Source organism: Candidatus Eisenbacteria bacterium, from assembly GCA_016235265.1.
GTDB lineage: Bacteria > Eisenbacteria > RBG-16-71-46 > RBG-16-71-46 > JACRLI01 > JACRLI01.
The window spans coordinates 30,548-87,553 of sequence record JACRLI010000002.1 but is presented as its reverse complement, the minus strand read 5'-3'; the positions used below and the strand labels follow the sequence as shown (position 1 = coordinate 87,553).

The 57,006-nt window shown below is 71.7% G+C and carries 51 protein-coding genes and 2 pseudogenes (1 of these 53 running past the window's edge); 11 read left to right on the top strand and 42 right to left on the bottom strand.

What is annotated here, in order from left to right; all coding sequences use genetic code 11:
• The 7 genes and pseudogenes from HZB25_00800 to HZB25_00770 all read right to left on the bottom strand — a co-directional run.
• Positions 1–336, bottom strand: partial view of a phosphoribosylformylglycinamidine cyclo-ligase gene (locus HZB25_00800; GenBank protein MBI5835756.1) — the 5' end (the start) only. Its footprint begins 669 nt before the window's first position; the window shows 336 of its 1,005 coding nt (coding positions 1–336); the start codon lies at positions 334–336; its stop codon lies off the left edge, out of view.
• A gap of 4 nt (positions 337–340) precedes the next feature.
• Complete coding sequence (locus HZB25_00795) at positions 341–1,798, bottom strand: HD domain-containing protein (protein MBI5835755.1); 1,458 nt, start codon at positions 1,796–1,798, stop codon at positions 341–343.
• A 404-nt stretch (positions 1,799–2,202) separates the two neighbouring features.
• The gene (locus HZB25_00790; protein ID MBI5835754.1) at positions 2,203–2,982 is read right to left on the bottom strand and encodes a hypothetical protein; all 780 of its coding nucleotides are present in this window, start codon (positions 2,980–2,982) and stop codon (positions 2,203–2,205) included.
• A gap of 276 nt (positions 2,983–3,258) precedes the next feature.
• Positions 3,259–4,173: a sugar kinase gene (locus HZB25_00785; GenBank protein MBI5835753.1), complete on the bottom strand. Its 915-nt coding sequence runs from the start codon at positions 4,171–4,173 to the stop codon at positions 3,259–3,261.
• A gap of 14 nt (positions 4,174–4,187) precedes the next feature.
• The gene (locus HZB25_00780) at positions 4,188–5,864 is read right to left on the bottom strand and encodes an arginine--tRNA ligase (protein MBI5835752.1); all 1,677 of its coding nucleotides are present in this window, start codon (positions 5,862–5,864) and stop codon (positions 4,188–4,190) included.
• Positions 5,865–5,880: 16 nt separating this feature from the next.
• Positions 5,881–6,198 (bottom strand): annotated as a pseudogene (gene rsfS, locus HZB25_00775) (ribosome silencing factor).
• 3 nt (positions 6,199–6,201) lie between these two features.
• Positions 6,202–7,182 (bottom strand): polyprenyl synthetase family protein, encoded by a 981-nt coding sequence (locus HZB25_00770; GenBank protein ID MBI5835751.1) that lies wholly within the window; start codon positions 7,180–7,182, stop codon positions 6,202–6,204.
• 176 nt (positions 7,183–7,358) lie between these two features.
• Here HZB25_00770 and arfB point away from each other — a divergent pair, with 176 nt between their 5' ends.
• Positions 7,359–7,784 (top strand): aminoacyl-tRNA hydrolase, encoded by a 426-nt coding sequence (gene arfB, locus HZB25_00765; protein ID MBI5835750.1) that lies wholly within the window; start codon positions 7,359–7,361, stop codon positions 7,782–7,784.
• 175 nt (positions 7,785–7,959) lie between these two features.
• Here the strand turns inward: arfB and HZB25_00760 are convergent, their stop codons facing one another.
• From HZB25_00760 to HZB25_00745, 4 genes are all read right to left on the bottom strand, one after another.
• On the bottom strand, positions 7,960–8,868 hold the full coding sequence (locus tag HZB25_00760) for a hypothetical protein (protein ID MBI5835749.1): 909 nt from the start codon (positions 8,866–8,868) through the stop codon (positions 7,960–7,962).
• A 284-nt stretch (positions 8,869–9,152) separates the two neighbouring features.
• Positions 9,153–11,519 carry a vitamin B12-dependent ribonucleotide reductase gene (locus tag HZB25_00755; GenBank protein MBI5835748.1) on the bottom strand — a complete coding sequence of 789 codons (2,367 nt, stop codon included), beginning with the start codon at positions 11,517–11,519 and terminating at the stop codon, positions 9,153–9,155.
• Positions 11,520–11,747: 228 nt separating this feature from the next.
• Positions 11,748–14,048 carry a cation diffusion facilitator family transporter gene (locus HZB25_00750; protein ID MBI5835747.1) on the bottom strand — a complete coding sequence of 767 codons (2,301 nt, stop codon included), beginning with the start codon at positions 14,046–14,048 and terminating at the stop codon, positions 11,748–11,750.
• Entirely contained in the window at positions 14,045–14,479 is a 435-nt protein-coding gene (locus HZB25_00745) for a CoA-binding protein (protein ID MBI5835746.1), read from the bottom strand. Before HZB25_00745 ends, HZB25_00750 begins: the two co-directional genes overlap by 4 nt.
• Positions 14,480–14,547: 68 nt before the next feature.
• Between HZB25_00745 and HZB25_00740 the strand changes: the two genes are divergently transcribed.
• Complete coding sequence (locus HZB25_00740; protein MBI5835745.1) at positions 14,548–15,027, top strand: hypothetical protein; 480 nt, start codon at positions 14,548–14,550, stop codon at positions 15,025–15,027.
• Positions 15,028–15,071: 44 nt separating this feature from the next.
• Here HZB25_00740 and HZB25_00735 read toward each other — a convergent pair whose 3' ends face one another.
• On the bottom strand, positions 15,072–15,533 hold the full coding sequence (locus HZB25_00735) for a hypothetical protein (GenBank protein MBI5835744.1): 462 nt from the start codon (positions 15,531–15,533) through the stop codon (positions 15,072–15,074).
• A 240-nt stretch (positions 15,534–15,773) separates the two neighbouring features.
• Between HZB25_00735 and HZB25_00730 the strand changes: the two genes are divergently transcribed.
• Positions 15,774–16,862, top strand: a complete 1,089-nt coding sequence (locus tag HZB25_00730; GenBank protein ID MBI5835743.1) for a M20/M25/M40 family metallo-hydrolase — start codon at positions 15,774–15,776, stop codon at positions 16,860–16,862.
• 62 nt (positions 16,863–16,924) lie between these two features.
• On the top strand, positions 16,925–18,121 hold the full coding sequence (locus tag HZB25_00725) for an Nramp family divalent metal transporter (protein ID MBI5835742.1): 1,197 nt from the start codon (positions 16,925–16,927) through the stop codon (positions 18,119–18,121).
• 1 nt (position 18,122) lies between these two features.
• Here the strand turns inward: HZB25_00725 and HZB25_00720 are convergent, their stop codons facing one another.
• From HZB25_00720 to HZB25_00705, 4 genes are read right to left on the bottom strand one after another with little or no spacing between them, the layout of a single operon-like run.
• Complete coding sequence (locus tag HZB25_00720) at positions 18,123–19,229, bottom strand: M20/M25/M40 family metallo-hydrolase (protein ID MBI5835741.1); 1,107 nt, start codon at positions 19,227–19,229, stop codon at positions 18,123–18,125.
• Positions 19,226–20,278, bottom strand: coding sequence for a hypothetical protein (locus tag HZB25_00715; GenBank protein ID MBI5835740.1), 1,053 nt, complete (start codon positions 20,276–20,278; stop codon positions 19,226–19,228). The genes HZB25_00720 and HZB25_00715 overlap by 4 nt, the downstream gene beginning before the upstream one ends.
• Before the next feature lie 12 nt (positions 20,279–20,290).
• Entirely contained in the window at positions 20,291–20,602 is a 312-nt protein-coding gene (locus HZB25_00710) for a YtxH domain-containing protein (protein MBI5835739.1), read from the bottom strand.
• Positions 20,595–20,972: a hypothetical protein gene (locus HZB25_00705; GenBank protein ID MBI5835738.1), complete on the bottom strand. Its 378-nt coding sequence runs from the start codon at positions 20,970–20,972 to the stop codon at positions 20,595–20,597. The genes HZB25_00710 and HZB25_00705 overlap by 8 nt, the downstream gene beginning before the upstream one ends.
• 144 nt (positions 20,973–21,116) lie before the next feature.
• On the opposite strand from HZB25_00705, the gene HZB25_00700 reads away from it, so the two are divergent.
• Together HZB25_00700 and HZB25_00695 are read left to right on the top strand one after the other, a co-directional pair.
• Entirely contained in the window at positions 21,117–23,507 is a 2,391-nt protein-coding gene (locus HZB25_00700) for a hypothetical protein (GenBank protein ID MBI5835737.1), read from the top strand.
• Positions 23,508–23,577: 70 nt separating this feature from the next.
• Positions 23,578–26,037 (top strand): S8 family serine peptidase, encoded by a 2,460-nt coding sequence (locus HZB25_00695; protein ID MBI5835736.1) that lies wholly within the window; start codon positions 23,578–23,580, stop codon positions 26,035–26,037.
• 25 nt (positions 26,038–26,062) lie between these two features.
• On the opposite strand, the gene HZB25_00690 is transcribed toward HZB25_00695, so the two are convergent.
• The 8 genes from HZB25_00690 to HZB25_00655 all read right to left on the bottom strand — a co-directional run bounded on the left by HZB25_00690 (position 26,063) and on the right by HZB25_00655 (position 35,003).
• Complete coding sequence (locus tag HZB25_00690) at positions 26,063–27,166, bottom strand: AI-2E family transporter (GenBank protein ID MBI5835735.1); 1,104 nt, start codon at positions 27,164–27,166, stop codon at positions 26,063–26,065.
• Positions 27,163–28,569: a hypothetical protein gene (locus HZB25_00685; protein MBI5835734.1), complete on the bottom strand. Its 1,407-nt coding sequence runs from the start codon at positions 28,567–28,569 to the stop codon at positions 27,163–27,165. The genes HZB25_00690 and HZB25_00685 overlap by 4 nt, the downstream gene beginning before the upstream one ends.
• Positions 28,570–28,643: 74 nt before the next feature.
• The gene (locus HZB25_00680; protein ID MBI5835733.1) at positions 28,644–29,726 is read right to left on the bottom strand and encodes a dipeptide epimerase; all 1,083 of its coding nucleotides are present in this window, start codon (positions 29,724–29,726) and stop codon (positions 28,644–28,646) included.
• Complete coding sequence (locus tag HZB25_00675) at positions 29,723–30,832, bottom strand: DUF1611 domain-containing protein (GenBank protein MBI5835732.1); 1,110 nt, start codon at positions 30,830–30,832, stop codon at positions 29,723–29,725. Before HZB25_00675 ends, HZB25_00680 begins: the two co-directional genes overlap by 4 nt.
• A complete protein-coding gene (gene bshA / locus HZB25_00670) occupies positions 30,829–31,983 on the bottom strand; it encodes an N-acetyl-alpha-D-glucosaminyl L-malate synthase BshA (protein ID MBI5835731.1) in 1,155 nt (384 codons plus the stop codon). The genes HZB25_00675 and bshA overlap by 4 nt, the downstream gene beginning before the upstream one ends.
• A 13-nt stretch (positions 31,984–31,996) precedes the next feature.
• Entirely contained in the window at positions 31,997–32,746 is a 750-nt protein-coding gene (gene bshB1, locus HZB25_00665) for a bacillithiol biosynthesis deacetylase BshB1 (GenBank protein ID MBI5835730.1), read from the bottom strand.
• Positions 32,747–32,786: 40 nt separating this feature from the next.
• Complete coding sequence (bshC, locus tag HZB25_00660) at positions 32,787–34,379, bottom strand: bacillithiol biosynthesis BshC (protein ID MBI5835729.1); 1,593 nt, start codon at positions 34,377–34,379, stop codon at positions 32,787–32,789.
• 111 nt (positions 34,380–34,490) lie between these two features.
• The gene (locus HZB25_00655; protein ID MBI5835728.1) at positions 34,491–35,003 is read right to left on the bottom strand and encodes a helix-turn-helix domain-containing protein; all 513 of its coding nucleotides are present in this window, start codon (positions 35,001–35,003) and stop codon (positions 34,491–34,493) included.
• A 735-nt stretch (positions 35,004–35,738) separates the two neighbouring features.
• Here HZB25_00655 and HZB25_00650 point away from each other — a divergent pair.
• A complete protein-coding gene (locus tag HZB25_00650) occupies positions 35,739–36,914 on the top strand; it encodes a hypothetical protein (GenBank protein MBI5835727.1) in 1,176 nt (391 codons plus the stop codon).
• A gap of 41 nt (positions 36,915–36,955) precedes the next feature.
• A complete protein-coding gene (locus HZB25_00645) occupies positions 36,956–37,633 on the top strand; it encodes a DedA family protein (GenBank protein ID MBI5835726.1) in 678 nt (225 codons plus the stop codon).
• Between the two features lie 94 nt (positions 37,634–37,727).
• Here HZB25_00645 and murJ read toward each other — a convergent pair whose 3' ends face one another.
• A complete protein-coding gene (gene murJ / locus HZB25_00640; GenBank protein ID MBI5835725.1) occupies positions 37,728–39,368 on the bottom strand; it encodes a murein biosynthesis integral membrane protein MurJ in 1,641 nt (546 codons plus the stop codon).
• 170 nt (positions 39,369–39,538) lie between these two features.
• On the opposite strand from murJ, the gene HZB25_00635 reads away from it, so the two are divergent.
• On the top strand, positions 39,539–40,432 hold the full coding sequence (locus HZB25_00635) for an undecaprenyl-diphosphate phosphatase (GenBank protein ID MBI5835724.1): 894 nt from the start codon (positions 39,539–39,541) through the stop codon (positions 40,430–40,432).
• Between the two features lie 139 nt (positions 40,433–40,571).
• Here the strand turns inward: HZB25_00635 and HZB25_00630 are convergent, their stop codons facing one another.
• The 16 genes and pseudogenes from HZB25_00630 to HZB25_00555 all read right to left on the bottom strand — a co-directional run bounded on the left by HZB25_00630 (position 40,572) and on the right by HZB25_00555 (position 54,678).
• Positions 40,572–40,787: a hypothetical protein gene (locus HZB25_00630; protein MBI5835723.1), complete on the bottom strand. Its 216-nt coding sequence runs from the start codon at positions 40,785–40,787 to the stop codon at positions 40,572–40,574.
• Entirely contained in the window at positions 40,784–41,014 is a 231-nt protein-coding gene (locus tag HZB25_00625; protein ID MBI5835722.1) for a zf-HC2 domain-containing protein, read from the bottom strand. Before HZB25_00625 ends, HZB25_00630 begins: the two co-directional genes overlap by 4 nt.
• A complete protein-coding gene (locus HZB25_00620) occupies positions 41,011–41,625 on the bottom strand; it encodes a sigma-70 family RNA polymerase sigma factor (protein MBI5835721.1) in 615 nt (204 codons plus the stop codon). The genes HZB25_00625 and HZB25_00620 overlap by 4 nt, the downstream gene beginning before the upstream one ends.
• 249 nt (positions 41,626–41,874) lie before the next feature.
• Positions 41,875–43,404 (bottom strand): amidohydrolase, encoded by a 1,530-nt coding sequence (locus tag HZB25_00615; protein ID MBI5835720.1) that lies wholly within the window; start codon positions 43,402–43,404, stop codon positions 41,875–41,877.
• 511 nt (positions 43,405–43,915) lie between these two features.
• The gene (locus HZB25_00610) at positions 43,916–45,484 is read right to left on the bottom strand and encodes a glycosyltransferase (GenBank protein MBI5835719.1); all 1,569 of its coding nucleotides are present in this window, start codon (positions 45,482–45,484) and stop codon (positions 43,916–43,918) included.
• Positions 45,485–45,614: 130 nt separating this feature from the next.
• Positions 45,615–46,091, bottom strand: coding sequence for an NADH-quinone oxidoreductase subunit NuoI (gene nuoI, locus HZB25_00605; GenBank protein MBI5835718.1), 477 nt, complete (start codon positions 46,089–46,091; stop codon positions 45,615–45,617).
• A gap of 58 nt (positions 46,092–46,149) precedes the next feature.
• The gene (locus tag HZB25_00600; protein ID MBI5835717.1) at positions 46,150–46,488 is read right to left on the bottom strand and encodes a hypothetical protein; all 339 of its coding nucleotides are present in this window, start codon (positions 46,486–46,488) and stop codon (positions 46,150–46,152) included.
• 48 nt (positions 46,489–46,536) lie between these two features.
• The gene (locus tag HZB25_00595; protein MBI5835716.1) at positions 46,537–47,217 is read right to left on the bottom strand and encodes a metal-dependent hydrolase; all 681 of its coding nucleotides are present in this window, start codon (positions 47,215–47,217) and stop codon (positions 46,537–46,539) included.
• Positions 47,218–47,282: 65 nt separating this feature from the next.
• The gene (locus HZB25_00590; GenBank protein MBI5835715.1) at positions 47,283–47,837 is read right to left on the bottom strand and encodes a dCTP deaminase; all 555 of its coding nucleotides are present in this window, start codon (positions 47,835–47,837) and stop codon (positions 47,283–47,285) included.
• A gap of 25 nt (positions 47,838–47,862) precedes the next feature.
• Positions 47,863–48,435: a gamma carbonic anhydrase family protein gene (locus tag HZB25_00585; protein MBI5835714.1), complete on the bottom strand. Its 573-nt coding sequence runs from the start codon at positions 48,433–48,435 to the stop codon at positions 47,863–47,865.
• Entirely contained in the window at positions 48,432–49,082 is a 651-nt protein-coding gene (locus HZB25_00580; GenBank protein ID MBI5835713.1) for an MBL fold metallo-hydrolase, read from the bottom strand. Before HZB25_00580 ends, HZB25_00585 begins: the two co-directional genes overlap by 4 nt.
• On the bottom strand, positions 49,079–50,224 hold the full coding sequence (locus tag HZB25_00575) for an FAD-binding oxidoreductase (protein ID MBI5835712.1): 1,146 nt from the start codon (positions 50,222–50,224) through the stop codon (positions 49,079–49,081). Before HZB25_00575 ends, HZB25_00580 begins: the two co-directional genes overlap by 4 nt.
• A gap of 141 nt (positions 50,225–50,365) precedes the next feature.
• Positions 50,366–51,196 (bottom strand): annotated as a pseudogene (locus HZB25_00570) (TIM barrel protein).
• 1 nt (position 51,197) lies between these two features.
• Positions 51,198–52,238: a DHH family phosphoesterase gene (locus tag HZB25_00565; GenBank protein ID MBI5835711.1), complete on the bottom strand. Its 1,041-nt coding sequence runs from the start codon at positions 52,236–52,238 to the stop codon at positions 51,198–51,200.
• Positions 52,239–52,324: 86 nt separating this feature from the next.
• Positions 52,325–53,629 carry a HAMP domain-containing histidine kinase gene (locus HZB25_00560; protein ID MBI5835710.1) on the bottom strand — a complete coding sequence of 435 codons (1,305 nt, stop codon included), beginning with the start codon at positions 53,627–53,629 and terminating at the stop codon, positions 52,325–52,327.
• Positions 53,630–53,682: 53 nt separating this feature from the next.
• Entirely contained in the window at positions 53,683–54,678 is a 996-nt protein-coding gene (locus HZB25_00555; protein MBI5835709.1) for a hypothetical protein, read from the bottom strand.
• Positions 54,679–54,888: 210 nt separating this feature from the next.
• Between HZB25_00555 and HZB25_00550 the strand changes: the two genes are divergently transcribed.
• Both HZB25_00550 and HZB25_00545 read left to right on the top strand, forming a co-directional pair.
• On the top strand, positions 54,889–55,539 hold the full coding sequence (locus HZB25_00550; GenBank protein MBI5835708.1) for a helix-turn-helix domain-containing protein: 651 nt from the start codon (positions 54,889–54,891) through the stop codon (positions 55,537–55,539).
• Between the two features lie 87 nt (positions 55,540–55,626).
• Positions 55,627–56,301: a helix-turn-helix domain-containing protein gene (locus tag HZB25_00545; GenBank protein MBI5835707.1), complete on the top strand. Its 675-nt coding sequence runs from the start codon at positions 55,627–55,629 to the stop codon at positions 56,299–56,301.
• Positions 56,302–56,406: 105 nt separating this feature from the next.
• On the opposite strand, the gene HZB25_00540 is transcribed toward HZB25_00545, so the two are convergent.
• Positions 56,407–56,799 carry a peptidoglycan-binding protein gene (locus HZB25_00540; GenBank protein ID MBI5835706.1) on the bottom strand — a complete coding sequence of 131 codons (393 nt, stop codon included), beginning with the start codon at positions 56,797–56,799 and terminating at the stop codon, positions 56,407–56,409.
• Positions 56,800–57,006: the final 207 nt, after the last annotated feature.

Here is a 57,006-nt window from a genome sequence, read left to right as displayed (position 1 = left end):
GGCCAGCACCTCGGGGTCCAGGCACGCGGCGGCGAAGTAATCCAGGAAGAATATCGGGGTGCCGCCGTTGGCCAGCGTGTCGTCCACGCAGTGGTTCACCAGGTCCTCCCCGATGCCGCGGTGGCGCCCGCACGCGATGGCCAGCTTGATCTTGGTGCCCACGCCGTCCAGGGTGGCGGTCAGCAGCCGCTCCGGATCGCCCGGAAACGGAAACGCCCCGGAGAAGCCTCCGAAGCGTCCCAGGTCCGTGGGCCAGGTGCTGCGCACAAGCTTGCCGATGCGCTCGCGGGCCGCGGCCGCGCGCGCGCGGTCCACTCCCGCGTCCGCGTAGCGCACGGGCTCAGACCGCCTGCGGGATCGCCGCGGCGGCGGGCGGGGAATGGGTCTCGTCCATGGAGACCTTGACGGTCATGGAGCCGGGAATCGGGATCGCCACGGGGGCGGTCACGGGCTGGGGCGGGACCGGCGACACGCGCAGCACCGCGGGGCGGCGGGCCGCGTCGAGCGAAACGAAGGCCTCCTCCGCGGCGCGCGCCAGCGCCTCCTCCTGCGCCTTGAGGTCGGCGCTGACCAGCCGTTCGAAGGTCTCCACCACCTTCCGGTCGAACTGCGTGCCGCTGTTGCGGCGCAGCTCGGCCAGCGCCACCTGGGGGCTGCGCGCCCGCACGTAGGGACGGTCGGAGGTCATGGCGTCGAAGCAGTCGGCCACCGCGAGGATGCGTGCGCCCATGGGGATTTCCTCGCCCCGGAGCCCGTAGGGATAGCCGCGGCCGTCCATGCGCTCGTGGTGCGCGCGCACGAAGTCGGCGGCGGGACGCAGGCTGCGCACCTGCTCGAACAGGCTGGCGCCCATCACCGGGTGCTGGTCCAGCACCGCCTTCTCGTCGCGCGTGAGCACGCCGGGCTTGGCGATCAGCGGGCGCGCCTCGTTGCTGATCTTGCCCAGGTCGTGCATCAGCGCCGCGTATTCCACCATCTCCGCGTCGGCGCTGGAGAGGCGCAGCTCGCGGGCCACCCGCACGCTGTGCGCGGCCACCCGCAGGCTGTGCTCGCGGGTGTAGGTGTCCACCGCATCCAGCATCTTCGAGATGGCGCGCACGAAGTCCTTCAGGTCGGCGCGTGCCTGGAGGTGCGCCATGAATGAATACCGCGCCAGGAACAGCGGGAACACCGCCAGGGTGGCCGCCCACAGACCGCCGGTGAGCGTGAGCAGAGCCAGCAGCACCCCCAGGGGCAGCATGCTCCAGTGCTGCAGCAGGCCCCACCGGAAGTTGTCGTGCCACAGGGCCAGGGGGTTGCGCTTCTGCATCAGCGAGATGACCAGGGACAGGCCGCCGCTGTTCACCGAGAAGTACACCGCCCCGAGCGCCAGCAGCGGCAGGATGGCCCCCGCGAAGCGGGTGGCCCCCACCTGCCCGCCCATGGCCACGTACACGCTGCCGGCCGCGGCGGTGGTGAGCGCATACAGCCCGGCGTTGAAGGCCACCTTGGGGAGCGGCTTCTTGAGCCACAGCCCCTGGTACAGGAGCACGCTGGTGATGTCGGCCCATCCCACCAACAGCGGGCCGTAGCAGAGGATGCCCGCGTAGTCCACCACCCCCGAGACGGTGATGAACCCGCCGGACGGCAGCTCCATCGCGGTGGCCTCGGTGGCCACCAGCATCAGGGTCCAGACCAGGAATGGGCCGAGGGGAGGCGTGGGTGAGTGGCCCGCGAGCAGGGACAGCGCGCCCAGCCCCGCGGTGAGCATGAGGGTGACGCAGATCTTGACCGGCAGGGAGAGAGGTTCGGGACGCATGACAGCCTCGTCAGACCCAGGGGTTGAGGGCCGATTCGAGGTCGCGCGATGCCCGCGCGGCCGCACTTCGGCGTCCATGCGTTCCCTGGAAACCCGTGAAGTCCATCTCACGGCCGGAGGCGGTGCGCGCCGTTCCCTGGCGCGCCTCCGAGCGTTCCGCGCGGCCGTTCCGCCCGCGCGGCCGGGAGCTCACGCTCCCGGGGGATAAAGGACCGAGTCCATCAAGACCGCTCAGATCAGCTGCGTGGCTACCAGCCGGCGCGGTGAAGAGCGAAAAGGATCAGGCCGATGAGGCCGGAGCCTTCGACGATGAACTTGATCATGAGCGCACCTCCTTAAGTGGTGTACTTCCATGCCAGCAGACCTGGTCAGGAAGGGCGCCGCTTCGCTGTTTGAGGCTCCGCTCAGATCTCAATGGACGTCGGTCTCAGCTCGTATTCGATCTTCTCCCGGCCGCGAAACCGGCCCCACGCCCGGTTGAGGGCGTCGAGCGTGGCCGCCACCACGGCCTGGTTGGGCTCGCCTTCCACCGCCGCGGTTCCGTAATACACGCGCTGGCGGCGGCCTTCGAGGCAGGCCACGGCCACCAGGGCCAGGCGCTGCCCGCCGATCTCGACGAACTCGAGCGCCTCGAGGGCGAACTCGGCCTCGCCGTTGATGAGTTTCTTCAGCGCCTCCAGCACCGCGCTCGCGACCAGCCGGGGCGCGCCCAGGCGCGAGTTGGCCCCGGTGGCGGTGCCCAGCACCTCCTGCTCCCCGTAGCCGATCTCCACCTGCGCCTCGGCCCGGTAGCCGAAGGTCATCACGTTCACGCTCTCGAAACGCAGCCTCGCCGGCTCGCCGTCATAGGACGACAGCCGGACCGGCGGGGGTGGTGCGCCCAGGGCGGGCCCGCCGGGGCCGGCTGCCTGGGAATTCGGAAAGTGGTGCAGTCGGGGGCTCAGGATCGCCGGCTCCTGCGGCGGGGCCGGATCCGGGGCCGCGCACTCGTCCGGCATGGGTTCGGGGGCGTCGGCCCGCGATGCCGTCTTGAGCTGCGCGACACTGATGGTCTTGAAATCGACGCGGACTCCCTTGGCCTTCAGCAGCGACTCCACGTCGCGCGAGACCAACCGCGGGGGGCGCGTGCTGGCGGAAACCACGTGCACTTCCGTGATCGAGCGGCCGTTCCAGACGATGGCCACGTCCTCGATTCCCTCGAGGGTGCGAACGTGGTCCTCCGCCTGCGATACCCAGGCCGGCTTATTCGCTTCGAGTTTCAGGGCGTCCTCCTTGACTCAATCACCTGAACCGAGCTGCTGAGTTTGATTATGCGGGGGCGAGGATATCACGCGGGGAAAGCGAGTCAAGAAACTACTGCGACTCCCCCGGAAGCCGTGGAACGTCAACAGGTTGAGGCGTCGCTCTCAGGAAGGCCGGGAAGGATGGCGAAAGAAGTTTTCCACAACCCGGGCGCGACGCTAGATCAGCCCGTCCATGGCCGGCAGGTCGGTGATCTGGCGCAGGCGGCGGATGCGCTCGCGCATCAGGTCCGGATTGGCGCGCAGCAGCGCGCGCAGGCTGAAGTCCTCGATGGTGAACGAGGCCATCACCGTGCCCATGATCATGGCCTGCCGGTAGGCATCGCGGTCCGCCTGGCCGCAGCGGGACAGCCAGCCCACGAAGCCGCCGGCGAAGGTGTCCCCCGCGCCGGTGGGGTCCACCACGCGCTCCACCGGGTAGCCCGGCATGAGGAAGAGGTCGTCGGGGGTGCGCAGCAGCGAGCCGTGCTCGCCCTGCTTGATGACCACCACCTGGGGCCCGTAGCCGGCGATGATCTCGCAGGCGCGCAGGATGTGCTTTTCCCCGGTGAGCGCGCGCGCCTCCTGGTTGTTCATGATCACCACGTTCACTTCGCGCAGGGTGGCCAGCAGCTCGGGCCGCTTGCCCTCGATCCAGTAGTTCATGGTGTCCAGCACCCGCGCGCCGCGCGTCTGGCGCAGCACCTCCAGTTGCAGGACCGGGTCGATGTTGGCCAGGAACACGTATTCCGCGGAGCGGTAGCTCTCCGGCAGCCGCGGGTGGAAGTTCTCGAACACCCCCAGCTCGGTGGCCAGGCTGAACGCCTGGTCCGGGTCGTCCCCGTAGCGACCGCTCCAGTGGAAGGTCTTCCCCGGCACCACCTCGAGTCCCTCGATGCCCACGCCGCGCTCGCGGAACAGGTCCATGTACTCGCCCGGGAAGTCCTCGCCCACCACGGCGACCAGGTTCACCGGCGAGAAGTGCCGCGCGGTCACCGAGAAGTACGAGGCCGAGCCGCCCAGCACGCCGCGCACGGCGCCGTGCGGGGTCTGCACGTTGTCCAGGCCGATCGAGCCCACGACAAGGATGCCCATGGTCGCTCCGCCCCCTACATCTGTTCCGGCGCCGAGACGCCGATCAGGCCCAGTCCGTTGGCCATCACCAGCCGAACGCCCTGCACCAGCTGCAGGCGCGCCGCCGAGAGCGCGGCGTTGTCCGGGTCCACCACCCGGTGCCGGTGATAGAAGGGATGGAAGGACTGGGCCACGCTCATCAGGTACATGGGAATGCGCTGCGGCTCGCGCGCGCGGACGGCGGACTCCACCGCCAGCGGCAGGCGCATCAGCGTCTTGATCAGCTCCATCTCCTCGGGCTGGCCCAGCAGGGACAGGTCCGCGCGGGCAGGGTCCACCCGGTTCTCGCGCGCGTTGCGCTCCACGCTGCAGGCGCGGGCGTGGGCATACTGCACGTAGAACACCGGGTTCTTGTCCGATTCTTCGCGGGCCAGCGCCAGGTCGAAATCCAGGTGCGTGTTCACGCTGCGCATCAGGAACGAGAAGCGCGCCACGTCGCGGCCCACCTCGTCCACCAGCTCGCGCAGCGTCACCAGCTTCCCGGCCCGCTTGCTCATCTCCACGGCCTGGCCGCCCATCATGAGGTTCACCTGCTGCACCAGCAGGACCTCGATCCAGTCCTCGGGATAGCCCAGCGCCTTCATGGCCGCCTTGAGCCGCGGCACGGCACCGTGGTGGTCCGGGCCAAACAGGTCGATGGCGCGCGCGAAGCCGCGCTCGTGCTTGTCGCGGTGATAGGCGGTGTCGGCCAGGAAGTAGGTGGTCTCGCCCGTCTTCTTCACCACCACGCGGTCCTTGTCGTCGCCGAAGTCGGTGGAGCGGAACCACAGGGCCCCGGCCTCCGCCTCCTTCTCCTCCGCACCGACGTAGATGAAGCCCCGGGCCCTGAGGTCCTCGAGCGCCTCCGTCACGCGCCCGGCCTGGTGCAGCTCGGTCTCGTGGAAGAAGCGGTCGAAGCGCACGCCGAAGCTCTCGAGGTCCGCCTGCTGGCCCGCGAGAATGCGCGTGAGCGCGTAGCGGGTGCAGGCCTCGGCCGCGTCCGCCCGCGCGAGCATCTCCGCGCGGGCTTCCGGGCCCATGGCTTGGGCCATCTCCTTGAGGTACTCGCCGTGGTAGCCGTTCTCGGGGATCACGAGCGCTTCGCCCCCGGCCTCGCGGATGCGCGCCAGCAGCGACTCGCCCAGCTTGCGCACCTGGTTGCCGGCGTCGTTGACGTAGTACTCGGTCCGGGCCTCGAAGCCGCACGCGCGGAACAGGCGCGCCAGCGAGTCGCCCACCGAGGCGGCGCGCGCGCTCACCACGTTGAGCGGACCCGTGGGGTTGGCGCTGACGAATTCGAGGAGCACCTTCTCGCCCGCGCCCCAGTCGGACCGCCCGAATCCGGCGCCGGCCTCCAGGATCTCGGCCAGGCTGCGGCGCACCACGTCGGGGTGGTAGGCGAAGTTGATGAAGCCGGGCCCCGCGATGCTGACCCCGGCGATGAGCGCGGGGTCCAGCCGCGCCCGCAGTTCCGTCACCACCGCCTCGGCCACCGCGCGAGGATTGCCCTTGCCGGCCGCCCGGCCCTTCGAGGCGAGCTGCATGGCCACGTTGGTGGCCAGGTCGCCGTGGGCGCGGTCCTTGGGGGTCTCGAGCAGCACCGGGCCGGGGTCTCCGAGGCCCGCGGCCGCGACGGCGCTACGGACGGCTTCGGTCAGGTACGACGAAATCAAGTGGGATCCTCTCCGCGTCGCCCCACAGCCTCTCCAGGAGGTAGAACTCGCGGGTCTTGGGATGGAACACGTGCACCACGACGTTGACGTAGTCGAGCAGGATCCAGCGCTCCGCCGAATAGCCCTCGCTGTGCCACGGCCGCTGCCCGTGGCCGCGCATCGTGTCCTCCACGTGCTCCGCGAGGGCCTTCACGTGCGGCGCGGACGCGCCGCTGGCCACGACGAAGAAGTCCGTGACCGCCCCCAGCTTGCGGAGGTCCAGGACCTGGATGTCCTCGGCCTTCTTCTCGAAGAGCAGGCGGGCGCAGCGTTCTGCGAACTGGCGTGAGGTCATGGATCAGAGCGCCCGGCTGACGACGTAGCCGGCCGCGTCGTGCAGCGCCTGGCGCGCGTCGGAGACCGGAAACGCGTCGAGCAGGGAGCGGGCGTGCCCGGCGTGGACCGAGGCGAGGTCGCGCGAGTAGCGCTCGCCGCCGCGGCGGCGGACCCAGTCCACCATGGCGTCCCAGTCGCCGTTCACCCGCTCGGGGTGCTCGAGAAGATCGGAGTAGTGCGCGCGCTCCTCGGGCGGGGAGTTGCGCAGGGCGGCGATGTAGGGCAGCGTGACCTTGCCCTCCTTGAGGTCGTTGCCGCGGTCCTTGCCGATGACGCTCTCCTCTCCGACGATGTCAATGAGGTCGTCCGCGATCTGGAAGGCCAGCCCCAGGGAGCGCCCGAAGTCGCGGAACCGCTCCGCCTCCCCCTCGCCGATCCCCAGGTAGGCCCCGATCTCGCACGCCGCCTGGAACAGGACCCCGGTCTTGCCGTCGATCATGCCCAGGTACTCCTGCTCCGTGGTGGTGACCTTGTGCTTGAGGTCCATTTCCAGCAGCTCCGCGGTGCTCATGCGGTGCGTGGCCTGGGCCAGGATGTCGATCAGCGGGTACAGCTTGCGCTCCGCGAGGATCGCGAACGCCTTGGAGTACACGAAGTCTCCCATCAGGATGGAGACCGAGTGGTTGAAGGCGCGGTTCACGGTGGGGCGTCCGCGGCGCAGGTTGCTGCCGTCCACCGAGTCGTCGTGGATCAACGTCGCCGTGTGGATCAACTCCACCACCGTGGCCGCCAGCACCGCCAGGTCCTGGTTTCGGCCACCCAGCCGCGAGACCAGCAGCAGCAGGGTGGGCCGCAGCTGCTTGCCCCCGCCGCCGAGGACGTGCTCCCCCACCTGCCGGATGAGCTCCACGTTGGAGTCCCGCAGCTGCTTCAGGTGGGCATTCATGGCGTCCAGCTCGGCGCGCACGGGCGCCTGGAGGGAGGCCAGAGAAATCGAGCTCAAGCGTGAAACTCCCACTGCCGGGGCCGGGCGGAGCCGGGTGACAGGCCGAGGATGGAAACCACAGGGGAACACCGGAACCGGCTAACGGTACCAGACTCGGGGGGGAGGGTCAACGCAAAGGGGCCGGAGCGTTTAGGTGGCGCGTCGAGGTTCGAACAGGCGCTAGAATGGGATGCATGGACGCTTCCCGACTCGAGATCACCCCCGGACGGCCGCTGCCCATGGCCGAGGTGGAGCTGCGCACCTCCCGCTCGGGCGGCCCCGGCGGACAGCACGTGAACAAGGTGGAGACCCGGGTGGAGGCCCGCTGGAACGTGGACTCCTCCCCCGCCCTTGCCGACGCCGAGCGGGCCCGCGTGCGGGCCCGCCTGGCCCATCGAATTCACGCCGACGGCACCCTGCGCGCGGTGAGCAGCCGTCACCGCTCCCAATCGGCCAATCGCGAGGCCGCCTGCCGGCGCCTCGCCGAACTGGTGGCGGACGCCCTACGTCCGCGCAAGTCGCGCCGCCCCACCCGGCCCACTCGGGCCTCGAAGGAACGCCGGTTGGAGGAGAAGCGCCGCGCGTCGGAGCGAAAGCGGGAACGCCAGACGGAGAACTAGCGGAGGACGCCGAACGCGGATGCCACGGCCGTGCGTCGGATCGGGCCAGCCGGGTTCGTTCGCAGCGAAGTTGGAGGGCGCTGTACTTCTCTTGCGCCCGACCTGAGCAGCGAACGAACCCGGCTGGCCCGATCCGACGCGCGGCAGACGGCACCGGTGGATCCTCAGGCCCGCGCTACAGCTCGGTGTCCGAATCCATGTCGCCCGAGCGCACCGCGAGGTCGCGGTACGCCGCCGAGAACGCCCCGGCCACGATTCCCTGCGTGACCAGCGAGCCGACCAGGCAGGCCAGCACTCCCGCGAAGGCGATCGCCACCAGGACCAGGATCAGCCCCAGCAGTCTCCAACGGTGCCCGTCCACCAGGTGCCAGCTGGTGCGCATGGCGTCCATGGCGTTCATCTCGCGATCCGCGACGAGTACGGGCGCGAACATCCAGCCCAGCAGCAGGTACAGGTACACCCCGACGGCGAAGGGCGTGGCGATGAGCATGTACACCACCACCAGGGCCTGCGCCAGCGCCCCGGTGGCGGACAGGAAGCGTCCCGGGAGCAGGACCAGCAGGAACACCGGCGCCGCCATCAGGCCCATGAGCGCCAGCGCGGCTACGAGCCACGCGCCGCGCGCGTACGCCTGCAGGAACTTCATCGCCGGCGGGTGCGCGCCGCGCTGGAGCGAGAGGGCGTAGAGGTTGCCGCCCACGTGGAGCGGCAGCAGCGAGATCGTGAGCGCAAGGCTCAGGAGCGTGGTCGTCATCACGGAACCGGTCTCCCCCGGGGAGACGCTTCCCCCCACCCAGCCCTGGCTGTAGCGGTAGATCTCCAGCGCCGCACTGGGCAGGAGCATCGCCAGCGCCCACAGGATCCACGGCAGCGGACGCGCCCGGAACGTCTGCCACCCCTGCCCGACCCACCTTGCGATGCTCAGTTGCTCTCCCGCCACGTACCCGGCGGGCCAGGCCGGAGGCGGCGCAAGCCCTGGCCAGGGCGATACGGGAGCCACGGCAACCTGCGGGTGCTCCGGCAGGCGCTGCGCGGGATCCACGGCGGGTTGCGGGTATTCGGGCAGGTGCTGCGCGGGGGGCATGGGTGTCGGCGCGTAACCGGGCGGATACGGCGAGGGAGGCAGTTCGCGCTCCGGGGCGGGCGGCAATTCCGTCGGCGCGTGACAGGCGGGGCACTCGGCTGCTCCCGGCGGCAGCTCCTGGCCACAGAGGCGACAGGTCATGGCAACGGACTATGGAGGCGCGGGGGCAGGCCGTCAACAGCGGGGCCCCGGGGGGTGATCCCCGGGGCCCGTGACTTCAGGCTGCCTTTGGAACGACGGCCGCGGCCGCCGGCGCCAGCCCGGCGGTCACGGCTCCAATCGCTTCAGCACTCGCTGTGGCCGCAGAAGTGACACTTGCGGCAGCCCTCCTCGTACACGAACGTGGCCTGCCCGCACGACGGGCACAGGTCGCCGGGGTGGCGGTGCGCCTCCAGCGCGACCGGAGCCTCCACCGTGGCCGTCGCGGTGGCCTGCGCCAGCGCGGCGTCGGCCTCCAGCGAGTGGGTGTCGGCCACCGGCTGGGTGTGCGTGAGTCCCAGGTGGGTGCCCAGCACGCGCGCCACGGCGTCGGGCAGCGAGCGCACCCGGTCGGGCCCGAAGCCCATCGAGTGCCCGCCGCCGATGCCGGCCATCTGGTCCACGATCTCCTTCATCCGCTCGCTGGGGGTCATCGGGGAAGGCAGGCGCAGCGCCAGCGAGATGAGCCGGCCGAGCGCCTCGGCCACCGCCTGCGTCTCGGTGCCCGCCTTGCCCACGTTCACGAACACCTCGAGCGGCTCCTCGGAGCCGTTGCGGTTCACGGTCAGGAACGCGGTGCCCAGGGGTGTGCGCGTGCGGTAGGTGGCGCCGATGGCCACCGCCGGGCGCGGCTTCACGTGCGTGGGCAGCCCCGCGCCGGCCTTGACCGCCGGCACCGGCGCCTCCTTCTCGCTGGCCCCCGCCCTGTGGTCCGGCGAGGTGCCCACGTGGAGCACCTGCTGGCCCTTGCAGCCGTCGCGGAACACCGTGATCCCCAGGCAGCCGGTGTCCCAGGCGAGCTGGTAGGCGGCGGCGATGTCGTCGGGCTTGGCGGTGTGGGGCAGGTTGACGGTCTTGGACACGCCGTTGTCAGTGTGCTTCTGGAAGGCGGCCTGCATCCGCACGTGCCACTTCGGGGCCACTTCGTGGGCGGTCACGAACACGCGGCGGACGTCCTCGGGCACCTCGGCCAGCCCGTGCACGGTGCCCTGGCGGGCGATCCGCTCCATCAGCTCATCCGAGAAGAAGTTCCGCTCGCGGGCCACGCGCTCCAGGTGCGGGTTCACGAACGTCAGGTGCCGCTCACCCACGATGTGCGAGTAGGCCAGCGCGAACACCGGCTCGATCCCCGAGGAGCAGCCCGCCAGGATGGATATCGTCCCGGTGGGCGCGATGGTGGTCACGGTGGAGTTGCGCAGCTGACGGCTGCGCTTGTAGATGCTGCGGACCCAGTTGGGGAAGGGCCCGCGCTCGAGCGCCAGCGCCTCGCTGGCCTCATGCCCCACCTTCTGGATGAAGTCCATGACGCGGTCGGCCAGCTCCAGGGCCTGGGGGCTGTCGTAGGGGATGCCGAACATCAGCAACATGTCCGCCACACCCATCACGCCCAGGCCGATGCGCCGGTTGTCCTTCACGCTGCGGTCGATCTCGGGCAGCGGGTAGGGGTTCATCTCGATCACGTCGTCGAGGAAGCGCACCGCCACGCGGATGGTGTCGTCCATGGCGGCCCAGTCCAGGTCCGCGCCGCGCGGCGTCTGCACCACGAATTCCGCCAGGTTGAGCGAACCCAGGTTGCAGGCCTCGTTGGGCAGCAGCGGCTGCTCGCCGCAGGGGTTGGTGGCCTCCACGCGCCCCACCTCGGGCGTGGGGTTGGCCGGGCCGGCGTTCACCCGGTCGATGAACACCAGGCCGGGATCCCCGGTGCGCCAGGCGCAGTCCACGATCTTGCGGAACACCTCGCGCGCCGGCAGCCGGCCGGTCACCTGGCCGCTGTGCGGCTCGAGGAGCTCGTATTCTTCCCCCGCGGTCAGGGCGTCCATGAAGGCGTCGGTGATCGCCACGCTGATGTTGAAGTTGGTGATCCCGCCGTCCAGCTTGCACCCGATGAACTCGAGGATGTCCGGGTGGTCCACCTGCAGGATGCCCATGTTGGCGCCCCGGCGGGTGCCCCCCTGCTTGACCGCCTCGGTGGCGGCGTTGAACACCCGGAGGAAGCTGACCGGCCCGCTGGCGCGGCCGCCGGTGGACTTCACGATGCTGTTCTTGCTGCGGAGACGCGAGAAAGAGAACCCGGTCCCGCCGCCGGACTGGTGGATCAGGGCGGCGCGCTTGATGGCATCAAATATGCCTTCGAGCGAATCGTCCACGGGGAGCACGTAGCAGGCCGAGAACTGCAGGCCGTTGTCCTTGCCCGCGTTCATGAGCGTCGGGGAGTTGGGGACGAACCGCCGGTCCACCATGATGTCGTAGAACCGGTGGGCCGTCTCCAGCGCCTGTTCCGGGGAGCGACCGTAACGCGTCTCTCCACCGGCGATTGCGGCCGATACGCGCCAGCACATCTCTTCGGGGGTTTCCTGGGTGCCGTCGGGTCGCCGGATCAGGTAGCGCTCGCGGAGGACGCGAAGGGCTGACTCGGTCCACTGGCCCGTTCGTAGCGGCCGAGCGGGTTCCATCATGGAAGTGCCTCCTTACGCCCGGGAGCTCGCGGGATCCCGGTGGGCGTCCATGCCGTCCCGGCCCCCTTCCTTGGGGCGGGAAGCAGATGTGGAAAACTTTCGAATCGAGAGGAGTTTTCAACCGGCCTGCTGAGGTCGTCGGAAGCCCCACGCGGGGCTTCGGTGAGGCCCCAAATTACGCTTCGCGACGGCCGCGTCAAGAAAATTTTCGGAGGCCGGAAACGCTCAAGCCTGGCGCAGTTTTTCCGCGTTCTCGCGCAGCACGCGCTCGAGCTCGATGGCGGTGTTGCGGGAGGGCTCCTCCAGCACCGCTTCCAGGAGGAACTCCTGCGCCGCGCCCACGCGCGGTCCGGGCCCGATTCCAAGCAGGCGCATGATCTCCGCGCCGTCCAGCGCGAGGTCGTGCGGGCTCAGCGCGGTGTCACGCTCGAGCAGCGCTTCGATGCGGGCGTGCAGCTCCTCGAGGTAGTGCGGGAAGCCCTGCTTCAAGCCGTTGCCGAGCATGTCGGCGATGCGCAGGTCGAACAGGTCGGCCAGGTTCTCGCGCCCCACGCGGCGCACGAAGCGGCGCAGCGCGGCGTCGGTCCACTCGGCGCGGTAGTCGAACATGTGCTCGCGCACCAGGTGCACGATGGTCTCGCGCTCGGCGTTGCCGAAGCGCAGCCTCCGGAGCAGCGCGTCGGCCATCTCCGCGCCCTCCGCCTGGTGGTTGTGGAATGTGCCCTCCCCGTCGCGAAGCTGCTTGGTGCCGGGCTTGCCGATGTCGTGCAGCAGCGCCGCCCAGCGCACCCGCGCCTTGGCCCGGGGGGCGTTCTCCAGGGTGGCCAGGCTGTGTCCATACACGTCGAAGGCGTGAAAGCGGTTCTGGTACACGTCGCGGCAGGCGGCCAGCTCGGGCAGCACGTCCTCCAGCAGCCCGCTCCGCTCCAGCACCGCGAACCCGCGTCGCGCGCGCTCGGCCACCACCAGCTTCTTCAGCTCGTCGCGCACCCGTTCCACCGCGACGCGGGCCACCGAGGGCCGCGCCGGCCCGATGGCCTCCAGCGTGGCCTCGTCCAGCGCGAAGTCCAGCTGCGCAGCAAATCGCGCCGCGCGCAGCGGGCGCAGGCCATCCTCGCGGAACCGTTCGGCGGGATCGCCCACCGCGCGCAGCAGCTTGGCCTGCAGGTCGGCCCAGCCTCCCTCGGGATCCACGAAGCGCGACTGCAGCGGATCGTAGGCCATGGCGTTCACGGTGAAGTCGCGGCGCGCCAGGTCGTCCTCGATGCTGGAGACGAACTTCACCCCGTCGGGGTGGCGGGCGTCGGAATAGCCCCACTCGTGGCGGAAGGTGGTCACCTCGATCAGCCTCTCGCCGTCGCGCACCCCCACGGTGCCGTGCACGATGCCCACCTGGAGGGCGTCGGGAAACAGCGCCAGCACCTCGTCGGGCGGGGCGTCGGTGGCCACGTCCCAGTCGTCGGGCGCACCGCGGCCCAGGAGCACGTCGCGGAGCACGCCGCCGACCACGTAGCCCTGGCGGCCGCGCTCCTGGAGCGCGCGAAGCACCTCCAGCACCCGCCCGGGCAGCCGGCCCGGCAGCTCGCGGGCCAGGATCTCGCGCGGGCTGAGCCGCTCCGGGGGACGGGAGCGGCGCAGCCGGTCGCGCTCCGAGGGCTCCAGCTCGCTGGGCGGCTCCACGTGGATGGCCACGTGCACGTCGCCCAGCGCCTCGCGGATGTCGTGCTCCAGGTGATCGCAGAAGGCGTGCGCCTGCTCCACCGTCTGGTCGCCGGTGACCACCAGGTGGATCTCGAAGAGGCTGCGCCGCCCCACGCGCCGGGAGCGCAGGTCGTGGTAGCTCAGGAACTGCGGCATGTGGTCGTCGAGGATGCGCCGCACCATCGCTTCCTCCTGGGGCAGGCTGCGGTCCAGCAGCTCCTCCACCGAGGCCTGCATCGCCCCCCAGCCGGCGTGGACCACGAATCCGCCGACCACGAAGCCGGCAGCGGCGTCCAGGCGCGGGTCCCGCGTGAAGTACACCAGCACCAGCCCCGCCAGTACGCCGATGGAGGAGATCACGTCGCCCTTCAGGTGCGCCGCGTCCACTTCCAGGGCCAGCGAACGCTCACGCCGGGCCACCCGGAACAGGTGCCGGGAGACAAAGGTGTTGACCACGATGGAGAGCACGATGGCCGCGAGTCCCGAACCGAGGCTGCGCAATGGTTCGGGATGCACCCACTTGTAGAGGGCCTCCTTCCAGATCAGCCCGGCCGCCAGCAGGATCAGGATGCCTTCGAGCAGCCCCGAGAGACTCTCCCACTTCCCGTGCCCGTAGCGATAGCGCGCGTCGGCGGGGGCCTCGGCCTTGCGCACTGCCACGAAGGCGATGCCGGAGGCCAGCAGGTCCACGCCGGAGTGCACCGCCTCGGAGAGGAGACCCACGGATCCGGTGAGCGAGGCGGCGACCAGCTTGGCGGACGTGAGGGTGAGGTTGCTGAGAACCGAGAGCCCCGCCGCGCCCCTGCGGGTCTGAAGGACTTTCACAACCGGGGTCCGAAGAACTTCTGGTACTCCACCCAGGCGCAGCGGTCCATGACCACGTCGAGGCCGGCCTCGCGCGCCTTGCGCGCGGCCGCGGGATGGCGGACCCCCACCTGCATCCACACCGCGCGGGCACCGGCCCGGATGGCGTCGTCCACCACCGGCTCCACGAATTGCGAGCGGCGGAACACCAGCACCAGGTCCACGGTGCCGGGGACGTCCAGGAGCGAGGCGTAGCTGCGCTCCCCCAGCGCGGTCTTCACCGCGGGATTCACCGGGATCACCCGGTAGCCCGCGAGTTGGAGGTTGCGGGCCACGTAGTGGCTGGGGCGCTCCGGGGAATTCGAAAGACCCACCACGGCGAGCGTCCGGCTGCGCCGCAGCACGTTGCGCAGCAGTTCCTCGGGAGGCTCGGGATTTCGGATGGGAGACATTCCACCTCGTTCGCCGCCCGCGCCGGCCTTCGGGGGGCCGGGCGGATCGGGCGTGCTATGCTGGCCCCATGCGCCAGCGGACGATGTTCCTGATGCTCGCGGCCTGCTTCGCGCTGTCGGTCGGGCCCCCGGCCGGTCCCCCGCCCTCGCGGGCGGCCAGCGTGGCGGACTCCGTGGCGACCGGTCCGGGTGACCCCGGAGCGGCCGGTCCATCGGACTCCATGGCGGCCGGTCCGGCGCCTTCCGCGCCCTTGGAACCGCCGCCCCGCCGATTCTGGGTGCCGCGCTCCGGGGAGGGGACCCTGCTGGACCCCGATCGCAGGATGCACGCCGCGGCGACGTTCAATATAGCACTCGACCTGCGGCTGGCGGGCGCCTCCCCCGCGGCCTCGCTCATGGGAGCGGCCACGGCCGGGGTGCTCAAGGAGCTCCACGACAGCCTGCTGCGTCCTGCGGGTGCCGGACAGGGCGCCAGCCGCCTGGATCTCGCCTCGGATGCGGTGGGGCTCGCCGTGGCCGCGCTGGTGCTGCACCTGGTGACCCGCTAGCCGGTGGTTCGCGCCCGCCGCCGCCCGGCGCGCGCGGCCCCCGGTTACCTCCTGTGCCAGCCCGTGGGCAGCGGGTTGGGCGGCGTGGTCCCGGTGGTGTCCGTCGAGGCCGGCCCCAGCGCCTTCGCCAGCATGTAGACCAGGCCCACCCCCACGCCCAGCGCCGCCACCGTCCCCAGCAGGTTGGCGCGGCGCATCTCCACCCGGACCACGTCGGAGAATGGGATCCGGACCGTCTCCACATCCTCCACCGCGTCCAGGTGGCCGTCGCGGGTCACGATGTTGCGCATCACGTCCACGCGGCCCACGAACCGCGAACTGTCGACCGCCACGTCGGGCAGCTCGTAGACGCGGCCGTCGCGGGTGTGGATCATCGCGGTGCCTTTGCGGTTGGGCGCATCGGTGTACTCGGCGGGCGCGAGCCGGACCAAGGTGGAGCATCCCTGGAGAGCCAGCAGCGCCATGGCCGCCGCGCACGCAAGGCCGGCGCCGCGGCGCCGGGGCATGTGGAATGTCCTCATGGCGGCATGGTAGGCCCGCCGGTATGCGAGGGCAAGGGGTGCGTCCGTGAGGTGCCTCCGTGCGGCGTGTCCGTGCGGCTGGCTTGCGGCGGGGCGTCCCTTCAGCGGGGCATCCTTTCATTGCGGCCACCCGCGTCCATTCCATATACTGCGGCGAGACCCGCCGTGGCGCGACGTCGCGCCGCCCCATCGTCCTGGACTCGAACGCGCACCCGGAGGTCCCGCATGGCCGGCAACGCGTTGCGCCCCGACTTCGACACGCGAAACCTCGCCTCCCTCCTCGCGGCCCTGGTCCGCTTCCGCAGCGATCGCCCCGAGGACCGCCGGCCCATCGCCGACTGGACCGCCGACATGCTCCGCGGCCTGGGCGGCCGCACCCGCGTGCTCGGTCCGCCGGACGGCCCGGTGGTGCTCTCCACCTTCGGCCGCGGCGGCGTGCTGTTCTCGGGTCACATCGACACCGTCCCCGCCACCGGGGAGTGGAAGACGAAGCCCGGTCAGTGCCGCGGCTCGCGCCTGTACGGACGCGGCAGCGCCGACATGAAGGGCGGGGTGGCCGCCATCCTCGCGGCCGCCTCGCAGCTGGCCGGCCGGGTCCCGTTCTCCGTGATCCTCACCACCGACGAGGAGACCGGCATGAAGGGCGCCGTCGCCGTGCTCAAGGCCCCCGCGCTGCGCGCCGCCTCGGCGGTGGTGGTGGCCGAGCCCACGGGACTGCGCGTGGGTTTCGCGGAGAAGGCGGTTCACCAGTTCCTGCTGACCACCTCCGGCCGCAGCGCCCACGCCAGCATGCCCTGGACCGGCGTTTCCGCCACCGAGCGAATGCTCGCCCTGCTGGCGGCGCTCCGCGCCGCGTTTCCCTCCAGCGACCGCGGCGGCGTGACCTTCAACGTGGGCCGCATCGAGGGCGGCACCCGGCCCAACCTCGTGGCCGACCGCTGCGTGGCGCTGCTCGACTTCCGGGTCCCGGGCGCTCTCAAGCCGGCGCCCCACGAGGCCCGGGTGCGGGCCCGGCTGAAGCGCGCGCGCGTACCGCACCGGCTCGAGCGGCTCCACTTCGTGACGGCCCTGGCCCAGGATCCGCGCCACCCGGCGCTGCGGCTCTTCGAGACCGTGGCCGCCCGCCCGCGCGGCATCATCTACTTCGCCACCGAGGCGGCGGTGTTCGCGGCGCTGCACAAGCCGGTGGTGATCTTCGGCCCCGGTGCCCAGGAGAGCTGCCACACCAACGACGAGTGGGTCTCGATGCGCGAGGTGGCCGCCGCCGCCCGGGTGTACCGCGACTACGGCCTGGTGATGGGGGACCCGCGGTGAGCACCCGCTGGAGCCTCAATCCCCGTGCCCGCCTGAAGGGCCTGCTGCTCTTCCTGGCCGTCATGGGCCCGGGGATCATCACCGCCAACGTGGACAACGACGCCGGCGGCATCACCACCTACTCGCTGGCCGGCGCGCACTTCGGCTACCTGCTGCTGTGGACGTTCCTGCCGATGACCGTGGCCCTGATCGTGATCCAGGAGATGTGCGCGCGCATGGGCGTGGTGACCGGCAAGGGGCTGGCGGACCTGATCCGGGAGCAATTCGGGGTGCGGCTCTCGTTCGTGGTGATGCTGCTGCTGCTGGCCGCCAACCTGGGCAACATCATGGCCGAGTTCGCGGGCATCGCCTCGGCGCTGGAGATCTTCGGCATCAGCCGCTACATCGCCATCCCGCTGATCGCCTTCGGGGTGTGGCGGCTGGTGGTGAAGGGCACCTACCGGATCGTGGAAAAGGTGTTCCTGTTTGCGTGCCTGATCTACATCTCCTACATCATCTCGGGGATCATGGCCCACCCGCCGTGGGGCGAGGTGCTCAAGCGCGCGGTGGTGCCCACGCTGCGCTGGGATCCCGCATTCCTGAGCATGACCATCGGCGTGGTGGGGACCACCATCGCGCCGTGGATGCAGTTCTACCAGCAGGCCGCCGTGGTGGACAAGGGCATCAGCGTGGACCAGTACCACGCCTCGCGCATGGACACCATCGTGGGCATGGTCAGCGCCGTGGTGGTGGTCTTCTTCATCACGATTTCGTGCGCCGCCACGCTGAACGTGCACGGGGTGCGCATCCGGGACGCCGCGGACGCGGCCCGGGCGCTGGAGCCGCTGGCGGGCGTCTACGCCGGCAAGCTCTTCGCCATCGGGCTGCTGAACGCCTCGATCTTCGCCGCCTCGATCCTGCCGCTGTCCACCGCCTACTCGGTGTGCGAGTCGTTTGGCTGGGAGACCGGCGTGGACCGCCGGTTCATGGAGGCGCCGCAGTTCTTCGGTCTGTACACCTTCCTGATCGCGGTGGGCGCGGGCGTGATCCTGCTTCCCCGCTTCCCGCTGCTGAAGGTGATGTTCTTCTCCCAGGTCGCCAACGGCATGCTGCTTCCGGTCATCCTGGTGTTCATGCTCAAGCTGATCAACGACCGCGGACTGATGGGCGACTACGTGAACAGCCGCTTCTTCAACGTGGTGGCCGGGGTGACCACGGTGGTGATGGTGGCCCTGACGCTGGCGCTGGTGGCCTCGCAGATCTTCGGGTGGGGCGCCTGAATCACCACTTCCGCGCGAGCTGCCCGATGAGCGCCGCCAGCGCGTCCACGTCGCGCAGGTCGATCACTTCCGCATTGCTGTGGGAGTAGCGCAGGGGCCAGCCGATGGGCACGTCCACCGCCCCCTCCGTCACGTATCGGGCGCCGTCGTTGCCGCCGTTGGTCATCCCCAGCTGCGCCGGGATGCGGGCCTCGCGGGCCAGGCGGAGCACGCGGTTCACCGCGCCGGCCGGGGCGATCACGCTGGTGTCGATGGCGCGGACCACGCAGCCCTCCCCCAGCGGCGCGTACGCGAAGCGCGGGTTTTCCAGCGGGGTGTCCGAGGAGACGAAGGTGTCCACGGCGAAGCACACGCTGCCCGGGTCGGCCTTGGCGGCGAAGTCCGCACCGTACAGTCCCAGTTCCTCCTCGGTGGAGAAGACGAACTTCACCTTCCGCTTGAGGTTCGCCCCCTGCAGCTCCTGCAGGGCCAGCAGCAGCGCGGCGCAGCCGACGCGATCGTCGAGAGAGCGCGCGGAGGCGCCGAACGCGCCCAGCCGGTCGTAGCGCTTGGTCACCGTGACCGGGTCCCCCGCCTTGACCCCCAGCGCCGCGGTGGCCGCCCAGGAATCGGTGCCGAAATCCAGCCGCAGTTCCTCCGGGGTGATGGCCTCCTTGTCCGCGCGCGGCTCGAGCCAGCTTGCGCGCGGGGCCACCACCGCGTTCACCGGGCCCGCGGAGGTGCCCACCACCACGGCGTGCCCTTCGAGCAGGAAGTCGTAGAATCCGCCGCGTTTCACCAGGGTGGCGCGGCCGTCGGCTTCCAGGCCCTTCACCTCGTAACCGATCTCGTCCTGGTGCGCGATGAAGGTGATGCCCGTGGGGCCGGGGCCCAGCTCCACGATCACGTTTCCGTGGCCGTCCACCGTGCCCTGCAGGCCCACCGGCAGCAGGGACTGGATACGTTTCGCCAGGGGCGCCTCGTGCCCGGAGACGGCCTGCACCTCGCACATCCGCTGCAGGGCCAGGCTGACGTCGCGCAGGCGCGACTGGGTCACTTCGCGCTGTGCGTGCGCCGGCGCGACGCACAGTACGGCCGCCACGACGAGCATTCCGGCCGTGAGCCTCATGGTGCCTCCATCAGCCTGCGCAGGAATGCCGCCAGCGCCTCGACGTCGGCGCCGTCCACCAGTTCCGAGGGGGTGCGGGCGTAGCGCACCGGCAGGCCGAGCACCGCGACGCGCGCCCGGTCCAGCGGGTCGAGGCCCGCGCGATCGGGCGCGAAGGCCGGCCCCTGGCGCTGCACGCCCTTGCCGCCCAGCTTGAGCAGTACCGCGGGGAGCGCGGAGTCCAGCCCGCGCAGCGAGTCCGCCTGCACCGCCGGGCCCAGCCCCAGCCTCGCCTTCGGGAAGCCTCCCAGCAGGTACAACTCGGTGGGCTGGTAGCGGCGCACCAGCCGGCGCAGTCCGCGCCCGCCCGGCTGCGCCTGGGCGGTGAAAGCCACCACCCAGCGGCCGCGCGTGGCGGGCCGCTCGCCCATGAGGGCGCGCAGCAGCGCCACCGCCTCGGCGCGCGCCTCGTACGACGGCCCGGCGGCCCGCTCGCCCGCGAGGCGCGTGAAGCGCTCCACCAGGGTGACCGGATCGAGGACGCGCACGCCGGCGCGCCCGGCCTCGGTGCGGGTGTGGAAGCCCGCGTCCAGCCACAAGTCGTTCGCCCCGAGCGGCTCCCCCGCCGGCCCCCGACGCAGGTGCGTGGAAGGTGCCGCGCTTACCGCCGGCAGCGGGCCGCGCGAAGTGAGGATGCGGAAGCGCTGACCCACGTGAAACTGGTCGAAGAGCCGCCCGGAACCCGATAGCCTTGCCAGCCTTAGATAGCCCAGGGTATCCAGACCGGAAACCACGTAACCGGTCTCATCCAGGGGGGCGGCGATCATGCGCACCGATCCCTCGCCGCCGAAGTCCACGATGAGGTTGCCGACGGCATCCACCTCCGGCCGCGACCAGCCGGGCAGGTCCACGGCCAGGGCGGAGCGCAGCGTGTCCTCGAAGCCGGAGGGCGCCGGGATGGCCTGGAGGCGCGCCAGCATGTCGAGCGCAGAAGCCCCCGCGGGGCTCCCAGCCAGCAGGAGCCCCAACGCCACCGCCAGGGGACGCGCGATGCAGCGTGGTCCGGTCATGTCGGGGCGGGCCTAGGCTTTCACTTCCTGGGCCGGGTCGGGCGGGGCGGCCGCCGGCCCGGCGGGGCCACGCGCTTCCCGGTAGGTGCGGATGGCGGCCTGCAGCGCCTCGCTGGCGCGCTCCACCAGGTGCTCGGCGCGGCCCCGGGCGGCATCGCCCGCGTGTCCCGCCTTCTCACCCAGGTCGTGCGTCAGGCCTCGCAGGTCCTCGCGCGTCTCGCGTCCGGACTTGGGCGCCAGCAGCAGCCCGGCCACCGCGCCCGCGATGGCGCCGGCCAGGAACGATGCCGCCAGCACCGCGAATTCGTTGCGCTCCTCACTCATGTCCGTCACCTTCCTTCGGCTTGCTGCGGTAGTTGAGGAATGTCTCGACCCCCTTCATGGCCGCCAGCCCGATCCCGGCAATGGACATCGCCGGGCCGCTGGCCCGCCTCAAAGCGCCGCCCCCGACGCTCAACACGAATTCGTGCGCCGCGTTCAGGGTGCGGGCCATCCCTTCCATGTCCACCAGGCGACCGCGCACCTCGCCCAGCACCGCGTCGAGGTGGTCCATGGTGCGACTGCTTCGCTCGATGGCCGCATCGAGGCGCTGGATGGTGAGGGTGAGCTGGCTCAGCGCGCGGATGGCGTACACGATGAGGACGAGAAGCGCGACGGTGAGGCTCACCGTCGCCAAGATGATGACCGGCTGCATGCCTGCCTCCTTCCGAGCCTGGGATCCCCCTCATTGTCGGGCCGGGCCCGCGGCGGGTCAAGGAAGGCCCGGTGATTGACGCCGGGTCCGGGCTGCCTCAGACTGCCGGCCCATCATCCGCATTCCCCCGGGAGGACCCCTCGCATGTCCCGACTTTCCCTGTTCCGGGCGGCCCGGATCGCACTGGCGGCGCTGCTGCCGCTGCTCTCGCTCTCGTGCGGCGGCTCCACCGCCGGCCCGCCTGCAAATCCCGCCTGCGCAGTGGACCCCGCCTCGCTCGACTTCGGCACCGTGACCATCGGGCAGACCGCGGACCGCACCTTCACCCTGACCAACAACGGCGCCGCCCCCATCGCCGGCACGGTCACCCCGGGATGCACCGCCTTCACGGTGCTGGGCGAGGCCACCTACTCGCTCGCCCACGGACAGTCCCGCACCTTCACGGTGCGCTTCTCTCCCCCGGCCCCCGGGGGCCCCGCGTTCGACACGGCATGGCGGCGCCTGCGCGGCGCGCCCGGCGGGCGGCCGGGCCTCGGCGGACGCCCGGCGGGGGGCGCCGCGGCGTCCGAGCAGACCTGCGAACTGGTCATGGGCGCGTGCGGCAGCGTTTCGGCGCGCGGCACCGGGGTGCCGGCGACGGCGCTCCCGGCGTGGACCGTGATGGTGTACATGGCCGCCGACAACAACCTGGCCCTGGCCGGCCTGCGCAGCCTGGAGCGGATGGAGGCGGCGGGCTTCGACCCGCAGGTGCATCTGGTGGTCCAGGCGGAGTTCAACCCGGCGGCGATCCAGCAGGCCGGCGGCAACCCCGCCTCCTTCCACCGGCCGAACTACAACACGTTCCGCTATTTCTTCGACGGCACCGGTGAAAACGTGCCCGGCCCCAACGGCGCGGCCACCGACATCGGCAACGTGAACATGACCGATCCCGCCACGCTGCGAGACTTCGTGACCTGGACGCGCCAGCACCACCCTGCGCGGCACCACGCCCTGATGGTGTGGAACCACGGCGGGGGCTACACCGGTCTCCTGGCCGACGAAACCTCCGCCCCGGGCCACCTGATGTCGCTGGCGGACCTGCGCGCCGCGCTCACCGGCACGGGAGCGCTCGACCTGCTGGGATTCGACATGAGCCTGATGGCGGGTTACGAGACGCTCTCGAGCGTGCAGGGCCTCACGTCCTTCGCCGTCTTCTCCGAGGAAGTGGTCCCCGGGGAGGGCTTCCCGTACGACCGGATCCTCACCGCGCTGCATCACAACCCCGCCGCCGACGCCCGCGCTTTCACCGCGATCGTGGCCGACGAGTTCCACGCCAGCTTCACCGGCAACCGCGCGCCGACCACCATCTCGGCGTTCGACCTCGGCGCGTACGCGGCATTCGAGACGGCCCTCGACTCCCTGGCCACCGGGCTGCGCGCCAACCTGGGCGGGCTGTCCGGCGACATCGCGGCCGCCACCGCGCACAGCCAGAAGTACACCATCCCCGGGCTCACCGACCTGGTGAACTTCGCGGACTCACTGCGCACCCGCCTGCTGGACCCGGAGATGCGCGATCGCATCGACGCGGTGAAGCTCCAGGCCAACGGCGGCTTCCGGGTGCGCGAGCATCACCGGAACGGCTCTTCGCCTTCGGGCGCCGACGTGTCGCGCTCCAACGGCCTGCACGTGCTGCTGCCCGGCCGCGTGGGCGCCGACGACGTCCCGGACGCGGGCCCGGGCAGCTTCGCCAGCTACCAGGCCCTCTACGGCGGGAAGGCGTGGACCCGGTTCCTGGCCTCCTACCTGGGAAGCGACGGGGGCAGCAGCACCGTGGACCAGGGGGAGAACCGCTTCGAGTGCTACCTGGTGTGGGATACCGCCTCCGTGAGCCACGGCGCGGACGTGGACATGTGGGTACTGCAGCCGAACGGCAGCCTGTACATACCATTCCTGGGCTCGGTGACCCCCAACGGGGTGCTTTCGGGTGACTCCCACGCGGTGGGCGGCTTCTACGAGGGATTCCTCACCAACCGCTTCCTCCAGCCGGGCGTGTACAAGTTCTACGCGAACCTGTGGCTGGACCCTGCCGACTACCGGCCGCGGTTCAACTTCGCCTACCGCGCCAACGCCGCATCCGGCCTCACCGAGCTGTACACCGACCCCCCGCGCCTCAGCACGCAACTGTCGTGGCTGGCCGACCCGCTGGTCTCCTGGGACACGATCGAGGCTGGCGCCTACACGGATCTCCAGTACGTGGCCTATGTGACCGTCGCCGCCCCCTCCGGCCCGCGTGTGCGAGCGGTGCCGCGCGGCGGGGCGGTGGCGGGCCTGGGCCGCGCCGCGCGCGACCTGCGACCCACCGCGGCGCAGCTCGCCACGCTGCGCCGCGAACTGGGGCGGGGACGGCCGCGGGGGGCGGCCGGCGTCGCGGGTGGGACGGAATCGCCGGGCCATGGCCTCGAGATAATCCGGCGACTTTCGGCGGGGCCTGCCACTGTCCTACCATGGGGGCACCCGCCCACCCGGCCTCAACATCCCCCCGCGCCGGGCCGATAATCGCGGGTGTCGAATGTTCCACGCCGCGGGGCCCCGCGCCCCCAGGGTAGTCGTGCAGAGGAGATACGAAATGCGCCGGACGCTGACCATTCTCACGACCGTGCTCCTGCTGGCCGCCGGGGGAAACGCAGGGGCCGCCGACCTGAAGCTCGACGCCGGGCTGCAGGCGCTGCGCCACCATGGTGCCTTCCAGGCCGCCACCGCGGTACCGGTCGCGTTCGCGCCCGGGCGCCCGCCGGTGCTGGCCGATCCGGACCGCATCTCGTGCTGGATCCGCGGGAGCGTGTCCCGCACGCAGCTGCTGGCCCTCGGCATCCCCGCGGGCACCGAAGCGGGCGGGTGCGTCGCCGCCGACCTGACCTGGGATGACATCGCGCGGGTCTCGGCGCTGCCGGGCGTGGAGCTGATCCAGCTTTCCCGTCGCGCGCGCCCGCTGCTCGACTCCAGCCGCGTGGCCACCGGCGCCAGCGTGATCCACGGCGGCACGCCGCCCAACTACACCGGCACCACCGGGAGGAACGTGGTGGTGGGCGTGGTGGACACCGGCATTGACTGGACCCACGCCGATTTCAAGGACAACACCGGCGCCAACCGCATCCTGTTCATCTGGGACCAGACGGTCACCGGTTCCGCGCCCTCCGGCTTCGCGTACGGCACGGAGTGGAACGCCGGGCAGATCCAGGGCGGCAGCTGCACCGAGATGGACTACGACGGCCACGGCACGCACGTGACCTCCACCGCCGCGGGCAGCGGCCGGGCCACGGGCAACGGCAAGGCCAACTACCGCTACATCGGCATGGCGCCCGAAGCCGACATCATCTTCGTCAAGACGGATTTCACGTTCGCCCACATCGTGGACGGCGTGAACTACATCTTCCAGAAGGCCGCGGGACTGGGAAAGGCCGCGGTGGTGAACCTGTCCCTGGGCTCCAATTACGGCCCTCGCGACGGCACCGACCCCAACGAGCTCGCCCTGAACGCGCTCACCGGTCCGGGCAAGATGGTCTGCGTCGCCGCCGGCAACTCCGGCGCCGACTCGATTCATGCCGAGGTGGACCTGGTGAGCGGCGACTCCGCGAAGGTGACCTTCTACGTGCCCCCGTACTCGGCGAACGGCGGCTCGACCAACGACTACGTGGTCCTGGACGCCTACTACAAGGTGGGCGACACCATCGCCGTGCGGGTCAACGCTCCCAACGGGTACTCCACGCCCTCCGTGGTGCTCCGCCAGATCGTGGGCGTGCAGTCCACCGGCAGCCAGGGCTACATCTACGTGGACAACGGCGGCAGCGTGGGCAACCCGCTGCCCAACGGGCAGTACAACCTGGCGCTCGAGGTGTACGACTCGGACGCGCTGAAGCCCCCGGGGGCGGGCACCTGGACGGTGACCCTCTACGGCACCCACATCCACAGCGGCGGGCACGTGGACCTGTGGCTGGCCGAGAGCCAGCTGGGCTCCCTCGCACCCCTCACGCCGCTGCGCCAGGGCTACACCCCGAGCAAGGAAATCTCCACGCCCTCCACGGCGGAGTCCACGCTGTGCGTGGCCGCGTACACCACCAAGCGGTCGTGGCAGGTGCCCTCGGGCTCCACGTACGCCTACAGCCCCCTGCCCCCTATGGGTCAGATCGCGGACTTCAGCTCGCGCGGGCCGACCTCCGACGGGCGCATGCGGCCCAACATCGCCGCGCCCGGCTACGGCGTGGCCGCGGCCCGGTCCTCGGCCATCTCCGTGGGCAACTGGATGGCCGACGACAGCGTGCACTTCATGGACCAGGGCACCAGCATGGCCACGCCGCACGTCGTGGGCGTGGTGGCCCTGGTGCTCCAGGGCCACGCCACCATTCCGCCCGCCCGCATCAAGCTCGCCATCCAGGGCACGGCGGTGGCCGACGCCTTCACCGGCGCCGTCCCCAACGCCACCTGGGGCTGGGGCAAGCTCAGCGCGCAGGCGGTGAACTCGAGCACGCCGGTGGAGCTGTTCGCGCTGGAAGGCGCGGAGCTGCCGGAGGGCTTCGAGATCTCGTGGGAGGTGTCCGAGGGGCTCATCTACCAGCAGTTCCGGGTTTCGCGGGCGGCGGCCCTGACAGGACCGTGGACGGACCTGACCCCGCGCCCGCTGCCCGGCGAGGCGCGCCGGTTCGTGGACCGGCCCGCGGCCGGCCTGTGGTTCTACCGCGTGGAGGGCACGCGCGCCGGCCACACCGAGGCGCTGGGCCCGTTCCGGGCGGAGGTCAGCGGCGTGGGGCTGGCCTCGTTGCGGCTGCTGCCACCGGTGCCCAACCCGTTCCAGTCCGGCACCCGCATCCGCTACGTGATGCCGCGCGCGGGGCAGGCCGAGGTCTCGGTGTACGACATCGCGGGGCGCCGCGTGGCCCGGCTGTTCTCCGGGCCGGTGGGCCCGGGCCGCCACGACGCCGAGTGGGATGGGTCGCTCCCCTCCGGCGCGCGCGCGGGCGCGGGCCTGTACCTGGTGAAGCTGCGCACCGACGCCGGCACGCTCACCTGCAAGATCACATTCCTGAGGTAGGGAAATTGGATCGCGGAAGGGACGACTACCCCGGGGCGGAACCCGCCCCGGCTTGCGAGGCGGCCACGCCCGCCGACGTGGGGCTGGCGGTGGCGGCCGCCTCGGCCGCGCGCCGCTCGCTCTGCCACGTGCCGAGCAGCGCGGAGAGCACCGCGGTGAGAGGCAGGGCGAACAGCATCCCGGTGAAGCCGGCCACCTCCACGCCGGCGGCGAGCGCCACCAGCAGGGCCAGCGGGTGCAGCGACAAGGCGCGACCCAGCACGCGGGGGGTCACCAGGTAGGCCAGCAACTGGTTCAGAGCGAAGTACGCCCCCAGGCCCCAAGCCCACATCCAGCCTCCCCGCGACAGCCCCGCCAGCACCAGCAGCACGTCGATCACCGCCGCGCCCAGGAAGGGCACCAGCTCCGCCAGGCCGGCGAGCGGGCCGATTACGAACGCGTACGGAAAGCCCATCAGCGAGAGCACGGTGGTCATGGCCACCGCCTGGACCAGGCACACCAGGCCCTGCCCGCGCACGTAGCCCGTGAGCGCGCGATCCGCCGCCGTGGAGTAGCGGGCATAGGCGGCGCGGTGAGCGACCGGCACCCAGCCCGCGAGCCACTCCCCGACCTGGCGGGCGTCCTTGGCCAGGTAGAAGGCGAGGACCGGCACCACTACCAGCCCCAGGAGCTGCCGCACCGTGCCCAGGGCCCTGCCGACGGTGCCGGCGGCAAGGCCGCCCAGCTGGGTCAGCAGCTTCGAGGACTGCACCTCCAGTTCCGGCCACCACGACTCCGGAATCCGCTCCAACAGACCCGCCTTGAACCCGCGCGCCTCCGCCAGGCCGGCCTGCGCCAGGCCCGGCAGGTCGCGGGCCAGCTGAGCCCCCTGCGCCACCAGGTGCGGGAGGACCAGGGCCGCGAGGGCCGCGGCGGCGGCCAGGCCCAGGCCCAGCACCGACGCGGCGGCCAGGCTCCTCGGCAGTCTTCGCGCCAGGAGGTCCACCGCCGGGCGCACCACGTGGGCCAGCAGGATCGAGAGGAACAGGATGGAGAGCGTCTCGCGCCACAGCCACAGCACCGCTGCGGCCGCGACGGCGGCCAGGGCCATGCGGAGCGCCCCGACCCCCACCGGGCGGGCGCCGCTCATGCGCCCTTGCCCTGGCGCACCGGCAGGCTGAGCTGGAAGGTGGCTCCCTTGCCCGGGGCGCTGACCACGGTGAGCCGGCCCTTGTGTCCCTGGAGGATGTTGAAGCTGGTGGCCAGCCCGAATCCGTGGCCCTTGAGCCCCTTGGTGCTGAAGCGGGGCTCGAACACCTTTTCGAGGTTCTCCGGGGCGATGCCCGGGCCGTTGTCCACCACGGTGAGGTGCGCGTGGGCGCCGGAGGCGTCGAGCCCGGTCCGGATCACCACGCGCGGCTCCGGCGTGCCGGCGTCGCCCAGCGCGTCGGCGGCGTTGCTCAGCAGATTCATGAGCACCTGCTGGATGCGCGCGGGGTCCATGGAAATCTGCGGCAGGGCCTCGTCCAGCTCGAACACGAACTGGATGCCCTGGAACTTGCCCTGCGGGCGCACGAACTCCACCGTCTGGCGCACCAGCTGGTTCAGCGACGAGGGCATCATGTTGACCTCGGCGTACGAGAAGTCGGCGAGGTCGCGGGTGAGGATCTTCATGTTGGCCCCGTTCTCGAAGATGATCTGTGCGTAGCGCGCCACCTTCTCGGGGTCCAGCTTGCCGGCGTCCAGGATGAGCATCTGCGCGCGGGCCATGATGGGTGCCAGGTAGTTGCCCAGGTCGTGGGCGATCTTGGCGGCGATGTCGCCCTTGGCCGCCATCCGCTCCTTGAGGATGAGCGCCTCCTGGGCGCGCACCAGGTCGATGTAGCGCACGTGGGCGTCGCGGATCAGCAGCAGCGGCACGTAGAAGAGCACCAGGCCCCAGATCCCCAGCGACAGGTACACCGCCAGCGCGATGGGGCTCAGCACGAACATGGCCGCGGAGCTCAGGAGCTCGTCCCGGTAGCCGAAGTTCTCGCGCCAGGTGGGCCACCAGGTCTGGTGCGACTGGAGCGCGATGGCGCCCGCCACCAGCCCGGTGTTGAGCCCATGGTAGACCAGCGCGCCGGCCACCCATGCCAGCAGCGCGGGAGCCTGCCGCAGCCGCTCCAGCGAGCCCAGCTCGCCGCCCAGCAGGTGGAACACGCCGGAGGCCAGCACCGTGACGATCACCATCTGGGCGAAGTTGAAGAGCGCGCGGTACCACTCGCGCTTCTGGAACACGAAGGAGGCGATGAGGGCGGCCAGGGAGACGATCCAGGTCGCGGCGGCAACAGGCAGCAGGGCGATGAGCACGAAGTTGAACGTGCTCACCATGCTGTGGGAGCCCTTGCCGGTGATGCTGGAGAGCCACAGGTGCTCGGCGGCCACCAGCGCCACCAGCCACACCAGGTAAGTGTCGCGACGGGCCCACTCGAGCTGGGGGGTGAGCAGGGCGAGGATCACCACCGCGGCGAACACCACGGCGGACACGTAGACCACGAGCTTGCGGTTCACGCGGTCCTACCCTCCCTGGCCCACTTCGCCTTGGACCCGCGCGGCGCGGGCCGCGACAGGATGTGGCTTCCCGTTCAGCGCGCGGTGACCCCGAGGCCCGGTCCGCCGGGCACTCGCGGGCACCCGCCGGCCCACTCCACCCCCCGGTACGGGTCCCGGTCCAGCAGCAGGGCGCCGTCCAGGTCCAGCCGGTCCGCCAGCGGCGCCAGGTGTGCGGCGGCGGTGATGCACACCGAGGTTTCGATCATGCATCCCAGCATGACCTCCAGGCCCCGATCCCGCGCGCGCCTCACGTACTGCAGCATGCGCGTGGGGCCGCCGCACTTGACCAGCTTGACGTTGATTCCGTCCACCCGCCCGGCCACCGAATCGAGGTCGTCGAGTGTCTCGGCGCTCTCGTCGGCGTACACCGGCACCCCGAAGGCCTCGCGCACCCGGGCCAGCGTGTCGAGGTCCTTGGGCGGGCAGGGCTGCTCGATCATCTCCAGGCCCAGCGCCACCAGCGGCTTCAGCCGCTCCACCGCCTCGGCCCCCCGCCACGCGCAGTTGGCGTCCACGCGGATGGGGCGGTCGGTGGCCGCGCGCACCCGGCGCAGCGTGCCCAGGTCGTCCGGCCCTCCCAGCTTCACCTTCAGCACGCGATAGCCCTCGGCCGCCTGCAGGCGCGCGTCGAGCGTTTCCGGCGCATCGATGGCGATGGTATAGGACGTCGCCGGGCAGTTCAAGGACGCGCTCCCGCCGGGGCCGTCCGGGACGCCCGCGGCGGCGCGGATCTCCGCCCCTGCCGAAACCCCGTGGCGCCTGCCCCACAGGTCCCACAGCGCCATGTCCAGGGCTCCCCGCGCGGCGCCGTTGTGCCGGAGCACCCCCTCCCAGTCGCACTGCAGCGCCTCCAGCGCCCCGAAGGGGTGAGGCTCCGCCAGGATCTCCTCCACGCGCTCACGCGCCACTTCCCAGTACAGCGGCAGGCTGGCGCGGGCGGTCTCGGCGCGCTCCCCGTAGTAGGCGCTCGGAGCCGCCTCGCCCAGGCCCTCCAGCCCGTCGTGGCGGATCCGCACCACCAGGTTGTGGAACACCTGCTCCGCCCCGCGCGAGAGGCCGAAGACGTGGCGCGTGCGCAGGTCGCAGGCTTCGATGTGCATCCGGGACGGGCTCATCGCAAGGCCTCCAGCAGCGTGTCGGCCCCGTGGCGGACCACGTCCGCCGCCGGCAGCCCCGTCTCCGACCGGGCGCGGGCGAGCTCCTCGCGGGCGCGTTCGCCGGGCAGGTCGAAGGTGTTGAGCGCCACGGCCACCACGCGCGCCGGGCGCACCCAGCCGGCGGCGGCCTCGTAGGCCTCGATCATTCCGCGGTACCCGGGAAATCGGATCCCGCCGGCGCGGGTGGCGGTGCGAGTGGGCTGGTGGCAGAGCACCATGTGGCCGGGGGAGGCTCCGTGCAGCAGGCCCAGCGTCACGCCCGAGTAGCCGGGATGGAACAGCGAGCCCTGGCCCTCGACGAACACCACGTCGGCGCCCTCGGCGGCCTCCAGCACCAGCTGCTCGGCCGCGCCGGCCACGAAGTCCGAGATCACCCGGTCCACCGCCAGACCCGAGCCCGCGAGCAGGATGCCCGTCTGGCCGGTGGCCACGAAGCGCGAGCGCATCCCGGCGCGCCGCGCCGCGCGGTGCAGCTCCAGCGCCACGGTCATCTTGCCGCTGTTGCAGTCGCTGGCCACCGTGAGGCACACCGTGCACAGCAGCTCCGCCGCGCGCGCCGTGGCCACCGGCAGCATCTCCGGCACGCGGCGCAGGTCGGCGATGCGGGCGCCGGAGCGCCGCGCGGCGGCGGCCAGCTGGGCATCGTCGGACAGGAAGGTGTGCAGCCCGCTCCACACGTCCATGCCCGCCGCCAGCCCCTCCAGGAGCCACGCCCGCCACTGCGGAGGCAGCTCGCCGCCCACCGGCGCGATGCCGACGAGCAGCGCGTTGGCGCCCAGGGCGAGCCCCTCGGCCACGGTGGCCACCACGGGCGCCGCGCCGGGCACTCCCAGCACTTCGCCCGAGGTGCGGCCGGCGTGGGCCCGGTCCAGCACCGCGGCGACTTCCTCCGGCAGGTAGCGCAGCGCGCCCACCGCGGTCTTGGCGTCCAGGATGCCCAGGGCGCCGTCGGCGAGGATCAGGAAACGGCGCGGGCGACGCGCGCCTCCCGGACCGACCGCCGCGGAGTCGCCCGCGGCTCGTCCAGCGCCACGCACCCCGCCACGTCCGCCGGTCCCGCTCACTCCGCCGCCTCCTCCACCACCCGGCGATACATCCGCTCGTAGCGGCGCACGATCTTGTCCACGTGGTAGTTGCGGATCACGGTGGCGCGCGCCCGGCGGCCCATGGCGCGGCGGGCGACCGGGTGGCGGGCCATGTCCAGGCACACCCGGACCATGCGGGCCAGGTCGTGCGGGCGTGCCAGGTAGCCGGTCACTCCGTCTTCGATGAACTCGCGCGGGCCGCCCACCGAGGTGGCCACCACCGGCAGGCCCACGCTCATCGCCTCCAGCGCGCCGAGCCCGAAGCTCTCGCTGTCGCTCGGGAGCAGGAAGATGTCCGAGCACGCCATCAACTCCTCGACGTGCTCCTGGTTGCCCACGAAGTGCACCCGCTCGGACACTCCCAGCTTCTGGGCGGCCCGCTCCGCCACCACGCGCTCGGGGCCGTCGCCCACCATCAGCAGGCTCGCCGGCACCTCGCGGGCCACGCGCGCGAACACCTTGACCACGTGGTCCACGTTCTTGATGGCGCGGAAGTTCGAGGCGTGCATCAGCACCGTCTCGCCGCGCGGCGCGAAGCGCTCGCGGTTGACGCGCCGGGCGCGCGGGCTGAACCGGCGCGGGTCCACGAAGTTGGGGATCACCTCGATCTCGAGGTCCCGGCCGAAGCCGCGCTTGGTGCGCGCCGACAGGAACTCGCTCACCGCCGTGACGTGGTCGCTGCGCGAGATGGACCAGCGGGTGATCTCGAAGTACGAGGGCTCCTGCCCCACCAGGGTGATGTCGGTGCCGTGCAGCGTGGTCACCACCGGGATGGGACGGCCCAGGAGCTCGCGGCCCAGCAGTGCGCAGGTGGCGTGCGGAATGGCGTAGTGGACGTGGAACAGGTCCAGCTCGTGGGTGCGCGCCACCTCGGCCATCTTGGCCGCCAGCGACAGCGTGTAGGGCGGGAAGTCGAACACCGGGTAGGTGGTGACATCCACCTGGTGGAAGTAGATGTTGCCCTCGTAGCCGCGCAGCCGGTAGGGCAGCGAGTGGGTGATGAAGTGGACCTCGTGCCCGCGGCGGGCCAGGTGCAGCCCCAGCTCGCTGGCGATGACCCCGGAACCGCCGATGTTCGAGTAGCAGGTGATCCCGATGCGGAGCGGGCCCGCCGCGGCGTGGCTTCTCATCCCGTCCTCCGTCTCATCCCAGCAGGCGGTCGGCGCGCGCGCCCACGAAGGCCTGCAGCGGGTCGTCCACGCCGAGCTCCTCGCGCGAGGCGAACGCCTCCCCGTAGGCCACGCCGATGCGCGAGCCGTAGAAGCGGGCCCGGGCCCTGAGCCCCTCGAGGAACTCCGGGCCGGTGAGGCGCGTGGGCGTGGGGTCGTCGGTGGAGACGGACGTCTGCGTGGTGTGCGCGGCCACCGCCTGGAGCTTGGCCTCCAGGCTCCCGCTCACGTCCACGATGAGGCGCGCCTCGAACGGGCGGCGGTACATGGAGTAGAGCACCACCACGGGACGGTGGCGCTCGGGCGTGGGAGTCTCGTACTTCTTCAGGCCGGCCAGGAAGCCGGCGCGGGTGACGAGTGCGGAGGCCTCCTCGTGATCCGGGTGCTGGTCAATCCAGTAGGGCGCCACCACCATGCGCGGGCGATGCCGGCGCAGCACCTCCACCACCGCGGAGAGTTGCGCCCGGTCCGCGCGCGAGAGACCGGTGTCCGGCAGCCCCAGGTTCACGCGCAGCGCGGCGCCCAGGATGCGACGGGCCTCCTCGGCCTCCTGCTCGCGGCGGGAGCCGTCCCCGCGCGAGCCCATCTCGCCGCGCGTAAGGTCGCAGATTCCAACGCGGTAGCCCCGGGAGCTCATCTTGTGCACCAGCCCCCCGCAGACAATCTCCACGTCGTCGGGGTGGGCCCCGAAGGCCAACAGGTCCAGCGCGTCGGTGTGGGTCACGGGGGTAGCTCCTCCACTGTTTTTTCGGCGCGGGGCCGGGTCATCCGTCCCACGGTTCCAGGTAGTGCGAGGGATGGCCGGCCAGGGTGTCCTCGACGTGGCGCCGCGCCAGGCCCAGGACCCGGTCCCCGGCACCCTCGCCCCACTGCGCCAGTGCCGCCGCGAGTCCCATGCCGCGTTCCTGGAGCTTCTCCTGCGGCACCAGGAAGCCCTTGAGGCGCGCCAGGCGCGGGTGCTGCCGCTCGTGGCGCGCCTTCACCTTGGAGAGGATGCCGTCGCGCATCCGTCCCACCTGGAAGTCCATCTTGCCCCGGGCCGACTCGATGAGCTGGGCCAGGCTGGGGTCCAGCGCGCGGGTGGACTCCTCCAGCCCGCGGGCATGGTCGGTGAGGCAGCGCTCGAACGCCTCCAGCTTGACCCTCACCTCCGGCGCTGCCATGGAGGCGAAGTGGGCGTGCAGCTGGGAGTCGAAGCCGGTCAGCAGGGCCGCGGGCTCCACCGGCGGCGCGGCCGCCACCGCGTCGGCCTCCGCGGGCCACAGGCTCGCCGAGAGGCGCGGGTACAGCACGCAGGCACGGCTCTCCAGGGCGTGCGCCACGCGCCGCACCTGCACGAAGTAGGCGGCCTCGCCGGGGCCCACCACCTGGGCCAGCACCGGCAGCACCGCGTCCTGCGCCAGGGGCCGCAGCACCACGTTGGCCGAGACCGCCCCGGCGAGCGCCGCGAGATCGGCGCGTGCCGCCGCAGGGTCGTCCGGGAACTCCCAGCGGCGGCGCAGGTCGCCCTCCACGCGGAACAGGCCGTGCTCGCCGGAGCGTTCCTCGATGCGCACCTCGTGGCCGCGCGTCGTGAGCCACTCCGCTCCCTCGCGCAGCGCGCCCGCCACGCGATCGCGGCGCTCCAGGTAGCGGTCGAAGACCGGCGTGGAAGCCGCGCGCAACTGTGGCAGCCGGGCGTCCACCACCAGGAACGGCCAGCGGGGCAGCGCGGCGAGCAGGAAGGCGGCGATCAGCTCACCGTGATCCCGGGCGCACCCGCGGGCCTCGTCCCAGGCGCGGCGGACGAACCCGGCGTGCGGCCCGCCGACGCGGTCCAGCAGCTCGGCGCCGGTGGCGTGCGAGACGGCCGCGTCGAGCCCTCCCACCATGCGGTGCGGCGCGTGGAGCGAGTCGGGCAGCGCGGCGGCCAACATCTCTAGATCGCGCGGCAGCCGCGCGCCCCTGATCTCGGGAAAATCGGTGTCGTCGGACACCATCCAGAAGAGTGGCGCCACCGGCCGCGCGGAGCCCTGGCCCGCGCGCGAGGCGAGGGCCACCGCCGTGCCCAGCTTGTACAGCGAGAACAGCGGTCCGCCCAGCAGCGCCGGCTGCTGGCCGGTGATGACCGCGTCGGCCTCGCCCTTCGACATTCGCTCGCCGAGGGCGAGCGCCTCCGGCGAGGCGCCCAGGCGCCGGTTCTGTTCCAGGAGCGCCGCCCACAAGCCGGCGAGCGCGGCCGGATCCGCCACGGGGCTCGCGGGACGCTCCCAGGCAGCCGGGTCCAGACTCGGGGAAAGCAGGGCGTTCAGGTCCGGGTCGCCACCCAGCCAATCGGAGTACAACCGGCCCAGCAGCGGGGCCTCGGAAAGGCGCACGGAGCGCGCCCGGAGGGGGGTTCCAGGGGCCATGCGCTCTTGGATGCGGTGCGAGGAAGTCACGTTGCGGGATGATACGGAATGCGCCCCGGGGGAACAAGGCCGCGGAAATCAGGCCGGTCGCTGGATCCCGTGCTTGCGCATCTTGTAGCGGACCGACTGCTCGGATATGCCCAGCACGCGCGCGGCTCGGCTCTGGTTCCACGCGACGCCTTCCAGGGTCTGGCGGAGCAGCGCCGACTCGGCGGCCGCAACCCGGGCGGGAAGGGGCGGCTCCGCGATCGCCTCGGAAAGGCCCGCGAGGGCGCCCCCACCCTCCGCGTGCGGCGGGCCCCCGTGACCCAGCTCGCGGAACGCGGCGGCGGGGTCCGCGCCTTCGCCGGCCAGGTGCACGGTCCATTCGCCGTGCAGCCGCGCGCACTCCTCCACGCGCCCGGCCTGGAGCAGCAGCAGCGTGAGGTGCCCCACGCACGCGGCCTCCTGCCACGGATCGCCCGCGGCGCGGGCCAGCTCCAGCGCGCCCAGGAAGCACGACTCGGCGGCGGGCGCGTCCCCCGCGCGGGCGTGCAGCACCCCCAGGCGGGCCACCAGCAGGTAGCGCTCCGGGTGCGGCGGCGGCACCATGTCCAGCCCGTCGGCGTAACGGGCGCGGGCCACGTCCGGATGGCCATCCAGCAGTTCGAGCCAGCCGAGATCGGCGAGGGCCAGCGCCTTGCGCGCGCGGTCGCCGGCGGCGGCGCGAAACGCCTCCTCCAGCGGGATGCGGGCGCCCTCGCGGTCGCCGCGCAGGAGGCGGCAGCGGCCCAGCCGGCGCATCAGGTCCACGCGCGCGTCGTCGCCGAGGGGTCCCAGCGCGCGCTCCTCGAGCGCCACCAGCTCCTCGGCGCTGCCCGCCGAGCCCGGCAGGTGGTCCATCACCCGCAGGAACTCGTCCAGGACGGCCCAGCGGCTGGCATCCTCCGGCAGGTGGTGCAGCACCCGGCGCCACGCCTGGGTGGCGCCGGCCAGGTCGCCCTGGGACGCGGACTCTCGCGCCCGGTCCAGTTCCCCGGGCGCCTCGCGGTCTGCAGAAGGTGGGCGGCCCGACGGGCCGCTCGCGTGTTTCGTCACGGGGCGAGTATGGGCCTCGCCCGAAGGCGGCGTCAATCGGATGGCGCCGGACGCCCGCGCCCCCCCTCGCTCACCACGATCGCCCGCGGGACAGGCGCTCCGGGCGCGCACGGGGCACGCCCCCCCGGGCGCGCTCCCGTCGCGCTTGACGGTTCGGGCCCGCGTGTTCAGAATCCCGTTTCGCGACATTCCCCGCGGCTCCAGGTCCGGCCGCGCCCGACCCCCCGGCAACCCGGAGACTCCATCCCGATGATCCCACACGAGACCGCCTCGGCCGTCGCCGCGCTGTGGACCTTCCCGGCGGTGCTGCTCGCCGCGTTCCTGCTGGCCTGGGCGGCCGAGGCCTCGCAGTTCGTGGTGTCCCAGGGCCTCGCGCTGGCAGCCCTGGCCTGGCTTCAGACCATGCCCGAGTTCTCCATCGAGGGCGTGATCGCGTGGCAGGCCGGCAAGGGGCTGGTCCATCCTTCGCTGATGACCGCCAATTTCACCGGCGCGATCCGGCTGCTGGTGGGGCTGGGCTGGCCGATGGTGTTCGTGGTGCGCGGCCTGAGCGCGGGCCAGGGCTGGCGGGGCTTCCGGAGCGCGCGCATCCAGCTGGAGCAGGAGCACTCGGTGGAGGTACTGGGGGTGCTGCCGCCGATGGCTTACTTCATCTGGATCCTGGCCAAGGGCTCGCTCACACCGTGGGACGCTGCGGTGCTGCTGGGCTTGTACGCGGGCTACTTCTGGCTGGTGAGCCGGGTGCCCTCGCGCGAGCACGAGGAAGTGCAGGACCTGCCGCGGGTGTCGCGCTGGATCCTGGCGCGGCCCGGCGCGTGGAAGGGCATCGCCGCACTGGCGGTGTTCGCGGCCGGCGGGGCGCTGCTGATGGTCTCGGCCGAGCCGTTCGTGGGCAGCATGCAGGGCATGGCGGTGCTGCTCGGCATCCCGGCATTCGTGTTCGTGCAGTGGGTGGCGCCGCTGCTCTCGGAGTTCCCCGAGAAGGTGAGCGCCTTCGCGTGGGCCCGCACCGTCACCAAGGCCCCCATGGCGATGATGAACATGCTGTCCTCGAACATCAACGAGTGGACGGTGCTCGCCTCGCTGATCCCGATCGTGTACTCGTTCTCGGTGGGCCACCCGACGGCGGTGGTGTTCGACCACCAGCAGAAGCTGGAGATCGGGCTGACGCTGGCGCAGTCGCTGCTCGGGTTCTTCTTCATCGTGAACATGGAGTTCCGCTGGCACGAGGCGGCGGGGCTGTTCCTGCTGTGGCTGGTCCAGTTCGTGTGGCCCGGCTCGCACGTGCCGGTGATGGCCGCCTATCTCGCGTGGGCGCTCATCGAACTGGCGCTGCTCCTGACCGGGCGGAGGAAGTGGGCCGCGTTCTCCGCCTTCGCGCGCGAGTGGCGGCGCAGCTCGGCCATCCGGGCGTCCGGGGCCTAGACCCGCACGCCGGCCGCGGCGCACACACCTTTCGGGGAGACATCGTGGAAGCCATCATCCAGGCACTCGCAGTGTGGATCACCGGCGTCATCGGCGCCCTGGGTTACTGGGGCGTGATCGTGTGCATGGCCATCGAGAGCGCCTGCATCCCCCTGCCCAGCGAGGTGATCATGCCGCTGGCGGGCTTCCTGGTGGCCCAGGGCAAGTTCAACCTGTGGATGTCCGGGCTGGCCGGCGCCTTCGGGTGCGTGGTGGGCTCGCTGGCCGCCTACTACGTGGGGGCCACCGGCGGGCGCGCGTTCATCGAGCGCTACGGGAAGTGGGCGCTGATCAGCATGAAGGACCTCGACCGCGCGGACCGCTGGTTCGCGAAGTACGGCCAGGCCGCCATCTTCACCAGCCGGCTCCTGCCGGTGGTGCGCACCTTCATCTCCCTGCCGGCGGGGATCGCGCGCATGCCGGTGGTGCCCTTCACGGTGCTCACCTTCGCGGGCTCGTTCCCGTGGTGCCTGGGGCTGGCGTGGCTGGGGCTGAAGTTCGGGAAGGTGTGGATGAACCCGGACATCAAGAGGTACTTCCATGGCGCCGACCTGGTGATCGCGGCGGTGGTGCTGGTGGCGGGAATCTACTTCCTGTGGCACCGGATCCACGAGTTGCGCGTGGAGGCGGCGGAGAGGGCGGCGAAGGCGTCCGCGCCGGGCGCGGCGAAGAACCGGTAGCGAACCTCTCGCGGCTCCCCGGGTACCCACCGCGGCCCCGATCTCCGGAGGCCGACGAGAGCCCGGGGCATGGGCCCGGGCCCGGCGCGGGGGCTCAGCCCTTCGCGCCGGGGACCAGCTTCCGGACCAGCCCCAGCACCGTCCCCAGCTCCTCCACTTGCAGCACGGCGGCGGCGGCCACGTAGCCGGTCGTGCCCGCCAGCGACGCCAGCGCCAGCACCACCACGTGCTCGTGGAACGCGTGCCCCGGAAACACCCGCAGCAGGCCCTGGAGCGCGCCCCACGCGCCGGCGGCGAACACCGCCGAGGCCAGCGCCACGCGCGAGAAGTGGCCGGCCAGCTCGCCCACCCGCAGCTGCGGCAGACGCCGGCGCATGGCCCACAGCAACGCGCCGAAGTTCACGATCATGGTGGCCGATGTGGACAGCGCCAGCCCGCGATGCTGCAGCGGGTGCATCAGGAGCAGGTTGAGCACGATGTTCGCCCCCACCGCCAGGAAGCTGGCGCGCACCGGCACCCGGGTCTCGCCCAGCGCGTAGAAGGCCGGCACCAGCACCTTCACCGCCGCGTAGGCGAACAGCCCCACCCCGTAGCACCACAGCGCCTGCGAGGTCATGGCGGTGTCGTGGGCGTGAAAGCGGCCGCGCTGGTAGAGCAGGCCGATGATCTGCGGCGCCAGTGTCACCAGCCAGGCGGTGGCGGGCAGCGTCAGGAAGAACGCCAGGCGCAGCCCGCCGGTGAGCTTGCGCGCGAAGCCATCCATGTCGCCCAGCGCGGCGGCGCGCGAGACCGCCGGCAGCGTGACGGTGGCCACCGAAACGCCGAAGATCCCGATGGGCAGCTGCATCAGCCGGAATGCGTAGGAGAGCCACGAAACGCTGCCCTGGACCAGCAGCGAGGCGATCACGGTGTTCACCAGGAGGTTTACCTGCGTGGCCGCCAGCCCCACGGTGGCGGGCAGCATCAGGCCCATCATCCGCCGCACTCCGGGATGTGTGAAATCCACTTCCCAGCGGTGGCGGTAGCCGATCCGGTGCAGCGAGGGCAGCTGCACCAGCCACTGCCCGAGGCCACCCAGCAGCACGCCCCAGGCCATCCCGTAAATGGGCTCGTAACCCAGCCAGCGCGCCACCGGCACCAACCCCACGCCACCCGCGATCATCCCCACGTTGAGCGCCATGGGCGCGGCGGCGGGCAGGAAGAAGCGCTCGTGCGCGTTCAGAACCCCCATCACCGCCGCGGCCCACGCGATCAGCAGCAGGAACGGGATCATCCAGCGGGTGAGCGAAGTGGTGAGCTCCAGCTTGCCGGCCACGGCACCGAAACCCGGGGCGAACAGGTGCACCAGCGGGTCGGCGAAGAGGATCATGACCGCGCAGATCCCCAGCAGCACCACCCCCAGCCCGTTGAGCACCAGGCTGGTGAGGCGGAAGGCCTCGCGGCGCTCACCCTTCGCCACGTAGCCGGTGAGCGTGGGCACGAACGAGGCCGACAGCGCGCCCTCGGCGAACAGGTCGCGCAGCAGGTTGGGGATGCGAAACGCCACGTTGAAGGCGTCGGTGGCCAGGCCCGCGCCGAACAGCGCGGCCAGGACCTGCTCGCGGACCAGGCCCAGGATCCGGCTCAGGAACGTGGCCACCGAGACCTGGCCCGCGTTGCGGGCCAGGCGCGAGTCGCGGCCGGCGGGGGGATGCGGCGCGGCGGGGACGGCGTCGGAGACGTCGCTCGAGGACATGGCAGGAAATATCGGGGTTGGGCCGCGCGCGTGTCAAACGACCGCCCGCGTGCTAGAGTGCCCCGGTTCACCGGCTTCGACGCCGGGTGCGCCCCCATCGCGCCCCGCGCCCGGGCCGCCTGCGCCGGGCCGCCGCGGCCCGGGCACCCTCCCCCCATCGAGGAATCCTCATGCTTGAAAACCTCGACCTCGTCCCCTGGTGGCAGGCGGTCGTGCTGGGAGCCGTCCAGGGCCTCGGCGAGTTCCTGCCCATCAGCTCCTCGGCGCACCTGATCCTCGCGCCGTGGTTTCTCGGATGGCGCGACCCCGGCCTGACCTTCGACGTGTCGCTGCACCTGGGCACGCTGCTGGCGGTGCTGCTGGTGTTCGGGAAGGACTGGCTGCTGATGGGCCTCGCGGGGATCGGAGCGCGTCGCGACCCGGAGCGCGCCCGGCTGTTCTGGCAGCTGCTGGCGGCCACCATTCCCGGCGCGGTGATCGGGCTGCTGCTGGAGAGCCGGGCCGAGTCGGAGTTCCGCCACCCGCTGCTGATCGCCGGCACGCTGTCGCTGGTGGGGCTGCTGTTGCTGTGGGCCGACCGCACCGGGCGCAAGACGCGCAACATGGAGTCCCTGGGCTTCCTCGAGGCGCTGCTGATCGGCCTGGCGCAGGGGCTGGCGGTGGTGCCGGGCGTGTCCCGCGCCGGCATCACCATGAGCCTGGCGCTGGCCTTCGGCCTCACGCGCAAGGACGCGGCGCGCTTCTCGTTCCTGCTCAGCACCCCCATCATCGCGGGCGCGGCGCTGCTCAAGATGCGCCACATGCTCCAGCAGCCGCCGCACATGACGCTGATCCTGGGCACGCTGGTGGCGGGTTTCGTGGGCCTGGTGAGCATCCAGCTCCTGCTGGGCTACCTGCGACGGGCGAGCTTCACACCCTTCGTGGTCTACCGCTGGGTGCTGGCCGCGGGCGTCGTGGTGTGGTTCCTCGCCGGGCACCCGGCGCTGAATGCCGGCGAAGGCGCGGCGCGGCCCGCCTCCGGGGCGGTCGCGCCGGCCCCGGGCGGCGCGGCGCACGCGCCCTGAGGCGGGGGTGCCGGGCGCGGCAGGCGGCGGGCGAGCCCGCCGCGCGGGCGCAGCCCGGTCCCGGGGGTGCAACGCGTGAGGGGCGGCCCCACCGGGGACCGCCCCTCACGCGTCTCCGCTCCCGCCGCGACCGGCGCCCTCAGCGCCCCTTGCGCCCCTTGCCCAGTTCCGCGCCGATCGAGCCGTGCAGCCGCAGCCGCACGCCGCGCGGCAGCCTTCTTTCCGGGAGGTCGCGCCCCAGCGTACGCAGCGCGCACGCCAGCGTGGGATCCCGTCGGCACTCCGCACAGGAGGCGATCATCTGCTTGAGCCGCAGGCACAACCGCAGCACGAAGGGATCGTCCGCTTCGATCATCCGACCCTGTCCATCTTGAGGACCCGAAACAGCCGCTCCTCGACTTCGCCGGGAACGGTGGACGACGGGATGGTGTGGTACAGCTCGACGGTGCGCCGGAGGGTGTTGACCTCCAGCCGGCAATGCTCGCAGGCGCTGAAATGCTCCTCGAGCTGCTTGCAGATCTCGCCCGCGACTTCCTGGTCCAGGTAGTCGGAAAGCCGGGCAAGAACGTCGAGACACTTCATTGCTTCATCGTCCTCTGCGCGCGCGCGTCGTGCCGCTCGCTGAAGTACCTGGACAGGTCCTTGCGCAACTGCAGGCGGGTCCGGTGGAGCCGCGACTTCACGGCGGCCACGCTCAGGTCCAGGATCTCGGCCACTTCGGAGTTGCTCAATCCTTCGATGTCGCGCAGGAGGAAAACGGTTCGCATGTCGTCGGGAAGCCCTCCGATGGCCTCCTCCATCTTCTTGCGCAGCTCATTGTCGAGGACGTCGGCGAGGGGATTGGCGCTGAAGTCCGTGAGCTCCATGGGGGCCTGGTCATCGTCCCGGGGCTCGTCCAGGGAGATGAACACCGGCTTCTTCCCGCGCAGCTTCATCAGCGCGAAATTGGTCGCGATGCGGTACAGCCAGGTGCCGAACTGGGAATCACCCTTGAAGTTCGGCAGCGCGCGGTAAGCGGACAGGAAGGTCTCCTGCAGCACGTCTTCCGCGTCCTCAGGCTGGCGCAGCAGGCGCAGCGCGAGGTTGTAGATCTTGCCCTCGTAGCGCTGCACCAGGAAGCGGTAGGCGGCCTGTTCCCCGCCGCGCACCACGTCCACCAGCTCGAAATCGGTCAGCTTTGCGAACTCAGCCATGCGCAGGGACGGAACTCCACGGCTCGGGTAAGGGGAAGTTCCCGGGTGCCGAATCCATCCTCCGACTGGAAGTTTGGATGCGACAATGGGGCGACGGATTCGACTTCCCGCAAGTGTAGCACAGCGTCTGCGCCGGGACACCGATCTCATCAGGGGCTGGCGCCGGGGCGCTCGCGGGCCCGCGGAAATGCGCCGCCGGAGGCGCGACGCGCGCCACCGCGCGGGATCCCGCGTCGGCGGCAGGCGACCCTACGAGAGCCCGGCGAACGGTCCCTCCGCGTGAACCGCGACGCCGTCCACGAGCACCAGCACCGGGCGCACGGTGGCGAGGTCCGCGCCACCCTCCAGGTCGCGTGCAGAGCGGTCCACCACCACCAGGTCGGCGGGAAGGCCCGGCGCGAGCGATCCCGGCAGGGCCCGCATCACGCGTCGCGGCGCTGCGGTCATGGCGTCCAGCGCGCGCCCCAGGGGGACCGCACGTTCCGGCGCGTGCGCGGGACTGCCCGCGTCGCCGGGCCGCACCGCCGCGGCGAGCGTGGCCCACGGGTCCAGTGGCTCCACCGGCGCGTCGGTGCCGAACAAGACCTCGGCTCCCGCCGCCGCCAGCACGCCCCACGCGTAGGCCAGCCGGCAGCGCCCGCCCCACTCCGCCAGCGCCCGCACTCGGTCGGTCAGGAAGTGCACCGGCTGCATGGAAGCCGCGATGCCCGAGGCGGCGAAGCGGGGCAGGTCGGACCCGGAGACGATCTGCGCGTGCTCCACCCGAAGCGGCACGTCCGCGACGCGGCGCGCCGCCTCCAGCGCCTCCAGGGCCGCGCGCACCGCCGCGTCGCCGATGGCATGGATGGCGGTGCCCAGGCCGGCCCTCGCGGCGCGCACCGCCAGTTCCCGAAGCTCCCCGGGGGGCGTGGCCCACTCGCCCGTGCCGCCGGAGGCGTACGGCTCCAGCATCCGGGCGGTGCGCAGCCCCAGCGTGCCGTCGGCGAAGAGCTTGAGGCAGCCGGTGCGCAGCCGTTCATCGCCCTCCCCGGTGCGGGCGCCCGCATCCAGGTGCGCTTCGAGCTCCTCGCGCGGGAACATGTGCGTGACGCGCAGCGTGAGCCCGCCGCCGGCCCGCAAGCCGCGCAGCGCCTCCCACTCCCCCGCGCCCTCGAAACTGTGGACCTCCACCACCCCGAACCGGTGCGCCTCGCGCTGGGCGCGCAACAGCGCCTCGCGATCCTCCGCAGGGCCGGGGGCGCCAATCGCCGCGGTGACCGGCTGGCGCGCGGTCTCGAACAGGATGCCGGTGGGCTCGCCGTCGGCGTCGCGCTCGAAACGGCCGCCCGGCGGGTCGGGCGTGGACCGCCCCACCCCCGCGAGGCGCAGGGCCTCGGTGTTGGCCCACGCCGCGTGAGTGTCATGGGTGCTGATGTAGGCGGGGTGCCCGGAACAGACGTCGTCCAGCGCGCGGCGGTGCGGGCGGGCCACGCCGAGCGAATCGGGGTGCAGGCCCATGGCGAAGAGCCACTGGCCGGGAAGCAGCGCGGCGGCGCGCCCGCCCAGGCGCGCGCGGACATCGTCGAGGCCGCACGCGTCGCGCAGGTCCAGCCACGCGAGGCGGCGCCCCCACGGCAGCAGGTGCACGTGGGAGTCCACCAAGCCGGGGAGCACGGCACGGCCGCCGAGGTCCAGGTCCCCGGCGCGCCCCGCGGGAGGATCCCGGTGCACCTCGACGATGCGCCCGGATTCGAACCCGATCCCCGCGGCCCACCTCGCGTCCCCGCAGCCGGTCCACACACCGCAGTTCACCAGTCGCGTGCGTCGGATGAGATCCTCCCTGCCCGGTGTCCGGCCCGAAAATGCGAACCGCCGCAAAGCTCACGCTTCACGGCAGTCCAAATTCAAGGAGGCTACCCATCACCTGCGGGGTCCGGTCCTACTCATCCACCCGGCTAACAAAGGGCACGTCCGCTTCGCTAATTTCTGGGTGGCAAGGCCGGATCCGAAGGAACAGGCAACCTCGCTTCGCTCACATGTTGAGTCCGACATGAGTAAGTTTCCGGGAGGGCAGAAACCTTGTCAACGGGGAAAAGGTGAGTCGGGAGTATCCACCGCGAACCTGCCCCGACCGGAAAGGCGGTATCCGTTCGATTTCCGCAAAAGTGACGGTCGCCCGCGGCGAGGCCGGGATGCGGGACCGAGGCGAGGAGACCGCTCCCCGCACGCGCGGGAGCGCGGGCCCAGGGTGGCCACTTCGGTATCCCCGTCGCATTCGGCCACACCGGGAGCCGGGAATTCGGCCGGACCGTCAGGCCGCCACCGCCTCCGCTGGCGAGTCCAAACGTTTGCGGAACAACGTGCTGCGGAGGTTCTCCAGCGTCGAGCAGCCGCCCACGTAGGCGAAGCCCGCCGCGAACAGGCCCAGGAATGGGGCCGCCTCGTAGCGGCCCAGGTCCACGGCCTGCGCGCAGGAACATGCGAAGTAGACTGCCAGCAGCAGCTCGGCGAGCGCCCACCGGTCGAGCCGGGCGCGGTAGCGCCGCCCTCCCCCGGGCCGGGTCCTGCCCCGCACGCTCCACTTGGGGGTGCGACGGAATTCGTCGCCCGGCCGGGCCGCGCGCGAAAGCCCGCAGAACACCGCCCGCGTGGCGTTCAGCGACATGCCCATGCCCACCACCATCATCGCCGGCAGGCACAGCCACCGCCGCGGCGCATCTCCCGCGCGAGCGGCGAGCGCGCCCGCGAAGAAGCCCACGAACGCCGCCGTGGTGAAGGCGTAGGCCAGCGCCACCTGCATCGGCGGCGCGCCGAAATCCCGGCCCGGCAGCCACATCAGGGGCAGCATCAGCAGCGCGGGCACCAGCGCGGCGGGATAGGCCAGGTTGCCGAGCAGGTGGAAGCACGCCTCGAACTTGCGCGCCGGCGTCTCGCGCGAAGCCAGCAGGCGGGGCAGCAGCTTGCGCGCCGTCTGCATCGAACCACGGGCCCAGCGGTGCTGCTGGCTCTTGAACGCGTTCAACTCCACCGGCAGCTCCGCATCGGCCACCAGGTCCTCGAGGTACACGAAGCGCCAGCCGCGCAGCTGCGCGCGGTACGAGAGGTCCAGGTCCTCGGTCAGCGTGTCGTGCTGCCAGCCCCCGGCGTCCATCACCGCCTCGCGCCGCCACACCCCGGCGGTGCCGTTGAAATTGAAGCAGGCGCCCGAGCGGCTGCGCGCGCGCTGCTCCACCAGGAAATGCCCGTCCAGGAAGGCGGCCTGCACCCGCGTCAGGAGCGAGTAGGGCTCATTCAGGTGTCCCCAACGGGCCTGCGCCATCCCCACGCGCGGGTCGTCGAAGGCGCGCACCGCCCGCCGCAGGAAGTCCGCGGGGGGGACGAAGTCCGCGTCGAACACCGCGATCAGCTCCCCGCGGGCGACCTCGAGGCCCGCTTCCAGCGCGCCCGCCTTGTAGCCCGCCCGGTGGGCCCGGTGCAGGACGCCCACGTCACATCCCCGGGCGCGCAGGGCCGCGGCGCAGGCGCGCGCCTCCCCGGTGGTGTCGTCGGTGGAGTCGTCGAGCACCTGCACCGCGAGGCGCGCACGCGGGTAGTCCATCGCCGCGACCGCCTCCATGAGGCGGCGCACCACGTAGCGCTCGTTGTGGATCGGAAGCTGCACGGTCACGGAGGGCAGGCCCGCTAAGGCGGCCGGGGGAAACGCGTGGGGATCGCCGGAGAGGCCCCCGGAAAGGCATCCGGCCCCCGGCCCGGCTGCCCCGGCCGCGGCACGACCGTGCCTGGACCGCCACAGCAGCACCAGGCGGTGCGCGCCGACGGCCACCAGCACTGCCTGGCACGCGACGAAGATCGCGAAGATCAGCGCGGGCACGAACGGCATGGGGCTCCCGCTGCGCGCGGATGGGGTGAAACCGGACCCCGCACGCCGGGATGGTGCGCGGCGGCCTGGGGTCCCGCGCGGACTCCGCGCGGGACCGTGGGGCCCGGTCGTGAGTCCTCGGCGCCCGCGCTCAGGCGTAGGATGGAGGAGTGCCGCCCGAGCGGACGTAGGGCTCCGAGAAACCCTTCTCCGGCCCGTCCAGCAACTTGTCCTTGGTGTAGATCATCGCGGCGCGCGAGTACTCCGCGAACTCGTACTCCTTGCCCAGGACGATGGCGTCCTCGGGGCAGGCCTCTTCGCAGTAGCCGCAGAAGATGCAGCGCAGCATGTTGATCTCGTAGACCTTTGCGTAGCGCTCGCCCGGGGAGACGCGGTTGCCCGGCTTGTTCTCCGCGGCCTCGATGAAGATGGCGTCGGCGGGGCAGGCGGCCGAACACAGCTTGCACGCCACGCAGCGCTCCAGCCCGTTGGCGTAGCGCTGCAGGTGGTGCCGCCCGCGGAAGCGCGGGAACATCGGCATCCGTTCTTCGGGGTACTTGAGCGTGATGGGCTTCTTGAACATCTCCCGGAAGGTGACGCTCAAGCCCTGGAGCAGCGCGCCGATCAAGGCAGTAGCCTCCTTGTGAACCGTGTCGCGGCCTGAAAGGCCCTTGTCAGGCTACAGCTTAGGGGGATGGGTCGGACCTGTCAATTGGCCCCGGGGCGGGCTCCATGTCCACCTCGAGGCCGCCCACACGCGGGGCCAGGAAGTTGTAGACGGCGGACCCCACCAGCCCGTAGATGCAACCGAGAATACCGTACATCAGGGGCAGCCCCAGCACCGCGAACACTCCCAGGGTCATTACTTCACCGCCAAAGCCGGACGTACCGCGGGAGAGAAGCGAGAAGGAGGTTCCCACGATCATCGACACGGAAACCACGCCTCCCACCACCAGCCCCGCGCAGGCCCCCATCACCCCGGAGATCCTGGCAGCGGAGACGACGTTGATTCGCTTCAGGACCATCCTGGACCTCCCTTCCGGCGCGGCCGGCGCCGGGGTTGCATGCCTGCCCTACAATTCCAGGGTCCCGCCGGGCTTGAGGACCGTGCAGTCTGCCAGGCGCTCCACGCGCCTGGAGAACGCGGCGGCGTCCTGGCGGATCAGCTCGAAGGTGTCGTAGTGCATCGGCACCACCCGGTTGGGCTTGATCATACGCACCGCCTCCACCGCGTCCTCGGGGCCCATGGTGTAGTTGTCGCCGATGGGCATCAGCGCGAGGTCGATCTTGTTGAGCCGGCCGATCAGCTCCATGTCGCCGAACAGCGCCGTGTCGCCGGTGTGGTAGACGGTCTTCCCGCCCATCTCCACCACGAACCCGCACGGGGTTCCGCCGTAGACCACGCCCTGCGGCGTCTCGATGCCCGAGCCGTGCCAGGCGGGCGTGAGCTTGACCCGCCCCCACTCGAAGCGGTGCGCGCCGCCGATGTGCATCCCGTGGCCCTCGGCCCCCTGCCCCACGCACCAGCCCACCACCTCGTAGCACGAGATGACCGGCGCCTTGCACCGCTTCGAGAGCGGGATGGCGTCGCCCAGGTGGTCGCTGTGGCCGTGGCTGACCAGCACCGCGTCCACGGACAGTTCATCGGCCTGGATGGGGCATGCGGGGTTGCCGGAGAGGAACGGGTCGATCACCACCGTGTGTTTCCCGTCGGAGAGCGTGAAGCACGAGTGACCGAGGAATCGGACCTTCAACATGCGGGGACCTCCTTGGTCCGCTGGCGGCGCGGCCGGTGCGCGGCCTGCCGCGGGCGCGGCCGCTACAGCCGCGGCAGCGTGATTTCCGTCTGGCCCTGGTACTTGCCCTTCTTGTCCGCGTAGGAGACCTCGCACTCGCCGTCGGCGGCGAAGAAGATCACCTGCGCGATGCCCTCGTTGGCGTAGATCTTCGCCGGCAGCGTGGTGGTGTTGCTGATCTCCAGCGTGGCGTAGCCCTCCCACTCCGGCTCGAAGGGCGTGACGTTGGTGATGATCCCGCAGCGCGCGTAGGTGGACTTGCCCAGGCAGCAGGTGAGCACGTTGCGCGGGATGCGGAAGTACTCCACGGTGCGCCCCAGCGCGAAGGAGTTGGGCGGGATGATGCAGCAGTCGCCCTTGACCCGGTACAGGAAGCTGGCGTCGAACTTCTTGGGGTCCACCACCGAGGCGTTGACGTTGGTGAAGATCTGGAACTCGTCGGCGATGCGGATGTCGTAGCCGTAGCTGGAAACCCCGTAGCTGATGGTGCCCTCGCGCACCTGGCGGTCCACGTAGGGCTCGATCATCTTGTGCTCCAGGCTCATCTTTCGGATCCACCAGTCGGGCTTCACGCCCATGCTCGCCTCCGTACCCTCTCGGGGGTCACCGGGATTCGCGGGAGCCCGGGGCGGCCGTCCCGGACACGTCATGCAGGCCCCGGGCACGGTACTGCTGCCCGAAGCTCACGTAGTGCTTCCAGTTGCCATCCATGTACTGCCGCAGCCGGTCGGGCAGCTCGCGCACCCGACCCGGCACGCCCACCACCAGGGAGCCGGGGGGCACGATCATCTTCTCGGGAACCAGCGTGCCGGCGGCCACCAGCGAGCCCTCGCCGATTTCGGCGTGGTTGAGCACGCGCGAGCCGATGCCGATCAGGCAGCGGCGGCGCACGGTGCACCCGTGCAGCACCACCCCATGACCCACCGTCACCTCCTCCTCCACCACCGTGGGCACGCCCTCGTCCACGTGAACCACCGTGCCGTCCTGGATGTTGGTGCGGGCCCCGATGCGGATGCGGTCGCTGTCGCCGCGCAGCACGGCGCCGTACCAGATGCTGGCCAGCTCGCCGATCTCCACGTCTCCGATCACGACGGCGCCGGGTGCCACGAACGCCGTGGGATGCACGCGCGGCGCGACCCGCAGCCCGGGCAGCGGGGAATCGAAGCCTTCGTTCATGGTTCCTCGGGCAGCGCGCCGGGCGCCAGGTACGGGTTGTCCGCGCGCTCCGCGTCCACCGTGGTCGCGGGGCCGTGTCCGGGGTGCAGCACGGTGGGGCCCGGGAGCGACAGGATTTCCCGGCGGATCGAGCGCGCGAGCGCGCGGGCGTCCCCGCCGGGCAGGTCATGGCGCCCCACCGAGCCGGCGAACACCAGGTCGCCCACCAGGGCGAACCCGGGCCCCACGAACACCACGCCGCCGGGGGAATGCCCCGGCGTCTCCGCCGCGCGCAGCTCCAGCGTGCCGGCCGTGAACCGCTGGCCCTGGACGAGATCGCGCAGCCGGCCGGGGGGCTCGTAGGGCTCCAGTCCGTAGCGCTCGCAGGTTTCGGCGAGCCGCTCGATGAACACGCGATCGGCCGGGTGCAGGTGGGTGTCCACGCCGAAGGCGCGCTCCAGCTCCGCCACCGCACCCACGTGGTCCAGGTGGCCGTGGGTAAGCAGGATGGCCTCCACCGCGAGACCCTGCGCGGCCACCGCCTCCTGGATGCGCCGCGGCTCGTCGCCGGGATCGACCACCAGCGCCCGCCCGCCCCCGGAGACGATGTACGTGTTGGACTGGAATGGACCCACCGGGAAGCACTGCACCCCGGGGCCGGGGCTCATATGACGTTGACCTCGGCGTGCACCTCGCCGCGCTGGAACCGCTCGAACGAGAGCGCCGCCAGCTCCGCCGGCAGCGGCTCGCCCACAGCCGCGCCCGCGACCAGCCGGCCCGCCTCCGGGGCGTGCATCAGCCCGTGGCCGCTGAACCCGTTGGCCAGGAAGAAGCCCCCCACGCCCGGGACCGGGCCCAGCACCGCGTGGTGGTCCGGGGTGTCCTCGTACAGCCCGGCCCAGCCCTTGAACGGCTCCGCCTCCTCCAGCGCGGGAATGCGGTGCATCGCCAGCTCGAACATCCGGTACAGGAACTCGTCGTCCACGTTCTCGTTGAAGCTCGGGGGCTCGGCCTTGTCGGCGAGCCCCATCAGCATGCCGCCGCTCTCCTGGTGCATGTACACGCCGGAGCCGAAGTCCACCACCATGGGGAAGCGCACGTCGAGGAAGGCCAGCTTGCGCGTGGTGAAGATCTGCCGGCGCACCGGCTCCACGGGCAGGTTCACGCCCGCCCACGCGGCGACCTGCCTGGCCCACGGGCCCGCGGCGTTCACCACGGCCCGGGTGGCGATGGGGCCCTGCGAGGTGGTGACTCCGGCCACCCGGCCACCGGCCATCTCGACACCGGTGACCTCCACCTCGGTGAGGATCTCCGCGCCGTGCGCCTTGGCGGCACGGGCGAAGCCCTGCGTCATCTCGTGCGGGCTGGCCAGGCCGTCGGTGGGGCAGAACGTTGCGCCCACCACGTCGTCCACCCGCAGTTGCGGAACGATCCCGAGGGCTTCCTGGGCGCTGATCATCCGCGCGTCCACCCCCAGCGAGCGCTGCAATTCGACGTTCTTCCGGAAGTGCTCCAGGTGCGCCTCGTTGTCCAGCACGAACAGGTAGCCGTTCTGGAAGAAGTCGCACGGCACCCCGGTCTCCTCCTCGAAGCGCTCCAGGAACTTCACGCTCTCGCGGGAGACGATCACGTTGGCCGCGGTGGAGAACTGCTGGCGGATCCCGCCCGCGCACTTGCCCGTGGACTCGGTGCCCAGGAACGCGTTGCGCTCCAGCACCACCACCGAGCCGGCCTTGCGCCGGGCCAGGTGGAACGCCACGGACAGCCCGATCACCCCGCCACCGATCACCACGAAGTCCGCCTGCCTCACCTTGCCTCCTTACGCCGCCCCGCCGCGCCTGCGCGCGCGCTTCTCGGCCCCGCTTCCCGTGGCGGCCAGGCCTGCCCGCGCCGGGAGCCCCTTCCGGGAAGTTCCCGCCGCCGTCCCCGCCTGCCTCCCCTCCGCCCTCTCGATCCGGCGCCACGCCGTTCGCAGGCGCAGCGCGTCCTCCTCCAGCACCGGGCTCTCGCACACCAGCCAGCCGCCCGCGCGATGGTCCCACAGGGCCTGGAGCAGCTCCCGGTACAGGAAGTCCGCCTCCGGCAGCGGCAGGTGGCGGCGTTCCCCGGCCGGGCCATACTCGATTCCCGACACGTGCATGTGCAACCGCCCCAGGGCCTCGCGGCCCAGAGCGCGGCGCACCTTCCCCAGCGTGGTCGAGAACGACTTGTAGCCGTTCTGTCCCCCGCCGTGGCGCGCGTGGTGATGGGAAAAGTCGATGCAAGGATAGACGCCCGGCACCTCTTCGCTCAAGCGCAGAAGGTCCTCCAGGGAACCGTACTGGGTGGGCTTCCCGGTGAGCTCCGGGCGGACCTCGATGTCCAGCCCGGCGTCCCGCACGCGGGCCAGGAGCTCGCGCAGCCCCGCGCGCACGGTGGCGTGCACCTCCCCGGGCGGGTCCCCGTGGGTGAACGCGGCATGGAAGGTGAAGCTGGAAGCGCCGCACAACGCACCCACGCGCGCGGTCTGGAACAGCCGCTCCACGCTGGCGCGGCGCACCGCGGGGTCCCGGGAATTGAAGTTGATGTAGTAGGGGCCGTGCACCGTGAGCGATACGGAGTGCTCCGTGGCTGCCGCCGCCACCTTCGCGGCGGTTTCCTCCCCCATGCGCACGCCGTTCACGAACTCCAGCTCCATGTGATCGAGGCCCAGCTCACGCACGCGGCGCACCCCGGCCTCGGTGCTCCGGGCAGCCGCCGACAGGGGCACGCCGGCGGGGCCGATGCGAAGTTCCGGCCGCATTTCAGGCGGCCGTTCCGCGCAGCTGCGTGCGCGCCGCGGCCAGGACCGACTCGCGGGCGCCCGCCCAGGGCCCGTCCATCAGGATGCCTGCCGCGTGCACGTGCCCGCCGCCGCCGAACTGGGTGGCCAGGCGACGCACGTCCACCCCCACGCGCGAGCGCAGGCTGACCTTGAGCCTCCCGGACGCCAGTTCCATGAACATGATCACGATCTCCACGCCGTCCAGCGTGCGGGGCAGGTCCACGAAACCGTCCACGTCCTCGGGGCGCGCGCCGGAGCCGCGCAGGTGCTCCTGCGTGATGATCATCCACGCCAGCCGCCCGCCGGACTCCACGGTCAGACCCGAAAGGGCCATGCCCAGCAGGCGCAGCACCTCCGGCTTGTTCTTCTCGTAGACCTCGTGCTGAACCTGCGGCGGTTCCACCCCGGCGGCGAGCAGCTCGGCGGCCAGCATGTGGGTGCGGGGACTGGTGTTGGAGAAGCGGAAGCCGCCGGTATCGGTGAGCACGGCGACGTAGAGGGGCAGCGCCACGTCCGGAGTCAGCGCCTGGTCGCCGTCGAGGACGCGGGCCAACTCGTAGATCAGCTCCCCGGTGGAACTGGCGGCGGTGTCGATGATCGCGGCGTGCGCCGGGAAGTCGCCCTCGGCATGGTGGTCGATGCACACGCGGCGCGCCGGGGCGCCCAGCAGGGGGTCCATGAGCCGGCCCAGCCGGTCCGACTTGCTGACGTCCACCACCGCCACCACGTCGGCGTCCCGGATGGCGGCCGCGGCCCGGCCGTCGGGACTGCACCGGATCTCGCCCTGGGGGTCCAGGAAGCGGAAGTTGTACGGCACCTCGTCGGGCAGGACGGCGTGCGCCTCGATCCCCCGCCTTCGGAGCAGGCGCATCAGGCCCACCTGGCTGCCGATGGCGTCGCCATCCGGATGGATGTGCGTGGCCACCACCACCTTGCGGGCGCCGGACAGGATCGACGCAACGTCCTTCCATCGGGCGCGGTCGATGGCCAGGCCCCCGGGCACGGCGTTCTTTTTCTTCATGGCTGGAGAATAGCCTCGGGCGGGGCGGGGCACAAGCCGGGCGGAGCGGAGACCGGTCGCGGGAATGCGGGGGGGAACCCTTGGGATCAGGCGGCGTGCCGGGCGCGGGTCGCCGGCAGGAGGAATCGGATGGTGGTCCCCTCTCCGGGCGCGCTCTCCGGCCAGATGCGGCCGCCGTGCAGCTCCACCAGCTCGCGCGAGATCGAGAGCCCCAGCCCGGTGCCGCGCGCCTTGCGCGTGGCCTCGTTGTCCAGCCGCTCGAAGGGACGGAACAGGTGCGGGAGCTCCTCCGCCGAGATGCCGGCGCCGCTGTCGCGCACCGCGACGTGCAGTCCCTCCGGCGTCTCCTCCACGGACAGGGCCACGTGGCCGCCCTCCGGGGTGAACTTCAGCGCGTTTCCGAGCAGATTGAGGACCACCTGCTGGAATCGGTCGGGGTCCGCCGACCACGCTGCCGGCGCCCCGGCGGCTTCCACCCGGATGGCGATGTCGCGGGAGGCCGCCTCGGCGGCGAGAAGGTCGGCGCACTGGCGCAGCGCCGCGGCCGGATCGAAGTCCGCCCGGCGCAACTCCACCTTCCCGGCCTCGATCCGCGCGAGATCCAGCAGGTCGTTCACCAGCCGCACCAGCCGGTCCACGTTCTGGTGGATGATCCCCAGGACCTCCGCCTGCTGCTCCGCCACGGGCCCGAGCATGCCGGCCTGCAACATCGAGACGGCGGTCTTCGCCGCGGTCATGGGGGTGCGCAGTTCGTGCGCCGCCATGGCCAGGAAGCGCGACTTCGACTCGTTGAGCTCGGTGAGGCGGCCGCGCGCCTCCTCGAGCTCGCGCCCCGAGCGCTCCAGCTCCTGGTTCAACTCGGTGATGTACTGGTTGGTGAATTCCATCGCCGCCGCCCGCTCCTCGATCTCGCGGGCGTGCAGTCGCGTCTCGGTGACGTCGCGGATGCCCAGCCGGAGCATGCCGGGGCCCCGGCCGGCGGCCACGATCACCTCCGCCACGCGCGTGTCGCCGGCGACGCCCACGAAGTTCATTTCCACCCCGGGCACGCTCGCGGAGCCCGAGATCCGGGCGTAAGCCAGCGCGGAGACCAGCCTGGAGAGGGCCTGGGCCTGGCGTTCGCGATCTTCCTCGGCCCAGAATTCCGGCAACGAGGCACCCACGAGCGAGCCGCCCGGAGGGGTGGGTGCCAGCGGGGTGCCGGACGCGCCCGCGCGGGCGGTCACGACTCGCAGCGACGCGGTTTCGACCTCCAGCTCGAGGTCGAGCAGCCGCTCCAGGAGTGGATCGGGTGCCGGCGCCACCGCCGTGGGCCCGTCCCCGCGCGGAACGCGAACAAACGGGCCCACGGCCGCGCAGAACGCGGCCGCCCAGGATCGAAGGATGTGCATGCCAGGATGGAGTATCGGGCCGGAGCAGCGCCAACTTAACGCGCGCTCCCGCCTCAGGCCAGGCGCGTCCGGCGGGACACTTCGCGCAGCGCGCGCAGGTTGGCCAGCGGGGTCTCGGGGGGAATGGAGCAGCCCGGCGCCAGTACGAACCCCCGGCCCCCGGTGGCCTGCAGCGCGGAGGAAAACTCCCCCAGCGCGGCCTCGGGGCTGTCCTCCTGCAGCGCGGCCTCCTGGCTGATCCCGCCCAGGGCGGCGCCGCGCAGCCATGCGGTGGATCCCAGCGCGGCGTTTCCCGGTTCGGTGGAGGCCCAGCTCCATCCCTGCACCGGGTAGTCCGCGAAGCGCTCCACGAAGCTGCGCGCGCGGCAGACGTGCAGGATGTTCAGGGAGGCGTCGGCGACGGCCCCCAGCACGGCCATGTCATCCTCGCGGCTCCAGGTGGCATAGTCCTCCGGGGTCCAGAGATCGTGCGAGGCGAAGGCCGTGGTGGCGTAGAAGATGCCCGCCGCACCCCGGCGCACCGCGGCCGCCGCGAAGTCCCGGAAGGTGTCGCGAACGGCCCCGAGCGCCGCACGCACCAGGTCCGGGTGCGTCCGCGCGGCCGCCACCACCGCGTGCTCGGACTCCGAGGCGTATTTCAGGACCGAGAGCGGGTTGAACACCGTCATGAGCACCGGCACGTCCGGGAACTCGCGGGCCACGCGCTCCACCACTCCCAGGTGCCCTGAGAGGACTTCCGCGCGCTCGGGGTTGAGGCGGCGCAGGCTCGCGAGGTCCTTCGGCCCGCGCACCGGGAAGTCCGTCCGGACGCACTTGGTGCCCGGCGGATCCGGGTAGCGGTAGCGCACGCCCCAATCCTCCACGTGGTACTGGGCGCGGGGGTTGATCTTGATGAAGTCCCAGCCGCCCGCGCGCTGGAAGCGGATGGTGTGCTCGGCGAGGCCTTCGAAGCTCTGCTCGGCCTCGTAGTGGTGGCCCCAGAAGGATGCGGGCACGTGGTCCACGCGGGCCCCGGCACAGGCGGCCAGCATTCGCTCTCTCGGGGTCATGGTCCTCCTGCCAGGTGTGTGGGGCGGCGGGGCGGAGGGTGCTGGCGTGCACCGATGTCGCCCGCTTCCGCACGATGCCAGAAATCCCCCAGTTCCTGCAACGAAAACACGCGATGCTTGCGATATCGTCGCCAAAACTGTATGGTTGAATAATCAAACTGGCCCCGGGAACGGGGCCAGCCACATGAAGGTTCGCCCCCGGAGTCCGACATGCCCGGAGAAGTTCGGCAGGATACTCCAGCCTTCGACGTGGTTCGCCTGGGTGCCCGCATCAAGGAGGCACGGCTCGCGCGCCACCTCCCGATGCGCACGGTCGCCCAGATGGCCGGCGTTTCGGTGACGCACATATCCCAGATCGAGCGGGGGCGGAACTGCCCCACCATCGGGGCTCTGGCGCGGATCGCGACGGCCCTGGGGATCACGCTTCACTATTTCCTGGAGCCGGAGACGCGACCCGAGGTGCGCATGGCGGTCCGGGGCAGCGTGCCGGACATGCGACCCAACGCCACGAACACCCGCCTGCTCGGAGCCTGGATCTCGCAGGGCATCAGCGGGGGCCGGCTCCACGTGGTACGCGGCGCCCTTCACCCCGCCGACTCGGTGGACGACGCGGAATCCGTCTGCGTCCCGGCGATGCAGACCTTCTACGTGCTGGAAGGCTCGCTGGATGTCTGGATCGGTGACGAGTGCCGGTCGTTCTCCACCGGCGACGCGTTCGTGGTACAGCCGGCGGTGCGATTCCGGATGCACAATCGCGGCCCGTCGCCGTGCGAGATCCTCTCGGTGGTCAGGAACGAACAGAGCCAGTGGATCCCGGGCCGCGGCGAACTCATAGCCCGGAGCCTCGAAGAGCTTGCCTAGCGTGAGACGCCCCCACGTCCACCACCCCAGAGGGACCCCCCGGTCCCGGCGGCGCCGACATTGCGCCCCGATGAGGTCATGGCCCACATGAAGAAACTGGACTCCCCCCCCCGGAAGCCCCTGCGGCAGCCGCCGCGTGATGCCCTGGCTGCGCGCGCGGACACTCCCGTGGCAGCCCGGGACGAGTTCCTGCACCCTTCCGGATTCTCCCAGGTGGACCTGGGACAGCGCCTCCGCGACGCCCGACGGGGCGCGCAACTCACGCTCCAGCAACTTTCCCGGCTGAGCGGGTACTCCGTGACGCACCTCTCCCAGGTGGAGCGGGGCCACGCGTGTCCCACCATCGGGGCACTGCGCCGGATCAGCAGTGCCATCGGCCGGGACATCCGGACCTTCCTGGAGGCCAGCCCGCTGCCGGAGGTCTCCATGGTGCGCAAGGGCGAACGGCAGCGACTGCAGCTGGAGTCCTCGCACGAGCAGGTCGAGATCGCCACCCGAAGAGTCCCCGGCGGTGAGATCCAGGCCGCCGTGCACGTGGTTCGCCCGTTCGCCGGCAAGGAGCCGCCCCAACCGTCGGTGGCGGAGAATGCCCGGTACTTCTACGTCCTCCGGGGCCGGCTCGAGCTGCAACTCGAGGACCGTCCGGTGACCTGCGAGGCCGGCGACGCGGTGCACGTCTCGGGCGGATCGCAGCTGACCTTCCGCAACACCGAACGGGAGGCTTGCGAGCTGCTGGTGATCGCGCTGGGTGCCGCCCTGTAGCCGGCGCCGCGCGGGGGGAGGTTCCAGGCGAGGGGAGGCCACCGGGCCTCCCCTCGCGCTGTCCGGGGCCGGTCGCGCCCGACGGGCCCGCGGCCCCGCGCCGACTCAGGGGGCCTCCTCCCCGGAGGCGCGGCTCGCCTTCGCCGCTCCATCCCCCTTGCCGGACTGCTTTGTGGCGGGCTCTAGGCCCAGCGCCGAACGGGTGTCGCGATTGAGCCTCCCGGTGGCCTTGAGACCCCGGCTCTTCTGGAACGCGCGCACCGCCTCATGCAGCTCGGGGCTCCATGCCCCCCCGGTGTCTCCCTTGTAGAACCCCAGCTTCTGCAGAGCCACCGCGGCGCGTCCCACCTCCTGCGCGCGGGCGCCGCTGCGCACCGACGCCTGCTCGCCCGACGCGCGGGCCGCCGCGCGTCCGGCGGCCGCCGGTCCGGGCATCCACGCTGCTGCGATCGCCAGGGCCAGCACCGCCCACCACCCCACCGCAACTTCCTTGCGCATCTCCTGGTCGTCCTCCCGGGGGTAACACTCGGGTGCGGATCCCGCAATTGCAGGAGCCGTGCCGCGGGGTGGCCGGCACGGGCCGGGAGCGGAATCACTGTCAGGAAGGGAGAATGGAGGGCGGATCCGGCAGGCGGGGACCGAGCGGAACCGGGCAGGGGGAGCCGGCGCGCGGACCGGGCGCGCACGCGGGTGGTCACCGTCCCC

Bases quoted from the DNA above. Each gene is read 5' to 3' on its own strand.
- HZB25_00795 (MBI5835755.1), bottom strand. From the start codon at position 1,798: ATGCGTCCCGAACCTCTCTCCCTGCCGGTCAAGATCTGCGTCACCCTC.
- HZB25_00785 (MBI5835753.1), bottom strand. From the start codon at position 4,173: ATGGGCATCCTTGTCGTGGGCTCGATCGGCCTGGACAACGTGCAGACC.
- arfB (MBI5835750.1), top strand. From the start codon at position 7,359: ATGGACGCTTCCCGACTCGAGATCACCCCCGGACGGCCGCTGCCCATG.
- HZB25_00760 (MBI5835749.1), bottom strand. From the start codon at position 8,868: ATGCCCCCCGCGCAGCACCTGCCCGAATACCCGCAACCCGCCGTGGAT.
- HZB25_00755 (MBI5835748.1), bottom strand. From the start codon at position 11,519: ATGGAACCCGCTCGGCCGCTACGAACGGGCCAGTGGACCGAGTCAGCC.
- HZB25_00745 (MBI5835746.1), bottom strand. From the start codon at position 14,479: ATGTCTCCCATCCGAAATCCCGAGCCTCCCGAGGAACTGCTGCGCAAC.
- HZB25_00740 (MBI5835745.1), top strand. From the start codon at position 14,548: ATGCGCCAGCGGACGATGTTCCTGATGCTCGCGGCCTGCTTCGCGCTG.
- HZB25_00735 (MBI5835744.1), bottom strand. From the start codon at position 15,533: ATGCCCCGGCGCCGCGGCGCCGGCCTTGCGTGCGCGGCGGCCATGGCG.
- HZB25_00730 (MBI5835743.1), top strand. From the start codon at position 15,774: ATGGCCGGCAACGCGTTGCGCCCCGACTTCGACACGCGAAACCTCGCC.
- HZB25_00725 (MBI5835742.1), top strand. From the start codon at position 16,925: ATGGGCCCGGGGATCATCACCGCCAACGTGGACAACGACGCCGGCGGC.
- HZB25_00720 (MBI5835741.1), bottom strand. From the start codon at position 19,229: ATGAGGCTCACGGCCGGAATGCTCGTCGTGGCGGCCGTACTGTGCGTC.
- HZB25_00715 (MBI5835740.1), bottom strand. From the start codon at position 20,278: ATGACCGGACCACGCTGCATCGCGCGTCCCCTGGCGGTGGCGTTGGGG.
- HZB25_00710 (MBI5835739.1), bottom strand. From the start codon at position 20,602: ATGAGTGAGGAGCGCAACGAATTCGCGGTGCTGGCGGCATCGTTCCTG.
- HZB25_00705 (MBI5835738.1), bottom strand. From the start codon at position 20,972: ATGCAGCCGGTCATCATCTTGGCGACGGTGAGCCTCACCGTCGCGCTT.
- HZB25_00700 (MBI5835737.1), top strand. From the start codon at position 21,117: ATGTCCCGACTTTCCCTGTTCCGGGCGGCCCGGATCGCACTGGCGGCG.
- HZB25_00695 (MBI5835736.1), top strand. From the start codon at position 23,578: ATGCGCCGGACGCTGACCATTCTCACGACCGTGCTCCTGCTGGCCGCC.
- HZB25_00690 (MBI5835735.1), bottom strand. From the start codon at position 27,166: ATGAGCGGCGCCCGCCCGGTGGGGGTCGGGGCGCTCCGCATGGCCCTG.
- HZB25_00680 (MBI5835733.1), bottom strand. From the start codon at position 29,726: ATGAGCCCGTCCCGGATGCACATCGAAGCCTGCGACCTGCGCACGCGC.
- bshA (MBI5835731.1), bottom strand. From the start codon at position 31,983: ATGAGAAGCCACGCCGCGGCGGGCCCGCTCCGCATCGGGATCACCTGC.
- HZB25_00655 (MBI5835728.1), bottom strand. From the start codon at position 35,003: ATGGTGCCGCCGCCGCACCCGGAGCGCTACCTGCTGGTGGCCCGCCTG.
- HZB25_00650 (MBI5835727.1), top strand. From the start codon at position 35,739: ATGATCCCACACGAGACCGCCTCGGCCGTCGCCGCGCTGTGGACCTTC.
- murJ (MBI5835725.1), bottom strand. From the start codon at position 39,368: ATGTCCTCGAGCGACGTCTCCGACGCCGTCCCCGCCGCGCCGCATCCC.
- HZB25_00635 (MBI5835724.1), top strand. From the start codon at position 39,539: ATGCTTGAAAACCTCGACCTCGTCCCCTGGTGGCAGGCGGTCGTGCTG.
- HZB25_00630 (MBI5835723.1), bottom strand. From the start codon at position 40,787: ATGATCGAAGCGGACGATCCCTTCGTGCTGCGGTTGTGCCTGCGGCTC.
- HZB25_00625 (MBI5835722.1), bottom strand. From the start codon at position 41,014: ATGAAGTGTCTCGACGTTCTTGCCCGGCTTTCCGACTACCTGGACCAG.
- HZB25_00620 (MBI5835721.1), bottom strand. From the start codon at position 41,625: ATGGCTGAGTTCGCAAAGCTGACCGATTTCGAGCTGGTGGACGTGGTG.
- HZB25_00610 (MBI5835719.1), bottom strand. From the start codon at position 45,484: ATGCCGTTCGTGCCCGCGCTGATCTTCGCGATCTTCGTCGCGTGCCAG.
- HZB25_00600 (MBI5835717.1), bottom strand. From the start codon at position 46,488: ATGGTCCTGAAGCGAATCAACGTCGTCTCCGCTGCCAGGATCTCCGGG.
- HZB25_00590 (MBI5835715.1), bottom strand. From the start codon at position 47,837: ATGGGCGTGAAGCCCGACTGGTGGATCCGAAAGATGAGCCTGGAGCAC.
- HZB25_00585 (MBI5835714.1), bottom strand. From the start codon at position 48,435: ATGAACGAAGGCTTCGATTCCCCGCTGCCCGGGCTGCGGGTCGCGCCG.
- HZB25_00580 (MBI5835713.1), bottom strand. From the start codon at position 49,082: ATGAGCCCCGGCCCCGGGGTGCAGTGCTTCCCGGTGGGTCCATTCCAG.
- HZB25_00565 (MBI5835711.1), bottom strand. From the start codon at position 52,238: ATGAAGAAAAAGAACGCCGTGCCCGGGGGCCTGGCCATCGACCGCGCC.
- HZB25_00560 (MBI5835710.1), bottom strand. From the start codon at position 53,629: ATGCACATCCTTCGATCCTGGGCGGCCGCGTTCTGCGCGGCCGTGGGC.
- HZB25_00555 (MBI5835709.1), bottom strand. From the start codon at position 54,678: ATGACCCCGAGAGAGCGAATGCTGGCCGCCTGTGCCGGGGCCCGCGTG.
- HZB25_00550 (MBI5835708.1), top strand. From the start codon at position 54,889: ATGCCCGGAGAAGTTCGGCAGGATACTCCAGCCTTCGACGTGGTTCGC.
- HZB25_00545 (MBI5835707.1), top strand. From the start codon at position 55,627: ATGAAGAAACTGGACTCCCCCCCCCGGAAGCCCCTGCGGCAGCCGCCG.
- HZB25_00540 (MBI5835706.1), bottom strand. From the start codon at position 56,799: ATGCGCAAGGAAGTTGCGGTGGGGTGGTGGGCGGTGCTGGCCCTGGCG.